Annotated in this window: 29 protein-coding genes and 1 pseudogene (1 of these 30 only partly in view); 25 read left to right on the top strand and 5 right to left on the bottom strand. The window is 75.7% G+C overall.

Annotated elements, in window-relative coordinates; translation table 11 throughout:
* The 8 genes from AB0398_RS28650 to AB0398_RS28615 form a co-directional block, all read left to right on the top strand.
* Window positions 1–10,014 (top strand): SDR family NAD(P)-dependent oxidoreductase (locus AB0398_RS28650; protein ID WP_366378534.1); only part of this gene is annotated, 10,014 nt, incomplete at its 5' end.
* Between the two features lie 29 nt (window positions 10,015–10,043).
* Window positions 10,044–14,798, top strand: a complete 4,755-nt coding sequence (locus AB0398_RS28645) for a type I polyketide synthase (RefSeq protein ID WP_366378533.1) — start codon at window positions 10,044–10,046, stop codon at window positions 14,796–14,798.
* Window positions 14,799–14,911: 113 nt separating this feature from the next.
* The gene (locus AB0398_RS28640; protein WP_366378532.1) at window positions 14,912–20,539 is read left to right on the top strand and encodes a type I polyketide synthase; all 5,628 of its coding nucleotides are present in this window, start codon (window positions 14,912–14,914) and stop codon (window positions 20,537–20,539) included.
* A 13-nt stretch (window positions 20,540–20,552) separates the two neighbouring features.
* Window positions 20,553–21,965 (top strand): cytochrome P450, encoded by a 1,413-nt coding sequence (locus AB0398_RS28635; protein ID WP_366378531.1) that lies wholly within the window; start codon window positions 20,553–20,555, stop codon window positions 21,963–21,965.
* A gap of 57 nt (window positions 21,966–22,022) precedes the next feature.
* Window positions 22,023–23,330, top strand: coding sequence for an activator-dependent family glycosyltransferase (locus tag AB0398_RS28630; protein WP_366378530.1), 1,308 nt, complete (start codon window positions 22,023–22,025; stop codon window positions 23,328–23,330).
* Window positions 23,327–24,070, top strand: coding sequence for a class I SAM-dependent methyltransferase (locus tag AB0398_RS28625; protein ID WP_366378529.1), 744 nt, complete (start codon window positions 23,327–23,329; stop codon window positions 24,068–24,070). Before AB0398_RS28630 ends, AB0398_RS28625 begins: the two co-directional genes overlap by 4 nt.
* Before the next feature lie 7 nt (window positions 24,071–24,077).
* Window positions 24,078–24,794 (top strand): 4'-phosphopantetheinyl transferase superfamily protein, encoded by a 717-nt coding sequence (locus tag AB0398_RS28620; RefSeq protein ID WP_366378528.1) that lies wholly within the window; start codon window positions 24,078–24,080, stop codon window positions 24,792–24,794.
* Window positions 24,795–25,181: 387 nt separating this feature from the next.
* Window positions 25,182–27,143, top strand: coding sequence for a helix-turn-helix domain-containing protein (locus AB0398_RS28615; RefSeq protein WP_366378527.1), 1,962 nt, complete (start codon window positions 25,182–25,184; stop codon window positions 27,141–27,143).
* 592 nt (window positions 27,144–27,735) lie between these two features.
* On the opposite strand, the pseudogene AB0398_RS28610 reads toward AB0398_RS28615, so the two are convergent.
* Window positions 27,736–28,353: pseudogene (locus AB0398_RS28610) on the bottom strand (transposase); the annotation flags it as partial.
* 421 nt (window positions 28,354–28,774) lie between these two features.
* Between AB0398_RS28610 and AB0398_RS28605 the strand changes: the two are divergent.
* The gene (locus tag AB0398_RS28605) at window positions 28,775–31,324 is read left to right on the top strand and encodes a glycoside hydrolase family 3 C-terminal domain-containing protein (RefSeq protein WP_366378526.1); all 2,550 of its coding nucleotides are present in this window, start codon (window positions 28,775–28,777) and stop codon (window positions 31,322–31,324) included.
* 26 nt (window positions 31,325–31,350) lie between these two features.
* Window positions 31,351–32,766: a GTPase HflX gene (gene hflX / locus AB0398_RS28600; protein WP_366378525.1), complete on the top strand. Its 1,416-nt coding sequence runs from the start codon at window positions 31,351–31,353 to the stop codon at window positions 32,764–32,766.
* Window positions 32,767–32,846: 80 nt separating this feature from the next.
* Here the strand turns inward: hflX and rfbH are convergent, their stop codons facing one another.
* Complete coding sequence (rfbH, locus tag AB0398_RS28595) at window positions 32,847–34,148, bottom strand: lipopolysaccharide biosynthesis protein RfbH (protein ID WP_366378524.1); 1,302 nt, start codon at window positions 34,146–34,148, stop codon at window positions 32,847–32,849.
* A 210-nt stretch (window positions 34,149–34,358) separates the two neighbouring features.
* Between rfbH and AB0398_RS28590 the strand changes: the two genes are divergently transcribed.
* The 4 genes from AB0398_RS28590 (at window position 34,359) to AB0398_RS28575 (ending at window position 38,225) form a co-directional block, all read left to right on the top strand.
* Window positions 34,359–34,541, top strand: coding sequence for a DUF5302 domain-containing protein (locus tag AB0398_RS28590; RefSeq protein WP_366378523.1), 183 nt, complete (start codon window positions 34,359–34,361; stop codon window positions 34,539–34,541).
* A gap of 691 nt (window positions 34,542–35,232) precedes the next feature.
* A complete protein-coding gene (locus tag AB0398_RS28585; RefSeq protein ID WP_366378522.1) occupies window positions 35,233–36,807 on the top strand; it encodes a beta-ketoacyl synthase N-terminal-like domain-containing protein in 1,575 nt (524 codons plus the stop codon).
* On the top strand, window positions 36,804–37,610 hold the full coding sequence (locus tag AB0398_RS28580) for a 4'-phosphopantetheinyl transferase superfamily protein (RefSeq protein ID WP_366378521.1): 807 nt from the start codon (window positions 36,804–36,806) through the stop codon (window positions 37,608–37,610). The genes AB0398_RS28585 and AB0398_RS28580 overlap by 4 nt, the downstream gene beginning before the upstream one ends.
* A 156-nt stretch (window positions 37,611–37,766) precedes the next feature.
* The gene (locus AB0398_RS28575; protein WP_366378520.1) at window positions 37,767–38,225 is read left to right on the top strand and encodes a nuclear transport factor 2 family protein; all 459 of its coding nucleotides are present in this window, start codon (window positions 37,767–37,769) and stop codon (window positions 38,223–38,225) included.
* Window positions 38,226–38,235: 10 nt separating this feature from the next.
* On the opposite strand, the gene AB0398_RS28570 is transcribed toward AB0398_RS28575, so the two are convergent.
* The gene (locus AB0398_RS28570) at window positions 38,236–38,541 is read right to left on the bottom strand and encodes a hypothetical protein (RefSeq protein WP_366378519.1); all 306 of its coding nucleotides are present in this window, start codon (window positions 38,539–38,541) and stop codon (window positions 38,236–38,238) included.
* Between the two features lie 77 nt (window positions 38,542–38,618).
* Here AB0398_RS28570 and AB0398_RS28565 point away from each other — a divergent pair, with 77 nt between their 5' ends.
* Window positions 38,619–38,837: an MbtH family protein gene (locus tag AB0398_RS28565; RefSeq protein WP_366378518.1), complete on the top strand. Its 219-nt coding sequence runs from the start codon at window positions 38,619–38,621 to the stop codon at window positions 38,835–38,837.
* An 86-nt stretch (window positions 38,838–38,923) separates the two neighbouring features.
* Here AB0398_RS28565 and AB0398_RS28560 read toward each other — a convergent pair whose 3' ends face one another.
* Window positions 38,924–40,279, bottom strand: coding sequence for a lysine N(6)-hydroxylase/L-ornithine N(5)-oxygenase family protein (locus tag AB0398_RS28560; RefSeq protein ID WP_366378517.1), 1,356 nt, complete (start codon window positions 40,277–40,279; stop codon window positions 38,924–38,926).
* Window positions 40,280–40,588: 309 nt separating this feature from the next.
* On the opposite strand from AB0398_RS28560, the gene AB0398_RS28555 reads away from it, so the two are divergent.
* Window positions 40,589–41,230, top strand: coding sequence for an FMN-binding negative transcriptional regulator (locus tag AB0398_RS28555; RefSeq protein WP_366378516.1), 642 nt, complete (start codon window positions 40,589–40,591; stop codon window positions 41,228–41,230).
* Between the two features lie 31 nt (window positions 41,231–41,261).
* Here AB0398_RS28555 and AB0398_RS28550 read toward each other — a convergent pair whose 3' ends face one another.
* Window positions 41,262–41,948 (bottom strand): LmbU family transcriptional regulator, encoded by a 687-nt coding sequence (locus AB0398_RS28550; protein ID WP_366378515.1) that lies wholly within the window; start codon window positions 41,946–41,948, stop codon window positions 41,262–41,264.
* Window positions 41,949–42,483: 535 nt separating this feature from the next.
* Between AB0398_RS28550 and AB0398_RS28545 the strand changes: the two genes are divergently transcribed.
* The 9 genes from AB0398_RS28545 to AB0398_RS28505 all read left to right on the top strand — a co-directional run.
* Window positions 42,484–43,662, top strand: coding sequence for a serine hydrolase domain-containing protein (locus AB0398_RS28545; protein ID WP_366378514.1), 1,179 nt, complete (start codon window positions 42,484–42,486; stop codon window positions 43,660–43,662).
* A 44-nt stretch (window positions 43,663–43,706) separates the two neighbouring features.
* Window positions 43,707–44,735: an N-acetyl-gamma-glutamyl-phosphate reductase gene (gene argC, locus AB0398_RS28540; RefSeq protein WP_366378513.1), complete on the top strand. Its 1,029-nt coding sequence runs from the start codon at window positions 43,707–43,709 to the stop codon at window positions 44,733–44,735.
* Window positions 44,732–44,896 carry a hypothetical protein gene (locus AB0398_RS28535; RefSeq protein WP_366378512.1) on the top strand — a complete coding sequence of 55 codons (165 nt, stop codon included), beginning with the start codon at window positions 44,732–44,734 and terminating at the stop codon, window positions 44,894–44,896. The genes argC and AB0398_RS28535 overlap by 4 nt, the downstream gene beginning before the upstream one ends.
* Window positions 44,893–45,975, top strand: coding sequence for an acetylglutamate kinase (gene argB / locus AB0398_RS28530; RefSeq protein ID WP_366378511.1), 1,083 nt, complete (start codon window positions 44,893–44,895; stop codon window positions 45,973–45,975). The genes AB0398_RS28535 and argB overlap by 4 nt, the downstream gene beginning before the upstream one ends.
* 184 nt (window positions 45,976–46,159) lie before the next feature.
* Window positions 46,160–46,375: an MbtH family protein gene (locus tag AB0398_RS28525; RefSeq protein WP_366378510.1), complete on the top strand. Its 216-nt coding sequence runs from the start codon at window positions 46,160–46,162 to the stop codon at window positions 46,373–46,375.
* Window positions 46,376–46,470: 95 nt separating this feature from the next.
* Window positions 46,471–48,051, top strand: coding sequence for an amino acid adenylation domain-containing protein (locus tag AB0398_RS28520; protein ID WP_366378509.1), 1,581 nt, complete (start codon window positions 46,471–46,473; stop codon window positions 48,049–48,051).
* 34 nt (window positions 48,052–48,085) lie between these two features.
* The gene (locus tag AB0398_RS28515; protein ID WP_366378508.1) at window positions 48,086–48,316 is read left to right on the top strand and encodes a phosphopantetheine-binding protein; all 231 of its coding nucleotides are present in this window, start codon (window positions 48,086–48,088) and stop codon (window positions 48,314–48,316) included.
* Between the two features lie 82 nt (window positions 48,317–48,398).
* Window positions 48,399–49,586: an NAD(P)/FAD-dependent oxidoreductase gene (locus tag AB0398_RS28510; RefSeq protein ID WP_366378507.1), complete on the top strand. Its 1,188-nt coding sequence runs from the start codon at window positions 48,399–48,401 to the stop codon at window positions 49,584–49,586.
* A 40-nt stretch (window positions 49,587–49,626) separates the two neighbouring features.
* Window positions 49,627–52,184, top strand: partial view of an amino acid adenylation domain-containing protein gene (locus tag AB0398_RS28505; RefSeq protein WP_366378506.1) — the beginning only. The gene runs 5,242 nt beyond the window's last position; the window shows 2,558 of its 7,800 coding nt (coding positions 1–2,558); its start codon is at window positions 49,627–49,629; its stop codon lies beyond the right edge, outside the window.

The raw sequence follows: 52,184 nt of genomic DNA, 5'->3' as shown, positions 1-52,184 counted from the left end.
GGCACGGGCACCAAGCTGGGCGACCCGATCGAGGCGCAGGCGCTGCTGGCGACCTACGGCCGGCGTCCGGCGGAGCAGCCCTTGTGGCTGGGCTCACTGAAGTCCAACATCGGCCACGCGCAGGCCGCCGCCGGCGTCGGCGGCGTCATCAAGATGGTGATGGCCATGCGGGAGGGCGTCCTGCCCAAGACCCTGCACGTCGACGCCCCGTCCTCCCAGGTCGACTGGGAGGCCGGCGCTGTCTCCCTCCTCACCGAGTCGCGTACGTGGCCGGAGACCGGGCGTCCGCGCCGCGCGGGCGTCTCCTCCTTCGGCGTCAGCGGCACCAACGCCCACGTCATCCTGGAGCAGGCTCCCGTACGGGAAGAGGCCGAGGAGCCCGCCACCCGCGAACTCCCGCTCGTCCCCCTGGTGGTGTCCGCGAAGTCGGCGACCGCCCTGGAAGCACAGTCCGCCCGGCTGCGGGCCCGCACGGAGGCCGACCCGGGGCTGCGCCCGCTCGACGTGGCCCTCAGCCTCGCCACCGGCCGCTCGCACCTGGACCACCGCTCCGTCTCCCTCGGCGACCTGAAGATCGAGGGCACGGCCGGGGACCACGGCCGTCGGGTGCTGGTGTTCCCGGGGCAGGGGACGCAGTGGGTGGGGATGAGCGCCGGTCTGCTGGAGACTTCGCCCGTGTTCGCGGCGCGTCTGCGGGAGTGCGCCGACGCCTTGGCGCCGTTCGTGGACTTCGACGTGGTCGAGGTCGTACGGACCGGGGCTTCTCTCGACCGGGTCGACGTGGTGCAGCCGGTGACCTGGGCCGTCATGGTCTCGCTCGCGGAACTGTGGCGTTCGCTCGGAGTCGTACCGGACGCGGTGGTGGGCCACTCGCAGGGCGAGATCGCTGCGGCTGCCGTTTCGGGAGCCCTGTCCTTGCAGGACGCGGCCCGCGTGGTCGCTCTGAGGGCCGGGGTAATCGGCCGTGAACTGGCCGGACTCGGCGGTATGGCCTCCATCCCGCTGCCGCGTGTCCAAGTGGAGGAACGCCTCGCTTCCAGCGAATGGGCCGGTCGTCTGAGCGTGGCCGCCGTCAACGGGCCCTCCAGCACCGTCGTGGCCGGTGACGCCGACGCGATCGTGGAGATCGTGGCCGCATACCAGGCCGAAGACATCCGCGCCCGTCAGGTCCCGGTCGACTACGCCTCCCACTCCGCCCACGTCGAGCGCATAGAGACCGAACTCCTCGACGTCCTGGGCCCGATCCAGCCGCGTCGCTCGGAGATCCCCTTCTACTCCACCGTGACCGGCGAGCTGGCCGACACCACCACCCTCGACGCCTCCTACTGGTACCGCAACCTCCGCCGGACCGTCCGCTTCGAAGACACCGTCCGCCTCCTCCTCGACCGGGGATTCGGCACCTTCGTCGAGTCCAGCGCCCACCCCGTCCTCGGCATCGGCATCCACGAGACCGCCGACGCCGCCGGGCTCGACGTGCTCGTCGGCGGTTCCCTCCGGCGCGACGAGGGCGGACTCGAACGGTTCCTGACCTCCGCCGCCGAGCTGTTCGTCCGCGGCGTCGACCTCGACTGGGCCGCCCTCTTCGAGGGCACCGGCGCCCGGACCGTCGACCTGCCCACGTACGCCTTCCAGCACGAGCGCTACTGGCTGGAGAAGGCGGCCGCTCCCGTGGCCGCCACCGCCGTGGAGGCCTCCGGGCCCGAGGCCTGGCGTTACCGCACCGTCTGGAAGGGCCTGAGCGCCGTGGATCCCGCCGCCCGGCTCTCCGGGCGCTGGCTGCTCGTCCTGCCCGAGGCGCTGACCGGTTCCGAGGCCGCCGAGGCCGCCCGGCGGGCCCTGGCCGACCGGGGCGCCGTCGTCGAGCCGTTCGCCGTGAACCCGGCCGCCGCCGACCGGTCCCTGCTGCGGGCCCGGCTCGCCGAGTCCGCCGACCGGGCCGGGGCCGAGCCGCTCACCGGCGTCCTGTCCCTCCTGGCCCTCGCGGAGGGCGCGCACCCCGACCACCCGGCCGTCCCGCTCGGTCTGGCCAGCACCCTCGCCCTCGCCCAGGCCGCCGCCGACGCCGGGACCGAGGCCCGGCTGTGGGCCGTCACCTTCGGCGCCGCCGCCGTGTCCCCGGCCGAGACCCCGTCCCCCGCGCAGGCCCAGATCTGGGGCCTCGGACGGGTCGCCGCCCTCGAACTCCCCGCCCGCTGGGGCGGACTCGCGGACCTGCCGGCCGACGCCGACGCCCGCTCCTTCCAGCAGCTCGCCGGGGTCCTCGCCGCCCCCGGCACCGACGACCAGGTCGCCGTCCGGGGCTCCGGCACGTACGGCCGCCGCCTGGTCCGGGCGCCCGCCGCGCCCACCGCCGCCGTGGCCCGCCCGCGCGGCACCGTCCTCGTCGTCGGCGACGTCGCCGCCGTGGCCGGGCCCCTCGCCCGCCGCCTGCTCTCCGGTGGCGCCGAGCGGGTCGTCCTCGCCGGGATCACCGGCACCCTCCAGGAGGAGACCTCCGACCGCACCACCGTCGTGCCCTGCGCGCTCGACGACCGGGAGGAGCTGCGCGCGCTCCTCGCCGGGCACGCCCCGACCGCCGTCTACGTCGCCCCGCCGACGGCGCCGCTCACCCTCCTGACCGAGACCACGATGGAGGGCTTCGCCGCCGCCGTCGAGGCCAAGACCGACCTGGCCACCCGTCTGGACGGCCTGCTGGCGGACGCCGAACTCGACGCGTTCGTCGTCTTCTCCTCCGTCGCCGGTGTGTGGGGCGGCGCGGGCCAGGGCGGCTACGCGGCCGGTACGGCGTACCTCGACGCCCTCGCCGAGGGGCGCCGGAGCCGCGGGCTGCCCGCCACCTCCGTCGCCTGGACGCCCTGGCAGGACGTCGCCGCCGGGCCCGCCGCCGAGCAGCTCTTCCGCACCGGCCTGTCCTTCCTCGACCCGGAGCGCGCCCTCGACGTGCTCGACGGGATCGTGGGCCGGGGCGAGACCGGCGTCGCCGTCGCCGACATCGACTGGGAGCGCTTCGAGCCCGCGTACACCGCGGCCCGGCCCTCGGCGCTGCTCGACGAACTCCCCGCCGTCCAGCGGTTCCGGGCCGCCGAGCGGGCCGCCGCCGACGAGCGGGACACCAGCGGCACCGGCCTCGCGGCCGTCCTGCGCGACAAGAGCGAGGAGGAGCGGCGGCGCGAGCTGGTGCGCCTGGTGCGCACGCACGTCGCCGCCGTCCTCGGCCACGCCTCCGGCGACGGCATCGCCGCCGACCGGCCCTTCAAGGAGCTGGGCTTCAACTCGGTCACCGCGGTCGAGCTGCGCAACCGGCTGCGGGAGGCCACCGGTCTGGCCCTGGCCCCCTCGCTCGTCTTCGACCACCCCACCACCGCGGCCGTCGCCCGCCACCTGGGCGACCTGGCCAGCGGGGCGCGGGAGCCCGACACCGCCGCCCCGTTCGCCACCGCGCCCGCCGGCGGCGACGGCGAGCCCATCGCCATCGTCTCCATGGCCTGCCGCTTCCCCGGCGGCGTCAACACGCCCGACGAGCTGTGGCAGCTCGTGACCCACGGCGGCGACGCCATCACCACCTTCCCCACCAACCGGGGCTGGGACCTCGACGGGCTCTACGACCCGGACCCCGAGGCGCAGGGCCGCACCTACGTCCGCGAGGGCGGGTTCCTCCACGAGGCCCCCGACTTCGACCCGGAGTTCTTCGGGATCTCACCGCGCGAGGCCCTCGCCATGGACCCGCAGCAGCGGCTCCTCCTGGAGACCTCGTGGGAGGCCTGCGAGCGCGCCGGGTTCGACCCGAACGTGCTGCGCGGCACCCGCACCGGCGTGTTCGTCGGCACCAACGGCCAGCACTACATGCCACTGCTGCAGAACGGCGAGGAGGACTTCGACGGCTACCTCGGCACCGGCAACTCCGCCAGCGTCATGTCCGGCCGCCTCTCGTACGTCTTCGGCCTCGAAGGCCCGGCCGTCACCGTCGACACCGCCTGCTCGGCCTCGCTGGTCGCCCTGCACCTGGCCGTCCAGTCGCTGCGCCGGGGCGAGTGCGGCATGGCCCTGGTCGGCGGCGCCACCGTCATGTCCACCCCGGAGATGCTGGTCGAGTTCTCCCGCCAGCGCGTCATGTCCCCCTCCGGGCGCTCCCGCGCCTTCGCGGCCGGCGCCGACGGCGTCGCCCTCGGCGAGGGCGCCGGCATGCTCCTCGTCGAACGCCTCTCCGACGCCGAGCGCAACGGGCACCCCGTGCTCGCCGTCATCCGCGGCTCGGCCGTCAACCAGGACGGCGCCAGCAACGGCCTCACCGCCCCCAACGGCCCCTCCCAGCAGCGCGTCATCCGCCAGGCCCTCGCCGACGCCGGACTGCGCCCCGAGGACGTCGACGCCGTCGAGGCGCACGGCACCGGCACCGAACTCGGCGACCCCATCGAGGCCCAGGCCGTCCTGGCCACCTACGGCGGGTCCCGGTCCGCCGACGACCCGCTGTGGCTCGGCTCGGTCAAGTCCAACATCGGCCACACCCAGGCCGCCGCCGGCGTCGCCGGCGTCATCAAGATGGTCCTCGCCCTGCGCGGCGGCACCCTGCCCCGCACCCTCCACGTGGACGAGCCGACGCCCCGGGTCGACTGGACCGCGGGCGCGGTGTCCCTGCTCACCGACGACGTGCCCTGGCCCGAGCGCGCCACCCCGCGCCGCGCCGCCGTGTCCGCCTTCGGCATCAGCGGCACCAACGCCCACGTCATCGTCGAGGAGGCGCCGCGCTCCGAGGCCGCCGCCCCCGCCGACGACACCGGGCAGGACGGCGGCGAGACCGGCAACTGGTGGGACGAGGTCACCGTCCCGCTGCTGTTCTCGGCCCGCTCCGAGTCGGCCCTCCGCGCCCAGGCCGCCCGGCTGCGCGCCGGGCTCGCCGAGCACCCCGGCATGCACCCGGCCGACGCCGGCTACACCCTGATGACGGCCCGCGCCCGCTTCGAGCACCGGGCCGCCGTCATCGGCGAGAGCCGCGAGGAGCTCCTCGACGCCCTCAACTCCCTCGCCCAGGACCGGCCGCACCTGGCCGTCCTGCGCGGCACCGCGGGACCCGGCGACCGCATCGCGTTCGTCTTCCCCGGCCAGGGCTCCCAGTGGCCCGCCATGGCCGAGGGCCTGCTCGACCGCTCGCCGGCCTTCCGCGAGTCCGCGCAGGCCTGCGACGCCGTCCTCCGCACGTACCTCGACTGGTCCGTCATGGACGTGCTGCGGCAGGTGCCCGGCGCCCCGTCGCTCAGCCGCGTCGACGTCGTCCAGCCCGTGCTGTTCACGATGATGGTGTCCCTGGCCGAGGCCTGGCGGGCCATCGGCGTCCACCCCGACGCCGTCGTCGGCCACTCCCAGGGCGAGATCGCCGCCGCGTACGTCTCCGGCGGCCTCTCCCTCGACGACGCCGCCCGGATCGTGGCCCTGCGCAGCCAGGCCTGGCTGACCCTGGCCGGCAAGGGCGGCATGCTCGCCGTGTCCCTGCCCGCCGGTCAGATCCGGGCCCGCCTGGAGCGGTTCGGCGACCGGCTGTCCGTCGCCGCCGTCAACAGCCCCGGCACCGCCGCCGTCGCCGGCGACCCCGAGGCCCTGCGCGACCTCCTGGAGGAGCTGACCGCCGAGGGCATCCACGCCCGCGCCATCCCCGGCGTCGACACAGCCGGGCACTCCGCCCAGGTCGACGCCCTCAGGGACCACCTCATGGAGGTCCTGGACCCGGTCGCCCCGCGCACCGGGCAGATCCCCTTCTACTCCACCGTCACCGGCGGACTCCTCGACACCGCCGCCCTCGACAGCGCGTACTGGTACCGGAACATGCGCGAGCCCGTCGAGTTCGAGCGGGCCACCCGCGCCCTGATCGCCGACGGCTACGAGGTCTTCCTGGAGCCCAGCCCGCACCCGATGCTCGCCACCTCCCTCCAGGAGACCGTCGCCGACGTCGGCGGCCGGGCCGCCGTCCTCGGCACCCTGCGCCGCGAGAAGGGCGGCGCCCGCTGGTTCGGCGCCGCGCTCGGCATGGCCCACATCAGCGGCGTCGAGATCGACGCCGACGCCCTCTTCGGCACCGGCTCCCGCCGCGTCGACCTGCCCACGTACCCCTTCCAGCGCGAGCGGTACTGGTACCACGCGCCCGCCCGGCGCGGCGACGCCGCCGGCATCGGCATCCGCGAGGCCGGCCACCCGCTGCTCGGCGGCGGCGTCGAACTCCCCGAGTCCGGCGCGGTCGCCTACACCGCCCGGCTCGGCTCCGACACCCAGCCGTGGCTGGCCGACCACGCCCTCATGGGCACGGCCCTGCTGCCCGGCGCCGCCCTCGTCGACCTCGCCCTGTGGGCCGGCCGCCAGCACGGCTGCGGCCGCCTCGACGAGTTGATCCTCCAGGCCCCCGTGGTCCTGCCCGACAACGGCGCCGTCGAGCTGAGCCTGCTCGTCACCGCCGCCGCCGAGGACGGCAGGCGCACCCTCACCGTCCACTCCCGCGAGGCCGGCGCCGACCCCGGCACCCCGTGGCGCCGCCACGCCGAGGCCGTCGTCGCCCCCACCGGGGACGCGCCCGCCCCCGCCGGCCCGGCCGTCTGGCCCCCGGCCGCCGCCCGGCCCGCCGCCGACACCGACCCCGAGGCCTTCTACGAGCGGTTCACCGCCCGCGGCTACGACTACGGCCCGCTCTTCCGGGGCTTCGGCACCGGCTGGACCGAGGACGGCACCGTCCACGCCGAGGTCGCCCTCCCGCCGCAGGCCGGCGACGCCACCGCCGGCTTCGGCCTCCACCCGGCGCTCCTCGACGCCGCCCTCCAGGCCATGAGCCTCGGCTCCTTCTTCCCCGAGGACGGCAGGGCCCGCATGCCGTTCGCCGTCCGCGGCGTCCGCCTCTACACCGAGGGCGCCGCCCGGCTGCGCGTCAGCGTCTCCCCGGCCGGCGCCGAGGCGGTCCGCCTGCTGTGCACCGACGACTCCGGCCGGCCCGTCCTCTCCGTCGACGAACTCGTCGTGCGGACCGTCTCCGACGAACAGCTCGCCGCCGGCCCCGAGGGCCGCGCCAAGCGCAACGGCGCCCTGTACGAGGTCGACTGGCAGCAGCTCCCCGCCGCCCGGGCCCTGCCCGTGCGCCGGATCGCCGTCGTCGGCGAGGACCACGCCAAGGTCGCCTCCGCCCTGGAGACCACCGGCACCTCCTGCGACTGGTACCCCGGCCCGGCCGAGCTGTTCGAGGCCGCCGCCGCCGGACAGGCGCCGGACACCGTCGTCGTCTCCTTCCCGCACCTGCCCCGGCCCGACGCGGCGTCCGCGCACGCCACCGCCCACCGGGCCCTGGACCTCGCCCAGACCTGGCTGGAGCACGGCGCCGCCCTCACCGGCACCACCCTCGCCCTGGTCACCCGCGGCGCCGTCGCCGCGGGCGCCGACGACGAACTCGGCGACCCCTCCGCCGCCACCGTCTGGGGCCTGATCCGCTCCGCCCAGTCCGAGGAGCCCGGCCGCTTCGCCCTCCTCGACGTCGACACCGACTCCGTCAACGGCACCGCCCTGGCCGCCGCCCTCGCCTGCGGCGAACCCCAGGCCGCCGTGCGCGGCACCGCCGTCCGCGTCCCCCGGCTCGCCAGGACCGGCGCCGACCGCGGCGACGTCCTCGTGCCGCCCGCCGACACCACCGCCTGGCGGCTCACCACCAGTGGCACCGGCACGATGGAGGGCCTGCGCCTCGCCGAGGCGCCCGACACCCTGGGCGAACTCCGGGACGGCCAGGTGCGGATCTCCGTGCGCGCCGCCGGCCTCAACTTCCGCGACACCCTCATCGCCCTCGGCATGTACCCGGGCGAGGGCGTCATGGGCGCCGAGGGCGCCGGCGTCGTCACCGAGGTCGGGCCCGGCGTCACCGGACTCGCCCCCGGCGACCGCGTCCTCGGCATGTGGACCGGCGGCTTCGGCCCGTACGCGATCGCCGACCACCGCATGGTCGCCCCGATCCCCTCCGGCTGGACCTACGCCGAGGCCGCGTCCGTGCCCGCCGTGTTCCTCACCGCCCAGTACGCCCTGACCCGCCTCGCCAAGGCCGAGCCCGGCCAGAGCGTCCTGATCCACGCGGCCGCCGGCGGCGTCGGCATGGCCGCCCTCCAGCTCGCCCGCCACCACGGACTGACCGTGTACGCCACGGCCAGCACCGGCAAGTGGGACACCCTGCGCCGCCTCGGCCTCGGCGACGGGGCGATCTCCAACTCCCGCACCGTGCAGTTCGCCGACGAGTTCCTCGCCGAGACCGGCGGCAGGGGCGTGGACATCGTCCTCAACTCCCTCGCCGGCGAGTTCGTCGACGCCGGCCTGCGGCTCCTCCCCGGCGGCGGCCACTTCCTGGAACTCGGCAAGGCCGACGTCCGCGACCCGGAGCGGATCGCCGCCGACCACCCCGGCACCCGCTACCGGGCCTTCGACCTGGTGCAGGCCGGACCGGACACCGTCGGCGAGATGCTGCGCGAACTGCTCGTCCTCTTCGAGGCCGGGGTCCTCGAACCCCTGCCGCTGACCACCCACGAGATACGGCACGCCCGCGAGGCGTTCCGCACCCTCAGCCAGGCCCGCCACACCGGCAAGCTCGTCCTCACCCTGCCGCCGTCCTTCGGACCGTACGGCACCGTCCTGGTCACCGGCGGCACCGGCACCCTCGGCAGCGCCGTCGCCCGCCACCTGGTCGCCGAGCACGGCGTCCGCCACCTCGTCCTCGCCGGCCGCCAGGGCCCCGCCGCCGACGGCGCCCCCGAACTCGCCGCCGAACTGACCGCCCTGGGCGCCGAGGTCGCCGTACGGGCCTGCGACGCGGCCGACCGCGAACAGCTCGCCGCCCTCCTCGCCGGCATCCCGGCGGAACAGCCGCTGACCGCCGTCGTCCACACCGCCGGCGTCCTCGCCGACGGCACCCTGCCCACCCTCACCCCCGAGGGCCTCGACACCGTCCTGCGCCCCAAGGTCGACGCCGTGCTCAACCTGCACGAACTGACCCGCGACCTCGACCTGTCCGCCTTCGTCCTCTACTCCTCCTCCTCGGCCCTCTTCGGCAGCCCCGGCCAGGGCGGCTACGCGGCCGCCAACGCCTTCCTCGACGCCTTCGCCGGCCACCGCCGCTCCCTCGGCCTGCCCGCCGTGTCCCTCGCCTGGGGCCTGTGGTCCAGCAGCAGCCGCATGGCCGGACACCTCGACCAAAGCGGCATGCACCGCCGGCTCGCCCGGGGCGGCGTCATGCCCCTCACCGACGCCGAGGGCCTCGCCCTCTTCGACGCCGCCCAGGCCGTCGACAGCCCCCTCCAGATCCCCATCCGGCTCAACCACGCCGCCCTGCGCGCCGCCGGACCCGTCCCCGCCTTCCTCAGCTCCCTCGTCGGCGGCACGGAACACCGGACCGACCGGCCCGCCCAGGACGGCCCCGCCGAGACCCTCGCCGACCGGCTCGCCGGCCTCGCCCCCGAGGACCAAGAGGAACTGGTCCTGGAGACCGTGCGGATCCACGCCGCGGCCGTCCTCGGCCACGGCGGACCGGAGGGCATCGTCGTCGACCGGGCGTTCAAGGAGCTCGGGTTCGACTCCCTCACCGCCGTCGAGATGCGCAACCGGCTGGCCGCGGCCACCGGACTGCGCCTCGCGGCCACCCTGGTCTTCGACCATCCCACCCCGGCGGCCCTCGCCGCGCACCTGCGCCGCGAACTGGCACCGGAGGGGACCGCGCCCGCGGCCGCCCCGGCCCCGGACGCGCGCGGCACCTCCGTCATGGCGGAACTCGACCGCCTGGAGGCCCTGTTCGGCGCCCTCGCCGGACGGACCGCCGACGGCACCGCCGGCCCCGACGAGACGGCGCACAAGGAGATCGCCAACCGGCTCGCGGCCCTCACCGGCCTGTGGGGCGGCATCGGCGGCGGACCCGCCGGCCCGCGCCCCGCGGACACCGGGGCCGAATCGGTGGCCGAGTCCATCGAGGACGCCGACGACGACGAGATCTTCGCATTCATCGACGAGCGGTTCTGAACCGCACAGCACGTGACGGGTGACGAGACATGGCCAACGAAGAGAAGCTCCGCGAGTACCTGAAGCGGGCCACCACCGAACTGCACCGCACCAGCGAGCGCCTCAAGGAACTGGAGGCCCGCGCCCACGAGCCGATCGCGATCGTCGGCATGGCCTGCCGCTTCCCCGGCGGCGCCGCCTCCCCCGAGGCCCTGTGGGAGCTGGTGTCCGGCGGCACCGACGCGGTCTCGCCCTTCCCGGGCGACCGCGGCTGGGACACCGAGGGGCTCTACGACCCCGACCCGGACGCGGCCGGCCGCTCGTACTGCCGCGAAGGCGGCTTCCTCGGCTCCGCCGGGGCCTTCGACCCGGCGTTCTTCGGGATCTCGCCGCGCGAGGCGGTCGCGATGGATCCCCAGCAGCGCCTGCTCCTGGAGACCTCCTGGGAGGCCCTGGAGCGCGCCGGGGTCGACCCCCGCTCCCTGAAGGGGTCCCGCACCGGCGTGTTCGTCGGCGCCTGGGACGGCGGCTACACCGCCGGGGTGCACGAGCCCTCCGCGCAACTGGAGGGCGACCTGCTCACCGGCGGGGTCGTCAGCTTCACCTCCGGCCGCATCTCCTACACGCTCGGCCTCGAAGGCCCGTCCGTCTCCGTGGACACCGCCTGCTCCTCCTCCCTGGTCGCCCTCCACCAGGCGGCCCAGTCGCTGCGCCGGGGCGAGTGCGACCTCGCCCTCGCCGGCGGCGTCACCGTCATGTCGACGCCCGCCGTCTTCGTGCAGTTCTCCCGCCAGCGCGGCGTCGCCGCCGACGGCCGCTGCAAGGCCTTCGCCGAGGCCGCCGACGGGTTCGGCCCCGGCGAGGGCGCCGGCATCCTCCTGGTGGAACGCCTCTCCGACGCCGTGCGCAAGGGACACCGCGTCCTCGCGGTCCTGCGCGGCTCGGCCGTCAACCAGGACGGCGCCAGCAACGGCCTCACGGCCCCCAGCGGCGCCGCCCAGCAGCGCGTCATCCGCCAGGCCCTCGCCGACGCCCAGGTCACCGCCGCCGACGTGGACGCCGTCGAGGCGCACGGCACCGGCACCCGGCTCGGCGACCCCATCGAGGTGCACGCCCTGATCGACACCTACGGCAGCGCGCACACCCCCGAACGGCCCCTGTGGCTCGGCTCCCTGAAGTCGAACATCGGCCACACCCAGGCCGCCGCCGGCGTCGGCGGCGTCATCAAGATGGTGATGGCCCTCCAGGAGGGCCTGCTGCCGCGGACCCTGCACGTCGACGCCCCGTCCTCCCAGATCCTCTGGGACGGCGGCGCCGTCTCCCTCCTCACCGAGTCGCGCGCGTGGCCCGAGACCGGGCGCCCGCGCCGCGCGGGCGTCTCCTCCTTCGGCGTCAGCGGCACCAACGCCCACGTCATCCTGGAGCAGGCCCCCGCGCCGGAGACCACGGAGGAGCCCGCGACCCGGGCACTCCCCGTGATCCCGCAGGTCGTCTCGGCCCGCTCGAAGACCGCCCTCAAGGCCCAGACCGAACGGCTCCGGGCCCGCCTGGAGACGGCGGACGCACCGCGCCCGCTGGACGTCGCCCACTCCCTCGTGACCTCGCGCTCGGTGTTCGAACACCGGCGGGTCACCCTCGACACCACGGTCGTCGAGGACACGGCAGGGCCGACGGGTCGTCGGGCGCTGGTGTTCCCGGGGCAGGGGACGCAGTGGGTCGGTATGGGCGCCGGTCTGCTGGAGACCTCTCCTGTCTTCGCGGCGCGTCTGCGGGAGTGCGCCGACGCCTTGGCGCCGTTCGTGGACTTCGACGTGGTCGAGGTCGTACGGGAAGGCCGCTCGCTGGACCGGGTGGACGTGGTGCAGCCGGTGACCTGGGCCGTCATGGTCTCGCTGGCCGAGCTGTGGCGTTCGCTCGGAGTCGTACCGGACGCGGTGGTGGGTCACTCGCAGGGCGAGATCGCCGCCGCAGCCGTGTCCGGGGCGTTGTCCCTGGAAGACGCGGCCCGTGTCGTGGCCCTGCGGGCTGCGGTGATCGGCCGCGAGCTGGCCGGTCTCGGGGGCATGGCCTCCATCCCGCTGCCGCGCGTTCAGGTCGAGGAACGCCTCAGCCAAGCCGAATGGGTCGGCCGTCTGAGCGTGGCCGCCGTCAACGGGCCCTCCAGCACCGTCGTCGCCGGTGACGCCGACGCGATCACGGAGTTCGTCGCGGTCTGCCAGGCCGAGGACGTCCGGGCCCGTCAGGTCCCGGTCGACTACGCCTCCCACTCCGCACACGTGGAGCGGATCGAGGCCGAACTCCTCGACGTACTCGCTCCGATCCAGCCGCGCCGCTCCGAGATCCCCTTCTACTCCACCGTGACCGGCGAACTGGCCGACACCACCACGCTCGACGCCTCCTACTGGTACCGGAACCTGCGTCAGACCGTCCGCTTCGAAGACACCGTCCGACTCCTCCTCGACCGGGGCTTCGGCACCTTCGTCGAGTCCAGCGCCCACCCGGTGCTCATCATGGGCGTCCAGGCCACCGCCGACGCCGCCGGGCTCGACGTGCTCACCGGGGGTTCGCTGCGCCGCGACAAGGGCGGCCTGGAGCGGTTCCTCACCTCCGCCGCCGAACTGTTCGTCCGGGGCGTCGACGTCGACTGGGCGGTCCTCTTCGAGGGCACGGGCGCCCGGACCGTCGACCTGCCCACGTACGCCTTCCAGCACAAGGACTACTGGCTCGAACCCTCCGTCCGGTCCGCCCCCGCCGCCGACCCCACCGGCACGGACTCCTGGCGCTACCGCACCACCTGGAAGCCCCTGGGGGCGACCGGTGCTCCCGTGCTCGACGGCCGGTGGCTCCTCGTCCTCCCGGAGGGCGCGGACGCGTTCGCCGACGCGGCCGAGGACGCGCTCGTCCGGCACGGCGCCCGCACCGAGCGCCTGACCCTCGACGCGCACACCGCCACCCGCGAGGACCTGACCGCGCGGCTCACCGCGTACGAGACCGGCGAGGGGAGCGGCGGACCCTTCGCGGGCGTCCTCTCCCTGCTCGGGACCGACGGGCGCGAGCACCCCGGCCACCCCGGACCGGCCCTCGCCGTGCTCGGGACCACCCTCCTCGCGCAGGCGGCGGCCGACGCCGGCCTCACCGCCCGGCTGTGGGCCGCGACCCGCGGCGCCGTCGCCGTCTCGCCCGCCGAGCGGCCCGGTTCCGAGGGCGCCCAGGTCTGGGGGCTCGGCCGCGGCATCGCCCTGGAGCACCCCACCCTCTGGGGCGGTCTGGTCGACCTGCCCGAGGACCCCGACGAGCGCGCCTGGCAGCGGCTGGCCGCCGTCCTCGCGGGCACCGCCGACGAGGACCAGGTCGCCGTCCGCGCCTCCGGCTCCTACGGCCGCCGGCTCGTCCCGGCCGGCGGCGCTCCCGCCCGCCGCGCCTACGCCCCGCGCGGCACCGTCCTGGTGACCGGCGGCACCGGCGCCCTCGGCGCCCACGTCGCCCGCTGGCTCGCCGGGGCCGGGGCCGGGCACCTGGTGCTCACCGGCCGCCGGGGCCCGGACGCGCCGGGCGCCGCCGAATTGGCCGGGGAACTGCGCGCCCTGGGCGCCGAGGTGACCGTCGCCGCCTGCGACGTCTCCGACCGCGACGCCCTGGCCGCCCTCCTGGAGGCCCACCCGCCCACCGCCGTCTTCCACACCGCCGGGGTCCCGCACTCGGCCGCCTTCCTCGACACCGACGCCGGCTCCCTCGCCGAGGTGTACGCGGGCAAGGTGACCGGCGCCCTGCACCTGCACGAGCTGACGCGCGCCCGTGAACTCGACGCGTTCGTCCTGTACTCCTCCGGCGCGGGCGTCTGGGGCAGCGGCGGCCAGAGCGCCTACGGCGCCGCGAACGCCGCGCTCGACGCGCTCGCCGAGCGGCGCCGGGCCGACGGCCTGCCCGCCACCTCCGTGGCCTGGGGCCTGTGGGGCGGCGGCGGCATGGGCGAGGGCGCGGGCGAGGAGTTCCTCAGCAGCCGGGGCCTGCGCGCCATGGACCCCGTGCGGGCCGTGGCGGCCCTGGCGCGGGCCCTGGACCGCGAGGACGGCTGCGTCGCGCTCGCCGACATGGACTGGCCGCTCTTCGCCAAGGGGTTCACGACCTTCCGGCCCAGCCCGCTGATCGGCGAACTGCCCGGCGTGGGCGGGTCCGGCGACGGAGCCGCCGGGGCGTCCGGCGGGGAGGCCGACGGGGCGGACCCGGACGGGCTGCCCGCCCGGCTCGCCACCGCCGATCCCGCCGAGCGGTACGGGATCGTGCTCGACGAGGTGCGCGGCGGCGTCGCGGCCGTGCTCGGCCACGCCGGGCCCGAGGACGTCGACCCCGAGGAGGCCTTCAAGGACCTCGGGTTCAGCTCCCTCACGGCGGGCGAGCTGGCGGGCCGGCTCAGCCGCGCCTGCGGCCGCAAGCTGCCCCCCACCCTGGTCTTCGACCACCCCACGGCCGCCGCCATGGCCGCCCACCTGGCCGAACTCCTCCGTCCGGCCGACGGGGCGGACACCGGTACCCCCGAGGAGCGGCGGATCAGGGCCGCCCTCGCCACCCTCCCGCTGGACGTGCTGCGCGAGGCGGGACTGCTGGACACCCTGCTCGCCCTGGCCTCCGCCGAGCCCGCCACGGCGGCGCCCGAGCGGTTCTCAGGCGCGGGCGTGTTCGATGGGACGGACCGGCTCGACGCCGCCGGCGCGATCGGCGACCTCGACGAGATCGCCGCCCTCGACGAGCTCGACGAACTCGACGGGGACGCGCTGATCGAGCTGGCGCTGCGCGACGCGGCCTGACCCGTGACCCGGGCGGCGGCCGCGGGGCCGCCGCCCGGGCCGACCGCCCGCAGACCCGGCCCGACCGTCCGCCGCTCCGCCCGACCGTCCAGAGAGGGACCCCACCGATGGCCATGTCCTCCGAAAAGCTCATGGAGGCGCTACGGACCTCGCTGAAGGAGACCGAGCGGCTGCGCCGGCGCAACCGGGAGCTGCTCTCGGCCGCCCACGAGCCCGTCGCCGTCGTCGGCATGGCCTGCCGGTACCCGGGCGGGGTCGACTCGCCCGAGGCCCTGTGGGAGCTGGTCGCCTCCGGGACGGACGCCGTCGCGCCCTTCCCGCAGGACCGGGGCTGGGACCTCGACGGGCTCTACGACCCGGACCCCGAGGCGCAGGGCACCACGTACTGCGACCGGGGCGGGTTCCTCGACGGCGCGGCCGACTTCGACGCCGCGTTCTTCGGGATCTCGCCGCGCGAGGCCGTCGTCATGGACCCCCAGCAGCGGCTGCTCCTGGAGGTCTCCTGGGAGGCCCTGGAGCGCACCGGCCTCGACCCGCGCACCCTGCGCGGGACCGGCACCGGCGTCTACATCGGCGCCGCCCACGCCGAGTACGCCACCGACCTGGACCGGGTCCCGGCCGGCTCCGAGGGCTACCTCCTGACCGGCAGCGCCGACGCGGTGCTCTCCGGCCGGATCAGCTACGCCCTCGGTCTGGAGGGCCCGGCCATGACGGTGGAGACGGCCTGCTCCTCCTCGCTGGTCGCCCTGCACCTGGCCGTCGCCGCGCTGCGGCGCGGCGAGTGCGGCCTGGCGCTCGCGGGCGGCGCGGCCGTCATGCCCGACGCCGCCGCGTTCGTCGAGTTCTCCCGGCAGAAGGGCCTCGCGGCGGACGGCCGCTGCAAGGCCTTCTCCGCCGACGCGGACGGCACCGGCTGGGCCGAGGGCGCGGGCGTGCTCGTCCTGGAGAGGCTCTCCGACGCGCGCCGGGCGGGCCGTACCGTCCTCGCCGTCATCCGGGGCTCGGCCGTCAACCAGGACGGCGCCAGCAACGGCCTCACCGCCCCCAACGGCCCCTCCCAGCAGCGGGTCATCCGTGCGGCCCTCGCCGACGCGCGGCTCGAACCGCAGGCCGTCGACGCCGTCGAGGCGCACGGCACCGGCACCCGCCTCGGCGACCCCATCGAGGCGCAGGCCCTGCTCGACGTCTACGGCCGGGGCCGCGAGGAGGACCGGCCCCTGTGGCTCGGCTCCCTCAAGTCGAACATCGGCCACGCGCAGGCCGCCGCCGGGGTCGGCGGCGTCATCAAGACCGTCCAGGCCCTGCGCCACGGGCTGCTGCCCAGGACCCTGCACGCCGACACCCCCACCCCGCACGTCGACTGGTCCTCGGGCCGGGTGCGGCTGCTGACCGAGCCCGTCCCCTGGCCGGCGGGCCCGCGCCCGCGCCGCGCCGGGGTCTCCGCCTTCGGCGTGGGCGGTACGAACGCGCATGTGATCGTGGAGGAGGCGGGGGAGGAGACCGCCGGTGCCGTGACGGCTTCCGGCGCGGCCCCCGTCACGGCCTCTGCTACGGCCTCCGGCGCGGCTCCCGTCACGACTTCCGGCGCGGCCCTCGGCGCGGCCCCCGTCACGGCTCCTGACGTGGTCACCGAGAACAGCCCGGCCCCGGAATCGGCGGGCGCCGAAGACCGCCCGGCCCCGGAGCTCCCGACCGCCTGGTTCCTCTCCGGCCGCTCCGCCGAGGCCCTCCGCGCCCAGGCCGGACGGCTGCGCGACCACCTCGCAGGACCGGCCGGCGCCGGTGCCACGGCCGAGGCCGTCGGCCACGCCCTGGCCACCACACGCACCGCCTTCGAACACCGGGCCGTCGTCCTCGGCGGCTCGTACGAGGAGCTCACCCGCGCCCTCGGCGCCCTCGCCGACGGCGCCCCCTCGCCCGCCGTCGTCACCGGAGTGCGCCGCCGCGAAGCCAGGACCGCCTTCCTCTTCACGGGGCAGGGCAGCCAGCGCCCCGGCATGGCCCGCGAACTGTACGCCGCTCACCCGGTGTTCGCCCGCGCCCTGGACGCCGTCGCCGAACGCCTCGATCCGCGCCTCGGCCGCCCGCTCGCCGCCGTCCTCGACGCCGCCCCCGGCAGCCCGGACGAAGCCCTGCTGCACCGCACCCAGTACGCCCAGGCCGCCCTCTTCGCCGTCGAGACCGCCCTCTTCCGGCTCCTCGAACACTGGGGCGTGCGCCCCGACGTCCTCCTCGGGCACTCCGTGGGCGAGATCGCCGCCGCCCACGCGGCCGGCGTCCTCGATCTCGACGACGCCTGCGCGCTCGTCGCCGCCCGGGGCCGGCTGATGCAGGCCCTGCCGGCCGGCGGCGCGATGCTGTCCGTACGGGCCTCGGAGGACGAGGTGCGCGAGATCCTGGCCGGCCGCGAGGACGTCCTCGCCGTCGCCGCCGTCAACGGCCCCCGGTCCGTGGTCCTCTCCGGGACGGAGGAGGCCGTCGGACGGGCGGCGGAGCTGCTCGCCGAACGGGGCCGCAAGACCAAGCGCCTGACGGTCAGCCACGCCTTCCACTCCCCGCTCATGGACCCCATGCTGGAGGAGTTCCGGACCGTGGCCGACGGGCTCACGTACCGGGCGCCCCGGATCCCCGTCGTCTCCGACGTCACCGGCCGCCGGGCCACCGGCGACGACCTGCGCACCGGCGCCTACTGGGCCCGGCACGTCCGCGCGGCGGTCCGCTTCGCCGACGGCGTGCGCACCGCCCGCGACCTGGGCGCGGCCACCTTCGTCGAACTCGGCCCCGACGGCGTCCTCTGCGGCATGGCCCAGGAGGTGCTGTCCGCGGACGGCCCCGGGACGGAACCGGCCGCCCTGGTCCCCGTGCTGCGCCGGGGCCGCCCCGAGGCCGCCACCCTGCTGCGGGCGGTGGCCGCCGCCGCGAGCCGGGGCACCTCCCTCGACCGGGGGCGGCTCTTCCCCGCCGCCCCCGCCCGCCCGTTCCCGCTGCCCGTGTACGCCTGGCAGCACCGCCGGTACTGGATCGCCCCCACCCCGCGCGGCGGGCGCGGCGGCCCGGCCGGCGGACCCCGCCGCCACCACGTCGACTGGACCCCGCTGCCCGCCCCCGACGGCGCCCCCCTGACCGGCACCTGGCTCCTTGTCGAGCCCGCCGGGACCGCCGCCGACCCCGCCACCGCCGACCGCGCCGAACGGGCCCTGCGCGCCCGGGGCGCCCGGGTCCTGCGCCTCCCGGTCGACCCGGAACGGACCGACAGGGCCGCCCTCGCCGCGCTGCTCGACGGGGCCCGGGGCGACGCGGTCGCACCCGTGGAGGGGGTCCTCTCCCTGCTGGGCGCGGAGGACCGGGAGCGGCCCGGCACCGGTCTCGTACCGGCCGCCGTCCTGGCCACCCTGGCCCTCGCCCAGGCGATGGAGGAGACGTCCACGACCGCCCGCCTCTGGTGCGCGACCCGGGGAGCCGTGACCACGGCCCCCGGCGAGCGGCCCGGGTCGGCGGGCGCCCAGCTCTGGGGCCTCGGACGCGTCGCCGCGCTCGAACTCCCCGCGCTGTGGGGCGGCCTGGTCGACCTGCCCGGAAAGGGGAACGGAACCGGAGGCGAAACCGGTACCGGCCCGGCCGACGAAGCCGGTGAGGACGACGCCTGGCGGCTGCTCGTCGGAACCCTCGGCGGTCCCGAGGACCAGGTGGCCGTCCGCGGCCCCCGCACCCTCGGCCGCCGGCTCGTCGCCGCCCCCGCGCCGCGCGTCCCCGCCCCGTACCGCCCCCGCGGCACCGTCCTGATCACCGGCGGCACCGGCGCCCTCGGCGGACACCTGGCCCGCCGGCTCGCCCGCGAGGGGGCCGAGCACCTGCTGCTCGTCACCCGGCGCGGATCCGGCGCCCCCGGCGCGGCCGAACTGGAGGCCGACCTCCTCGCCCTCGGCGCCAAGGCCACCTTCGCCGCCTGCGACGTCGCCGACCGGGACGCGCTCGCCGGCCTCCTCGGCCGGATCCCCTCCGACGCCCCGCTCACCGCCGTCTTCCACGCCGCGGGCGTGCCCCAGGTCGGCCCGCTCACCGGGACCGGCCCCGAACGCGTCGCCGAGGTGTACGCCGGGAAGGTCGCCGGCGCCCTGCACCTCGACGAGCTCACCCGGGACCTCGGCCTCGACGCGTTCGTCCTGTACTCCTCCGGCGCGGGCGTCTGGGGCAGCGCCGGGCAGTGCGCCTACGCCGCCGCGAACGCCGCGCTCGACGCGCTCGCCGAGCGGCGCCGGGCCGACGGCCTGCCCGCCACCTCCGTGGCCTGGGGCCTGTGGGGCGGCGGCGGCATGGGCGACGGCGAGGGCGCCGCGTACCTGCTCCGCAGGGGCGTGCGCCCCATGGACCCGCAGGCCGCCCTCACCGAGCTGTTCCGCGCCGTCGCCGCGGGCGAGGCCCAGGTCACCGTCACCGACACCGACTGGGAGCGGTTCGCCCTCGGGTTCACCTCCCGCCGCCCCAGCCCGCTCGTCTCCGCCCTCGCACCCCCGGCCCCGGACCGTGCCCCGGCCGCCGACGGCACCGCCCCGGCGGGCGTCCGGCCGCGCGACCCGCGCGCCGGACTCGCCGCCCTCGGCCCGGCCGAGCGCGCCGCCGCCGTCCGGGCCCTGGTCCGCGCCGAGGCCGCCGCCGTGCTCGGGTACGAGAGCCCCGACGAGGTCGCCGCCGACGAGCCCTTCACCCTGGCCGGGTTCGACTCCCTGGCCGTCGCGGAGCTCCGGCGCCGGCTCACCGCCGCGACCGCCACCGACCTGCCGCCCGAGGCCCTCTACGACCACAACACCCCGGACGCGCTCGCCGCCCACCTCCTGGACCTCCTCCGGGACCCGGCCGACGCGGCGGGCCCCCCGGCCGGGGGCTCCGGGTCCGGCTCCGGGTCCGGCGACACCACGCTGGTCGCGGTCTACCGCTCCGCGGTCGCCGACGGCCGGGTTCCCGAGGCCGTCGACGCCCTCGGCGCCGTCTCCGCCCTGCGCCCGGCCTTCACCGACCCCGGGCGGCAGCCCGTCGTCCCCGTCCGGCTGGCCGACGGCCCCGCCGGGGACGAGGGCCCGCTGCTCTTCGCGGTCACCGGCACCGCGGCCGTCTCCGGCCCCGTCGAGTTCGCCGCCCTCGCCGCCGCCCTCGCGGGCCGTCGCACCGTCGTCGCGCTGCCGCAGCCCGGCTTCCGGCCCGGCGAACTGCTGCCCGGCACCCTCGAAGCGCTGTGCGCGGCCCACGCCGAGGCCGTCGAACGGTACGCCGCCGGACGGCCGTACGCCCTGGTCGGCCACTCCGCCGGGGCCAACGTCGCCCACGCGCTCACCCGCCACCTGGAGGCGCGCGGAGCCGGGCCCGCCGCCCTGGTCCTCGCCGACGTCTACACCCCCAGTGCCCCCGGGGCCATGGGCGTCTGGCGGGACGTCATGCTCCGCTGGGCGACGGACCGCGCGGTCGTCCCGCTCGACGACACCCGGCTCACCGCCATGGGCGCCTTCCACCGGCTGCTCCTGGACTGGGCCCCCCGGCCCACCCGCGCGCCCGTCCTGCACCTGCGGGCCGCCGAGCCCATGGCCCCGTGGACCGACCCGCTGACGGACTGGCGGTCCGTCTGGGACGGCGCCCGCGCCGTCGCCGACGTACCCGGCAACCACTTCACGATGATGACCGAGCACGCCCCGACCACGGCCCGCACCGTCGACGCCTGGCTCGACGCGCTGCCCGGCGGTGACCGATGACGAGGAGTCGCACATGACAGCGGAGCCGCTGACCGACGCCCCGGGCCGCGCGACCGCCCCGGCGGGCGCCCCCGCCCCCGAACCCCTCCCCGACCGCGCGACCGCCCCGACCGGCACCCCGGACCGGGCGATCACCCCGGACCACGGGACCGCCCCGAGCCACGGCGCCGCCCCCACCGACGCCCCGGACCTGGCGACCGCCCCGTACCCCGAGGCCGTCCCCACCGACGCCCCGGACCTGGCGACCGCCCCGTACCCCGAGGCCGTCCCGACCGACCCCCGGCGCGCCCGGGGCAACCAGCTCACCCGTGCCGCCCAGTGGTTCGCGGGGACCCGGAACGACCCCTACGGCCTGATCCTGCGCTCCGGCACCGAGGACCCCCGCCCCCACGAGGAGCGCGTCCGCGCCGGAGGGCCGCTGTTCCACAGCGCGCCGCTCGACACCTGGGTGACGGCCGACCGCGCCGTCGCCGAGGCGGTCGTCGCGGACCCCGCCTTCGACGGCCCCCGCCCCGGGCCGGAGGCCGCCGCCGGGGACGGGCTCCCGTACCGCAGCGCCGTCCTCGCCGTGGACCGGGAGACCGCCGCCCGCCTCGCCCCGCTCACCGCCCTCGGCGGCCCCATGCTGTGGGCCCCCGAGGAGGAGTGCGTGGAGAAGCGGACCGTGACGCTCGCCCGCGCGCTCCTCGCCGGGCTCGGCGACCGCTTCGACCTCGCCGAGGACTTCGCGCGCCCGCTCGTCGGCCGGGTGATCGGCGAACAGCTCGGCCTGCCCGAAGCCGCCCACGAGCGGTTCGTCCGCATCCTGCCCGACTGCCGGCACGCCCTCGACGGGCTGCTCTGCCCCCAGCCGCACGCCGTCGTCCGTGCCGCCGAACGGGCCGAGGCCGCCCTCTCCGCGGTGCTCGCCGAAGGCCTCTACGAGGCCGGGGCCGACAGCGTCCGGGCCGCCCGGATCCTCGCCGTCGGCGCCGCCGAGACCACCGTCGTGCTCGTCGCCAACGCCGTGCGCCGGCTCCTCGCCGAGCCCGGCGCCTGGCAGCGGCTGGCCGCCGACCCGGCCCTGGCCGCCGGAGCCGTCGCGGACACCCTGCGCCTGGCCCCGCCCGTCCGGCTGGAGACCCGTACCGCTCGCGCCGACACCGTCCTCGCGGGCACCGCACTGCCCGCCGGCAGCCGCGTCACCCTTCTCGTCGCCGCCGTCAACCGCGACCCGGCGGCCCCCGCGGACGCCGCGCCCTTCGGCCTCCCCGGCGACCTGCACTTCGCGCTCTCCGGCCGACTGGTCCGGGTGATCGCCCGAGCGGCGCTCGGCGCGCTCGCCGGGGCCCTGCCCGCCCTGCGCACCGACGGCGAGGAGGTCACGCGACCGCGCTCACCGGTCCTGGCCGCCCCCGCCCGCCTCCCCGTCGCCAGGACCGCCTGACGGCGGCCGACGACCACGACCCCGACCGCAACGAGCCAGACGAGGGCGGACGACGCCATGCGCGTACTGATCACGTGCTTCGCGCACAACACCCACTACTACAACCTGGTGCCGCTGGCCTGGGCGCTGCGGGCCGCCGGGCACGAGGTCCGGGTGGCCAGCCAGCCGGCGCTCACCGAGGTGATCAACGGCTCCGGGCTGACCGCCGTGCCCGTCGGAGACCTCGACTCGATCGTCGAGCTGATGACGCAGATCGGCGGCGACCCCACCCCGTACCAGACGGGCTTCGACTTCGCCGACACGGTCACCGAGCCGATCGGCTGGGAGCACGCCCTCGGCCAGCAGACCATGATGACGGCCATGTCGTTCGCGCCGCTCAACGGCGACACGACCATCGACGACCTCGTGGCGTTCGCCCGCTCCTGGCGGCCCGACCTGGTCCTCTGGGAGCCCTTCACCTACGCCGGTCCCCTCGCCGCGCACGTCACCGGCGCCGCCCACGCCCGCCTCCTGTGGGGCCCCGACGTGGTCCTCAACGCGCGCCGCCAGTTCCTCGAACTGCTCGCCGCGCAGCCCCGGGAGCGCCGCGAGGACCCGATGGGCGAATGGGTGACCTGGACCCTCGAACGCTTCGGAATCGTCCCCGGCGCCGACGCCGTCGAGGAGATCGTCCGGGGGCAGGCCACCGTCGACCCGGCCCCCGCGAGCCTGCGGATCCCCGTGCCCGGCGACCTCCTGCCGATGCGGTACGTCCCCTACAACGGCCCCGCCGTCGTCCCGGACTGGCTGCACGCCCCGCCCGCCCGGCCGCGGGTCTGCGTCACCCTCGGCGTCTCCGCCCGCGAGACCTTCGGCCGCGACGCGGTCCCCTTCGAGGACCTGCTGCACGCCCTCGGCGACGTCGACGCCGAGATCGTCGCCACCTTCGACGCCACCCAGCTCCGGGACCGCGACGCCCTCCCCGCCAACATCCGCGTCGTCGACTTCGTCCCGATGGACGCCCTGCTGCCGACCTGCGCCGCGATCGTCCACCACGGCGGCGCCGGCACCGGCTACACCGCCACCCTGCACGGCGTGCCGCAGATCATCGTGGCCTCCCTGTGGGACGCCCCGCTCAAGGCCCGCCTGCACGAACGGCAGGGCGCCGGCATCGACCTGCCGCCCGAGAAGCTCGACGCCGCGTCCCTGCGCGAGGCGGTCGTCCGGGCCCTCACCGACCCCTCGATCACGGCGGCCGCGCACCGGCTGCGCGACGAGGCCCTCGCCGACCCCTCACCGGCGGAGCTCGTCCCCGCCCTCGAACGCCTCGCGGCCCGCCGGGCCCGCCCGCGCACCGCCCACCCCAGCCAAGGAGAGACGACGTGACCACCACCGGAGCCCCCGCGGACAACGGCTACGCGGACGGCATCGCCCGCCTCTACGACCTGGTCCACCAGGGCAAGGGCAAGGACTACGCGCGCGAGGCGGCCGACCTGGCCGCCCTGGTCGCCTCCCGCGCGCCCGGCGCCCGCAGCCTCCTCGACGTGGCCTGCGGCACCGGCCTCCACCTGGAGCACCTCACCCGGGCGTTCGACACCGTCGAGGGCGTGGAGATCTCCGCCGACATGCGGGACATCGCCGTACGCCGCAACCCGGGCGTGCCCGTCCACCTCGGCGACATGCGCGACTTCGCGCTCGGCACCACCTTCTCCGCCGTCACCTGCATGTTCAGCTCCATCGGCCACATGCGCGACCAGGCCGAACTCGACGCGGCCCTGGACCGCTTCGCGGCCCACCTCGCACCGGGCGGCGTCGTCGTGGTCGAACCCTGGTGGTTCCCCGCCACGTTCACGCCCGGCTTCGTCGGCGCCTCCATCACCGAGGCCGAGGGCAAGACCGTCTCCCGCGTCTCGCACTCGCGCCTGGAGGGCGACGCCACCCGCATCGACGTGCACTACCTGATCGCCGAGCCCGGCCGGGACATCGCGCACCTCTCCGAGACCCACCTCATCACCCTCTTCCCGCGCGAGGCCTACGAGCGGGCCTTCGTCCGCGCCGGTCTCGCCGTCGAGTTCCAGGAGGGCGGCCCGTCCGGCCGGGGCCTCTTCGTCGGCGTCCGGGCGTGACGGCCGCGTGATCGAGGAGATCCTCCCGCCCGGGACGGTCGCGGCCGACACGGCCGGGGAGCACCCGCCGGAGCTGCTCTTCGCGGGGGAGCGGGCCCTGATCCGCGACGCCGTCGAGGAGCGGCGCCGCGAGTTCGCCACGGTCCGGGTGTGCGCCCACCGGGCGCTCGCCGCCCTCGGGCGGGCCGCCGAACCGGTGCTCACCGGCCGCCGGGGCGAGCCCCTGTGGCCCGCCGGCACGGTCGGCTCCCTCACCCACTGCGAGGGCTACCGGGGCGCCGCCCTGGCGTCCGCCGACCGCTGGCGGTCCCTCGGCATCGACGCGGAGCCGCACCTGCCGCTGCCGCCGGGCGTGACCCGGGGGATCGCGTCGGCCGCCGAGCGGGAGCGGCTGCGCGAGCTGGCCCGCCGCCACCCCGGCACCCGCTGGGACCGGCTGCTGTTCAGCGCCAAGGAGTCCCTGTTCAAGGCCTGGTCCCCGCTGACCCGCCGGGCCCTGGACTTCGACTCGGCGGAGCTCGCGCTCGACCCGGCGGCCCGGACGTTCACCGCCCGGCTGCGGATCCCCGGGCCGGTGCTCGACGGCCGGACCCTGACCGAGCTGACCGGCCGGTGGACGGTGACGGACGGACTCCTCCTGACCGCCGTCGCCGTCCCGGGCCCCCGCCCGGCGTCTGCGGGAGGCCGCCCGACGCCCCTGGGAGACCGTCCGGCACCCCCGTGAGACCGTCCGACGCCCCCGGGACCTCCCGAGAACCGTCCGGCCCCCTCGGAAGCCGTTCGCGCCCCGGGACAGAACGGCTCGTGAACCGGCGGAGGAACACCCCGCCGCCCTCCCCGGGCCGTCCGGCCCGCCGGCGTACGCCCGCCCCTCCCGCGACCCCGCCCGCTTCCCGCCCCGGGGTGAACGGGCCAGCGTAGGTACGGGCCGTGCCGCCGTCCAAGGTGCGCGGAGCACACCGCGGCGCCCCGGAACGGCCCGTCTGCGGTGGTCCGGTCACCGGGCCCGTCGGCGTCCGGCCGCCCGGCGGCCGGTTGACGCTCCTTCAGCGGGCCGGTTACGTTCCCCGGGTCGTCGGGACAGGGTCGATTCGTCCGCTGGGGGGCTGGGATGACAGGGGAGGAACCGCAGTCCGGGACCGAGGTCCTGCGCGTCCTCGAACTCCTCGCGGAGGAGGCGCCGGCCCACGCGTACGAGCAGCTCGTCGCCCAGGCCCGCCGCTCCGGCGCCGGGCCCGACCGGATCGACCGGCTGACCCGCGCCAAGGGCCTCGCCCTGGAGGTCAACGCCCTCTTCGACCGGCGCCGCCAGCGCGAGGCCGAACTCGCCGCGCTCGTCGACACCGCCCTCGAACTGACCGCGTCCGCCCGGCTCGACGCCACCCTCCGCCTGATCACCCGCCGCGCCCGGCTGCTCCTCAATACGGACCTCGCCTGCACGGCCCTGGCCGACGAGGCCACCGGGGACCTGGTCGTCGGCACCGCCGACGGCGCCGTCAGCGCCCGCACGACCGGCCACCGGGTGCCCGCCGCCGCGCTTCCCGGCGGCGCCCCCGGCGAACTGCCCGGCCCCTTCCGGACCGCCGACCACCTCGCCGACGACCGGGCCGGCCACACCGCCGCCCTCGGAGACCTCCTGGAGGCCGAGTCGCTGCACGCCGTCCTCGGCGTGCCGCTGCGCGCCGGCGACCGCTGCCTCGGCTTCCTCTACGTCGCCGACCGCAGGACCCGGCACTTCACCCCCGACGACGTGTCGCTCATGTCCTCCCTGGCCGACCTCTCCGCCGCGGCCGTGGAGACCGCCCGGCTCCTGGAGGACGTACGGGCCGCCAACACCGTCCTGGAGGACGCCGGGACCCGGGCCCGCGCCGGACTCAGCGACGCCCTGCGGGCCAAGGACCTCCAGGACGACCTGGTCCGGCTCGTCCTGGAGGGCATCGGCCTGGACGAACTCCTGGCCCGCGCCGCCGCCGAGCTGGGCGGCGGCCTCTCCGTCCGGGGCCAGGGCGGCGAACGCCTCGCCGGGCACGGCCGCACGTCCGTCCCCGACACCGCCGAACTGGAGCGCGTGCGGCTCAACGCCGCCGCCACCGGCATCGCCTGCCCGCTGAGCGACGGCACCCTGGTCGTGCCGCTCTCCGTCCGCTCCGAGGACGTCGGCACGCTCCTCCTCCACCCCGCCGAACCGGGCGCGGGCAGCGACGGCGCCACCGCCGACCGGCCCGGCGAGCAGGTCCTGCTCTCCTACGCGCGCACCGTGTCCCTGCTGCTCGTCCTCCAGCGCTCCACGGACGCCGGGGGACGGGCCGACGACGACCTCCTGGAGGACCTCGTCACCTGGGACGGGCCCGCCGAGGGCCTGGAGCGGCGCGCCCGCCGCCTCGCGGCCCGCCTCGAACGCCCCCACGTCATGGTCGTCGCCCGCCCCCGGAGCGAGGCCGCCGACCTGGTCGAGAGCTGGGGGGCGGGACACGCCCGCCGCCACCGCGGAATGAAGACCGTCCAGGGCGACCGGCTCGCCCTGCTCCTGCCCGGCGACGACCCGGCCGCCTGTGCCGACCGCGTCCGCGCCGAACTCGCCGGGGCCACCGGCGCCCCCGTCACGGTCGGCGCGGCCCGGCTCGGCCGGGGCCCGGACGCGGTCCGCCGCGCCCACCGGGAGGCCGTGCGCTGTCTGGACGCGCTCACCGCGCTCGGCGGCACCGGGCGCTCCGCCGCCGCCCGCGACCTCGGGTTCATCGGCATGCTGCTCGCCGAGGAGCACGACGCCCCCGGCTTCGTGGAGCGCACCCTCGGCCCGCTCCTCGACCACGACGCCGAACGGTTCGGCAACCTTGTCGAGACCCTCGACGGCTGGTTCCGCGCCGCCGGCAGCCCCACCCGGGCCGCCGAACTCCTCTACGTGCACCCCAACACGGTCTCCCGCCGCCTGGAGCGCATCACCCAGCTGCTCGGCCCGGACTGGCAGCACCCGGAACGCTCGCTGGAGCTTCAGCTCGCCCTGCGCCTCCAGCGGGCGCGCATCTTCCACGGCCTCGCGCCCGACGGCCCCCGGTCATGGGAACCGGAGTGACCGTGCCGAGGCCCCGGCGCGTCCCCGGGCCCAGCAGCCGCACCGCGTGAGCCAGCGACACCAGCGTCACGTGCCGGTGCCAGCCGTGGTACGAGCGCCCCTCGAAGTCCAGCGCGCCCACCGGCAGGCTCGTGTCCGTGAAGTCGGCGTCGGCCCGCCCGATCAGCCGGCCGAGGCCGAGGAGCGTGCTCCGGCTCGCGCCGGTCAGGTTCGTCAGCCACAGCTCGGACGCCTCGCGGCTGTTCGGCGACCACACCCCCACCAGCGTCAGCGGGGCGCCCGCCGACGGCGTCCCGCCGAACGCCCGGCGTGGCCCCTGCACCGCCGGCCCCGGCAGCCGTACGGGCAGCAGGGACACCAGCGAGGTCCTCGGCAGTCCCGTGCCCGCCGGTTCGAACCACTCCACCGGCCGGCCCTGGGAGCGCGCCAGCTCCGCGAGGCGTCCCGCCGAGGCCGCCACGGACCGGCTCCCCCCGCCGGAGAGCGCCGGGGCCAGCAGGCCCGTACCGCCGCCGATCCGCAGCAGGAAGGGCAGTCCGGCCCGGGAGAAGGCCCCCACCATCGACGGCACGGCCTCCTCGCGGGCGTCCGTCACCACGGGCAGCCGGGTGATTCCCCAGCCCGCCGTCTCCAGCGCCATGTCCAGGGCCAGGCCCTCCGCCGACCCGGCGTCCGCCGAGTCCGGTATCGCGGCCCGCCGGCGCATCTCGGCGTCCTCCAGCCAGTCGCCCGACAGCGACAGCCGCCAGTTCACCGGGGCCGCCGCCGCCCCGGAGGCCAGCCACAGGCCGTACCCGTGCTGGCTGTTGACCACCTGCCCGAGCTGCGGGACGAACCGGCGGCCCACACCCACCGAGTGACGGCCCGTCTTCGGGATGACCAGCGGGCGCACCACCCACGCCTTCGGCGCGAGCAGCCGGTCCACCCGGGCCGCGAGCTCCGCCCGCAGCGGGGACCAGTCCCACGTCGAGCAGCTGATGAAGTGGTGCAGGCTCTGCTCCGCCGACCGCTCGTCCGTGCTCGCGGCCAGGTTCCGCATGGTCTTGCGGCCCGGGGCGTGCAGGAGCCCGTGCACGTAGAGCTCGCCCTTGTGCCGCTGGTCGCGGCGGCGCAGCGAGGACAGCACCGACGCGACCAGCGCCCGCGCCGCGCCCGCCGCCGGGTCGTGCGGCAGGCTCGGGGCTTCCACCGCCTGGAGAGTGGCCCTCATGACGCTCCTCGGGGTCTCGGCGCCCCGGGACCCGCCGGGCCGGGGCTGCGCTCGCTGGACCCCTCCACCGTCCCCGGCGGCCCGGCCACGGCCCAGGTCGGCCGGGGACACACTTCCCGGACCGCACCGCCCCCGCCCCCCGTACGCCCCGGCGCGCGCCCCGCGCCCACGGGGGGGTGGTGGCCCGGCCACCACCCCCCGGCACCACGCGCCCCCCTCCGCCGCCCCGCCGCCCCGGCGGTGCCCCGAGCCCGCCGTTCTCAAGCGATCCTCAAGCGCCAACTCCCGTACGACACGGAGCAAAACCCCCGAACTCCGTAGAGTGTGACGGGCCGACCTCGTCTCCCGCGGCCCGTTCCGTGAGCGTGGAGGCACGCGCACCGCGCGCGCGCACCGACGCACCGAAACAACAGGAGACCGCATGCTGTCCCGCAGGCCGGCGGAGCGAACGTCCCGCCCACCCACCAGACTCCGGACCGACGGGCGCGGGCGCCCGGGCCGCGCACCGCGGCTGCTCGCCCTCACCGTGGCCCTGCTCTGTACGAGCGGCCTGCTCACCCCCGCCAACGGCACCACGGCCGACGGCGCCGCCCCGAGGGCCGCGGCCGAGGAGGGCAGCCAGCGCGTCCGCGCGCTCGTCGCCCGGATGACCCTCGACGAGAAGCTGTCCTTCGTCCACTGGACGGCCGGGGCCGAGGGCGGCCCGCTGGCGCGCGGCGTCGGCTACCTGCCCGGCGTGCCCCGCCTGGGCATACCCCCGCTACAGGCCGCCGACGGCCCGGTGGGCGTGCGCATCAACGGCAGCCGCGCCACCGCGCTGCCCACGCCCACCGCGCTCGCCGCCACCTTCGACGACGGCCTCGCCACCGCGTACGGCAAGGTCATCGGCCACGAGGGCCGGGCCCTGGGCCAGGACGTGGTCCTCGCCCCGATGGTCAACAACATCCGCGTGCCGCACGGCGGCCGCAACTTCGAGACCTTCAGCGAGGACCCGCTCGTCACCTCCCGCACCGCCGCCGCCGAGATCCGGGGCATCCAGGGCCAGGGCCTGATGGCCACGGTCAAGCACTTCGCGGGCAACAACCAGGAGACCGACCGCTTCACCGTCGACGCGGCCATCGACGAGCAGACCCTCCACGAGACGGAACTGCCCGGCTTCCGCAGCGCCGTCGAGGCCGGCGCCGCCTCCGTGATGTGCGCCTACAACGGCGTCAACGGCACCCCCGCGTGCAGCAGCGACCAGCTCCTCCAGAAGGTCCTGCGCGAGCAGTGGGGCTTCAGGGGCTGGGTGATGTCCGACTGGCTCGCCACCAAGGCGACCACCGACATCACCAAGGGCCTCGACCAGGAACTCGGCCTGGAGATGGGCAAGCCCACCGACCCGGTCCCCGACTCCCAGCACTTCGGCGCCGCCCTGAAGGCCGCCGTCACCGCCGGGACGGTCCCCGAGGCCGCGCTCGACCGCTCCGTGGTCCGCATCGTCGGCCAGATGGAGCGCTTCGGCCTCCTCGACCCCGCCGGCGGCCCCGCGCGGCCCGCGCGCGACGCCCAGGCGGGCCGGGCCACCGCCCGCGAGATAGCCGAGAACGGCGCCGTCCTGCTGCGCAACACCACCGCCGCCGGCCGCCCCGCCCTCCCGCTCACCGGGACCGCCGCCACCTCCCTCGCCGTCATCGGCGACAGCGCCCTGCACCCCAAGGTCTCCGGCCTGGGCAGCGCGCACGTGGTGCCCGACGCGGCCGAGGCCCCGCTCGACGCCCTGCGCGAGCGCGCCGGCGCGAACGCCTCGGTCACGTACGAGCCCGGCATCGAGCGGCTCGGCGCCCCGCTGACCGCGACCGAACTCAGCCCCGCCTTCCAGAACGGCAGGCAGCTCGACCCGGGCGGCGACCGCGCGTTCTACGACGGCACCCTGACCGTCCCGGCGGACGGCGACTACCGCATCGGCGTCCGCGTCGACGGCGGCCTCGCCATCCTCCAGATCGAGGGCCAGGCCCCCGTCTACGCCGCCGACTCGTTCAGCGAGACCACCAGCGTCGTCCTCCGGCTCACCAAGGGCACCCACAAGCTCGCCATGAGCGGCTGGGCCTGGCCCGACCGCCCGCTCTCCGTCGACCTCACCTGGGTCACCCCCGAGCGGGCGAGCCGGAACATCGAGCGGGCCGTCGCCGCCGCGGCCGCCGCGGACACCGCCGTCGTCTTCGCCCAGGACGAGGGCTCCGAGGGCTGGGACCGCCCCTCGCTCTCCCTCCCGGACGGCCAGGACGCCCTGATCGCCGCGGTCGCCGCCGCCAACCCCAACACGGTCGTCGTCCTCAACACCGGCTCCTCCGTGCTGATGCCGTGGCTGGGCTCCACCCGCGCCGTCCTCCAGATGTGGTACCCGGGCCAGGAGGGCGCCCGCGCCACCGCCGCGCTCCTGTACGGGGACGTCAACCCCGGCGGAAAGCTCACCCAGACCTTCCCCGCCGCCGAGGACGCCCACCCGATGGCCGGCCGCCCCGAGCGCTTCCCCGGCGTCGCCGGCAGGCAGGAGTACAGCGAGGGGATCCACGTCGGCTACCGCTGGTACGAGCGGGAGGGCGTGGCCCCGCTGTTCCCCTTCGGCCACGGCCTGTCGTACACCTCCTTCTCCTACCGCGACCTCGCCGTCGAACGGACCGCCACCGGCGCCACCGTGCGCGTGACCGTCCGCAACACCGGCCGCTCCACCGGCAAGGAGGTCGTGCAGGCCTACCTCGGCCCCAGCGACCGGATCACCGCCCCGCAGGCGGTCAAGAAGCTCGCCGGCTACACCAAGGTCACCCTGGCCCCCGGCCAGGAGAAGCGGGTCGCCGTCACCGTCGACGCCCGCCAGCTCCAGTACTGGGACACCGCCCGGCACTCCTGGCGGGACGCCCCCGGCGCCCGGACCGTCAAGGTCGGCTCCTCCTCGGCGGACATCCGCCTCACCGGCCGCCTCGCCCCCTGAACCCCCCACCCAGTGAGAGGACACGCATGACCGCGACAGAACACGGTTCCACCCCCGCCCCCACCGGCGGCCGCATCGCCGCCGCCGACGCCATCGACACCACCCAGGACACCGGCCTGCGCCACGTCGCGGCCCTGTCCACCGAACTCCGGGACGTCGTCGAGGTCGAGCAGCGCCAGGTCCGCCTGGAGCGCGTGGTGCTCGTCGGCGTGTGGACCTCCGGCACGGTCGCGGAGGCCGAGAGCTCCCTCGCCGAGCTCGCCGCCCTCGCCGAGACCGCGGGCGCCCTCGTCCTCGACGGCGTCATCCAGCGCCGCGACAAGCCGGACCCGGCCACGTACATCGGCTCCGGCAAGGCCGGGGAGCTGCGCACCCTCGTCGAGACCACCGGCGCCGACACCGTCGTCTGCGACGGCGAGCTGAGCCCCGCCCAGCTCGTCCGCCTGGAGGAGTTCGTCAAGGTCAAGGTCGTCGACCGGACCGCCCTGATCCTCGACATCTTCGCCCAGCGCGCCACCTCCCGCGAGGGCAAGGCGCAGGTCGCGCTCGCGCAGATGCAGTACATGCTGCCGCGGCTGCGCGGCTGGGGCGCCTCGCTGTCCCGGCAGATGGGCGGCGGCGGTGGCGCGGGCGGCGGCATGGCCACCCGCGGCCCCGGCGAGACGAAGATCGAGACGGACCGGCGCCGGCTGCGCGACAAGATGTCCAAGATGCGCCGGGACATCGAGGAGATGAAGACCGCCCGCGACCTCAAGCGGCAGGAGCGCCGCCGCAACAAGGTCCCGTCGGTCGCCCTCGCGGGCTACACCAACGCGGGCAAGTCCTCGCTCCTCAACCGCCTCACCGGCGCCGAGGTCCACGTCCAGAACGCGCTGTTCGCCACCCTCGACCCGACCGTGCGCCGCAGCGAGACGGCCGGCGGACGGGCCTACACCCTGGCCGACACCGTCGGCTTCGTGCGGCACCTGCCGCACCAGCTCGTCGACGCGTTCCGCTCCACCCTGGAGGAGGTCGCCGAGGCGGACCTCATCCTGCACGTGGTCGACGGCTCGCACCCCGACCCGGAGTCCCAGATCGAGGCCGTGCGCAGCGTCATCGGCGAGATCGGCGGGGAGGGCGTGCCGGAGCTCGTCGTCATCAACAAGGCGGACGCCGCGCCGGCCGACGTGCTGGAGCGGCTCAGGAACGCCGAGCCGACGGCGATCACGGTGTCGGCCCGCACCGGCGAGGGCATCGACCACCTCCTGGCCCGGATCGCGGAGGAACTCCCGCACCCCGACATCGAGGTGGAGGTGCTCGTCCCCTACACCGAGGGGCAGCTCGTGGCCCGCGTCCACGAGTCGGGCGAGGTCCTGGAGGAGACGCACGAGGAGAACGGCACCCGCCTGAAGGCGAACGTCGACGCCTCCCTCGCCGCCGACCTGGCCGCCTACACGGCCTGACGCACCCGGCGCGCACGACGGGCCGGCCCCCTCCCGGGTACGCGGGGAGGGGGCCGGCCCGTCGGCGTGACCGGGTGGGGTCAGTGGGCGCGGGTGGTGAACTCGCGGATCGAGGAGACGACGTAGTCGACCATCTCCTCGGTGATGCCCGGGTAGACGCCGATCCAGAAGGTCTGGTCGGTGATCAGGTCGCTGTTGACCAGCGGCTCGGCGATCCGGTGCGGCTTCTCGGCGTACGCGGGGTGGCGGGTGAGGTTGCCCGCGAAGAAGCGGCGCGTGTGGATCCGCCGCGACTCCAGGAAGTCCACGAGGGCGGCCCGGGTGTAGGCCGCGTCCGGGTCCACCGTGATCAGGAAGCCGAACCAGCTCGGGTCGCTGTCCGGGGTCGGCTCCGGCAGCAGCAGGCCCGGCAGCCCGTCGAGCCCGGCGCGCAGCAGCGCCCAGTTGCGGCGGCGGGCCGCGCTGAACTCCTCGACGCGCCCCAGCTGGCTCAGGCCCAGGGACGCCTGGAGGTCGGTCGCCTTCAGGTTGTACCCCACGTGGGAGAAGATGTACTTGTGGTCGTAGCCGTGCGGCAGCTTCCCCATCTGCTGGTCGAAGCGCTTCATGCAGCGGTTGTCCTCGCCCGGCTCGCACCAGCAGTCCCGGCCCCAGTCGCGGAAGGACTCCACGATCCGCGCCAGCACCAGATTGCTCGTCAGGACGCAGCCGCCCTCGCCCATCGCGATGTGGTGCGCCGGGTAGAAGCTGGTGGTCGCCAGGTCGCCGAAGGAGCCGGTGCGCTTCCCCCGGTACGTGGAGTCGACCGCGTCGCAGTTGTCCTCGACGAAGAACAGGCCGCGCTCCTCGGCGAGCTGGGCCACCTCCTCCACCCGGAACGGGTTGCCCAGGGAGTGCGCGATCATGATCGCGCGGGTCTTCGGCCCGATGGCCGCGGCGATCCGCTCGGGCGTCGTGTTGTACGTGCCCAGCTCGACGTCCACGAAGACCGGCACCAGGCCGTTGTGCAGGATCGGGCTGACGGTGGTCGGGAAGCCCGCCGCGACGGTGACGACCTCGTCGCCCGGCTTCAGGCGCTGCTCCTCCAGCTGCGGGGAGGTCAGGGAGCTGAGGGCCAGCAGGTTCGCGGAGGAGCCGGAGTTCGTCAGATGGGCCTTGCGGGTGCCGATGAAGCGGGCGAAGTCCCGCTCGAAGCGCCGGGAGCTGACGCCGGCGGCGATCCGCATGTCGAGCGCCGCGGAGACCAGCGCGAGCCGGTCCTCCTCGCTGAGCACGGCGCCGGAGACCTGGACCGGGGAGACCCCGGGTTCGAAGGGACCGGGAGCCTGCTCCCGGTGGTATTCACGGACGAGCTCCGCGATCCGGTCCTTGGTCTCGCCCATGGTCGTTCCCTCCTGAAGGCACCGCTGACGGAACCGTGAGCCTAGGCCCGGAGACACCTCGAATCGGCAGAGCGCCGGTCGACTTCATCAGGTCCGCGAGAAATTCCGGCGCGTGGCGAAAAGTATTCCCCCGGGCCGGGAAGAGGCTCGCCGGGAGGTCACTCGGATGCCACAATAAAACCGCTCTAGAACATGCCCAGGAGGTAACGCATGACTGCTACGCCGGAAAACAACGCCGCCGAGACCGACGCCAAGCGCAAGTTCCAGGAGGCTCTGGAGCGCAAGTCCCGCAACGCCCGATCCCAGCAGGCGCACCACGAGGCGCGTCTGAAGATCAACGGGGCCAGTGGCCTCAACCGGCAGAGCCGGAATTTCCGACGCAAGTCCGGCTGAGCCCGCACGGGCCTTTCGGAGGGCCGTCGCGATCCCACCCCCGGGGATCGCGGCGGCCCTTTTTCCTGTGCTCGGGGCGCCCCTCGGGGGAGACCCGCTGGAGTCTCCCTCGATTTCCGGTGGAGAAACGCTCGACAATTCCTGGGAATGAGCTCTGTATTCAGCCGAACCCTGTTCCCCCGATGGGGGTGATTGTTTTCTACTGCGAGCGCGCCGTGGTGCGCCGTGCGCGCGACCGTGTCGCCGCCGGCGCTTTCGTCCGAGGGAGGGACGCGTCCGGATGGACGACAAGGAGATACTGACCCGCTTCAAGGACGGGACCCTGGACCGCGCCCGGGCCGCCGCCCTGCTCGCGGCGGGGGCGGGGGGACGTACGGGAGGCCGGACCGAGGGCTGGTCGGGAGGCCGGACCGAAGTCCGGTCGACGGGCCGGTCGGAGGGCCGGGCCCGGGACCGGTCCCGGGCGGGGAGTGCGCCCGTCCTGGCGCCTGTGCCGCCTCCGGCCTCGGGCCTTGCCCCGGTCCCGTCCCTCGCGCCGGTCCCGGGTCCCGGCACGACCGGGGGGACGGGGGAGACGGGGGACGTCCGGGACGTCCAGGGTCTCCAGGACGTCCAAGGCGCCGGGGAGGCCCAGAGCCCCGGAGACACCCGAGGCACCCGGGAGGCCCAAGTCGCTCCGTACACCGGCCGCGTGGCCGTCGTCGGCGTCTCCGGCCGGTTCCCCGGGGCCCCGGACCCGGACGCCCTCTGGCGGCGGCTCCGCGCCGGACGCGCCGCCGGTCCCGGCCCGCTCCCGAAGGACCGCCCCGGCGGCGGCGGTGCGGGGACGGGCCACTACCTGGACCGCGTGCAGGACTTCGACCCGGTGTTCTTCGGGATCGAGCCCGCCGAGGCGGCCCTGATGGACCCCCAGGAGCGGATCTTCCTGGAGACCGCCTGGGAGGCGTTCGAGGACGCGGGCTGCACCGGCGGCCGCCTCGACGCGCTGACCGCGCCGGACGGGACCCCGCGCAGCGTCGGCGTCTTCGTCGGGGCGAGCGCGGGCGACTACGCGCTGCTGGCCGCCGGGGCCTGGGCCCGGGGCGCCCGCGCCATGCCCCGCCGGGGCCACTGGAGCCTGCCCAACCGGCTCTCCGCCCTGCTCGGCCTGACCGGCCCCAGCCAGAGCGTCGACACGGCGGAGTCCTCCGTGCTCGTCGCCCTCGACCTGGCCCTCGCCGCCCTGCGCCGCCGTGAGTGCGAGGCCGCGCTCGTGGGCGGGGCCCACCTGCTGCTGCACCCCGCGAGCCGCCGCCCCGGAGCGGGGGAGTGCGCGGGCGCGCTGCTCCTGAAGCCGCTGGACCGGGCCCTGGCCGACGGCGACACCGTCCACGCCGTGGTCCTCGGCGGCGCGGTCGCCCACACGGAAGGTACGGACGCCCCGCGGCGCCTGGCCCGGGCCGCGCTGCGCCGGACCGGGCCCGGGACGCAGGAGCCCGGACTCCGGGAGGACGCGGGGACGGCCGCCGCTTCGGTGGGCGACGCCGGCGCGGCCACCGGCGTCGCCGTCCTGACCCGCGCCGTGCTCCAGCTGCGCCACCGCGTCCTGCTGCCCGGCCCGGACCGCCCCGAGGCCGAGCTCTGGACCCGGTCGGGACCGGAGCCGCGACGCGCCTCGGCGACCGTACGGGGGGCGGGCGGGGTCGAGGCCCACGTGATCCTGGAGGAGTTCCGCCCGGAGCCGCCCGAACTCCCCGGGCTCCCCCAACTCCCGAACGGCGGAAGCCGCACGCCCGCCCCCACCCCCGAAGGCGAACTGTTCCTGCTGTCCGCCCCCACCCCCGCCCACCTCGCGGCCACCGCCGCCCGGCTCGCCGGGCGGATCGCCGGGCGCGACGCGCCCCCGCTCCCCGTCCTCGCCCGCTCCCTGCGGACCGGGCGGGCCCCGATGGACTGCCGCTTCGCCGTCCTCGTCCACGACCTCGCCGAACTCTCCGCCGCCCTCGAACGGCTGGCCGCGGGCGCCATGCGGGGCGTCGCCGACCTGCGGGGCGGCGCGGCCGACCCGCTGGGCCTGGGCGCGGTGCCCGAGACCCGCGCCTACCTCGCCGGGCTCTGGGAGGCCCGCCAGCTGCCCCAGCTGCGCGACCTCTGGCTGTCCGGGGTGGACGCCGACTGGGCCGCCCTGGAGCCGGCGGCCGGCCCCGGCGCCGTGACGGTGCCGCTGCCGCCCTCCGCGTTCCTGCGCACGCCGCTCTGGCTCCCCGGCGCGGGAGAGGGCGGATGAGCGCGGCGACCGCGCCGGCGGAGGAGCGGACGCCCCCGGTCAATCTCTGGTTCTGCCCCAACGACGACCTGGCGCCCGCCGTCGCCGCCACCCTCTGCACCCACTGGCTGGACGAGAACGAGCAGGAGATCGCGGGCCGCTTCCTCTTCGAGCGCGACCGCCGCCAGTACCTGGTCGCGCACGCCCTGGTGCGCCGCGTCCTCGCCCTGGAGACCGGCATCCCCGAGGCGGAGGCCGTCATCTGGCGCTCCTCGCGCGGCCGTCCCCACCTCCAGACCCCGGCCGGTGGCCTGCCGCGCGGCGGCGACGCCCTCGACTTCAACCTCTCGCACTCGCAGACGTACAACCTGCTCGGAGTCGCCCGCGGGCACCGGATCGGGGTCGACGTCGAGCGGCTCGACCGCTCCGACGTGGGCCTGTCCACCATCGTGAGCACCTTCACCCCCGCCGAGCGCGACTGGATCGCGCGCCTGGCCCCCGGCCGCCCCCGCGACCAGCGGACGCTGCGCCTGTGGACGCTCAAGGAGGCGTACTCCAAGGCCCGCGGGCTCGGCCTCGGTCTGCCCTTCGACTCCTTCGCCTTCACCCTCGCCGAGGACCGGGGCGTGCTCCGCTTCCGGCCGCCGGAGGACGACTCGGCGTCCCGCTGGCGGTTCCTGGAGTTCGAACCGGTCCCCGACGTGCTGGCCGCCGTCGCGCTGGAGGTCGACGGGGTGCGCCCGCCCCCGGTCCACCTCCACCACGGCTTCCCGTGGGGCCGCGCCGCCCCGCGCCGGCTCGTGCTCCCGGCGGCGAGCACCTGACCCCCGCGCCCCCGCCGGGCGAGGGGACCGCTACGGGAGCGCTTGAGGAGTCTTTGAAGGATCCTCGATCCGGCCGCCGGAGACTGTCCGCACCGAATCCGGGTCCCCTCGGCCGGCCCCGCACCCCGGGCCACGGCCGGAAGCGGAGGCAGACTCATGACCGTCGAACTGGTCCGCACCGAGGGGGACCCGCTCGGGAACGGGGGGTTTCCCGCCCTGTACGCGGACGTGCAGCGGTTCTACGCGCGCCAGATGGAGCTCCTGGACACCCACGACACCGCACGCTGGGCCGAGACCTTCACCGAGGACGCCGTCGTCGAACTCCCCTCCCCGGCCCCGCCCCTGCCCGCCCGCTCCGGACTCGGCCGCTACGTGCGCGCCGGCGCGGCCCGGCGGCGGGCGCACGGCCGCCTCGACCACTGGGTCGGCATGCTCGACGTGCGGCCCCGGGAGGACGGCACGCTGCGGATCCGCTGCTCGGCCCTCGTCCACGCCGCGCCGCACGGCGGCGGACCCCCGGTCCTGTACGTGTACGCCATGGAGGACGTCCTGGTCCGCGCCCCCGGCACGTGGCGCGTCGCGCACCGCCGGGTGACCCGCGACGACCTGGCGTGAGCGCCCGGCATCAGGACGGAGGGCCGAACGAGGCGAGCACGTCGTCCAGTTCGTGCGAGTGGACGGTGAAGGCCTCCGGGACGAGCGCGGCGGCGTCGAGGACCCCGAGCACGGCCCGCACCGTCTCCACCGCCGCCTCGCCGCGGATCGTCAGGGCGAGCGCCCCGGGATCGCTCCACGCGTCGCCGAGGACGGGGGCCGGTCCGGCCCGGAAGGCGGCCTCGGCGCGCCCGAGGTCCGCCGCGTCGGAGAACCGCAGGCGGACGAGACCGCTGGGCGCCGGGCGGAACCCGCCGGCCGGACGGTTGGCGCGCATGGCACGACTCCTTCGGTGAGGACCCCGGCCGCTGACCCGGCCGGTGACGTGTGACGAAGAGAAAGGGGAGTGGAACGATGAGCAGCAACCCGCCCGGGGACGCCGGAACCCGGTTCTACGTGCTGGCGGGCGAGGAGCGGCAGAGCCTGTGGCCCTCGTTCACCGACGTGCCCGCCGGCTGGCGGATCGTGTTCGGCGAGGAGAGCCGCGACAACTGCCTCGCGTACATGGAGGAGTGCCTCACCCGCCCGCGGGCGGCCGGGGGCCGCGCGGCGGAGGCCGCCGGCGCCGCCTGATCCGACCGGCGGGCCGTCCGGCCCGACCGGCAGACCGCCCCCCGGCCGGTCCGGGACCACCCTCCGGTGGTTCCGGACCGGCCGGTTCAGGCCGCCGAGGCCGCCTTCTCCACGGAGCCGGCGCGGCCCAGCTCCCGCTCGGTGCGCCGCAGCACGATCGAGTCGGCGATCTCGCCGCTGCGCACCGCGATGTTCGACAGCAGGGCCGAGGTCAGGCCGTGGGTGTGCTCCGTGCCGCCCTGGAGGTAGACCCCGCAGGTCATCCCGGAGGCGCTGACGAGCCGGTAGTCGCGCTCCACCCGGTGCTTGCCCGCCGCGTCGCGCTCGAAGTGCCGGTCGAACCCGCCGAGCAGCCGGGCCGGATCCAGGCCGTCGTACCCGGTGGCGAACACCAGGGCGTCCACGGCCGTCTCCTCGACCGTGTCGTCGAGCAGCGAGCGCAGGACCACGCGCGTCTCGTCCCCGGCGCCCTTCACCCCGTCGACCCGGGTCAGGTTCCGGAAGTGCAGCCGCCGGGTCCCGCGCACCTGCTCCTCGTACGAGCGCTGGTACAGGGCCCGGATGACGTCGGCGTCGACCACCGAGTAGTTGGTGTTGCGGTGGTAGCGCCAGAAGGAGTCCCGGGCCCGGTCGGTGCCGAAGTAGTACTCGTCCACCGCGGAGGGGTCGAACACCTGGTTGGCGAAGGGGGTGTCGTCGGCGATGGAGTAGCCGTACGACGGGATGACCGCGCTGACCTCCGCGTGCGGCAGCGCGTCGTGCAGGAACCGGGTGATCTCGGCCGCGCTCTGGCCCGCGCCGACCACCATCACCCGCCGGAGCCCCTCCGGGTCCCGGGCGTTGAAGCTGCTCAGGAACCGGGAGCTGTGCCAGACCCCTTCGTGGCCGTCCATGCCGTCCGGCAGGCGCGGCACCAGGCCGGTGGAGACGGCCACGTTGCGCGCGGCGACCACGCGGACGGTGCCGTCGCCGTCGCGCACCTCGACCTCCAGGAGGTCCGGCGGGCCGTCCCCGCCGTCCTCGGTCACGGGCCGGATCGCGGTGACCTCGGTGCCGTACGACACCCGGTCGGCGAGGCCGGCCGCCGCCCACTCCAGGTACTGGTGGAACTCCTGGCGGGTCGGGAAGAAGTCCTGGTTGTTCACGAACTGCACGAGCCGGTTCGAGGCGTGCAGGAACGAGACGAAGCTGTACCGGGACAGCGGGTTGCGGAAGGTGACCAGGTCCTTGAGGAACGAGATCTGCATGGTCGCCGACGGCAGCAGCATGTCGCGGTGCCAGCCGAACGCCGGCTGCTTCTCGAAGAAGTGGGACGTGACCGGACGCCCGGGAGTGCTCTCGCCGTGCTCCTCCAAGGCGATCGCGAGCGACAGGTTGGACGGGCCGAACCCGATGCCGACCACGTCGTGAATCTCTTGGCTGCGCCTGCCCTTTATGCCCATGGAAATTCTCCCGATGACGTCTGGAAAACTCGGCCGATGGCCCGAGAGACCGCTCTGCAGTCTGCTGGTGAAAGTCGCTCGAAGGCAACTCAAAGGCGACTCGAAGACGACATGAAGGCAATACGGAGACCGCTGGAGCCGCTCGGGGCCCGCAAGCGTTGTCCCGTCGACAGGACGTCGTTAGGGTCGGCCCGGATTCTCGAGAACTCCACAAGTCCGGCTTGAGTGGACCTCGCGCCGGGGCTTTTCGCCCCGGCGCGTCCCGAGCCGGATTCTCGACCCGAGGGAAATACCGAAAGGTGAATCCGCATGTTCGTACCCAGCTTCTACCGCGAGCCCGACAGCTCGTGGATGGTCGACGTGATCCGCGACAACCCGCTGGCGCTCGCGGTGTCCAACGGCGGCTCCGACGACGGCCCCTTCGCCACCCACCTGCCGGTCATCTTCGACCCCGAGGCCCCCACCGAACCGTCCGGGGACCTGCGGGGGACCACGCTGCTCGGGCACATGAACAAGGCGAACCCGCACTGGAAGGCCCTGGAGACCGGCAGCGTCCTGCTGCTGACCTTCACCGGGCCGCACTCCTACGTCTCGCCCACGGTGTACCGGAAGTCCCCGGCCGCCCCGACCTGGAACTTCACCGCCGTGCACGTCCGGGGCGTGGTCAGGATGCTCGGCTCGGCCGAGGAGACGCTGAGCGTGGTGGAGTCCACCGTCCGCGCCTTCGAGAAGGACTTCGGCGACGGCTGGGACATGACCGAGTCGCTCGGCTACTTCCGCAAGATCGTGCCCGCCGCCGGGGCCTTCAGCGTCACCGTCACCGGTGTCGAGGGGATGTTCAAGCTCAGCCAGGAGCAGCCGGGCGAGGTGCGCGAGCGGGTGCGGGAGTCGTTCGGGCAGAGCGCGTGCACGTACAAGCGGGAGACCGCCGGGCTGATGGGCCGCCTGTAGGGCGCGCCGGCACGGCCCGTCCGGCCGCGGGTCAGCCGGCGACGGCCGCCGCCACCAGGGCCTGACCGGAGGTCTCGGCGGTCCCGGGAACGGCCTCGGGAACGGGCGCGGGAACAGCCCCGGGAGCGATCCCGGAAGCGGCACCGGCCGGCTCGTCCAGCGGCTCCGCCGGCTCCTCCAGCGCGTCCGCGGCCGCGCTGTCCAGGACGCTCGTCACCCACTGCTCGAACCCGATCCCCGCCTGCTCCGCGGCCCTGTGCCACCGCTCCAGGCGCCCGCCGGGCAGCTCCAGGCGCCCGCTCGGCCCGGCGGTGGCGGCGGGCGCCTGCCGCTCGGTGCCGCGCCCGGCGCGCAGGGCGCCGCGCAGCTGCTTGGTGGTCCACCGCAGCCGCTCGGCCCGGTCGAGCCAGGCGTCCTGCTCCTCGGGCGGCAGGGAGGCCAGCTCGGCGTGGTGCTGGAAGCTCAGCGCGGACCGCCGCCGGTCCAGGCCGAAGCGGCGCGAGACCCAGGCGTAGTTGCGCAGGGTCTGGTACGAGAGGCCCACGGCGCGGATCCCGCGCTGGTACCGGTCGGCGTAGTGGTCCTTGCCGTAGACGAGCCAGTCGCCCAGCCACCAGCAGGAGGAGTCGACGACCCCGGCGAGCCGGAGCCCGGTCCGCTCCCACTCGTCGTAGGCCATGGAGACCGGCATCTGCAGGCCGACCCTGGTCGTCAGCACCTGCCGGTCGTGGCGCGGCCGCCGCGCCGGAACCGGTGCCGGCGGCTGCGCCGGGGACGGGGCCGGGGACTGCGTCGCGGTCTGCGGAAGGGGGTCCTCCGGACCGTCGTACGACCCCGCGGTCCGACCGGCCTGACGCGCCATCATGCCTCCATGAGAAGGGTCCACATGTCCGGCGAGAAGTTTCGTCGGCCCGGCTGGAACGGCGCCGGAGCAGCGTTCGAGCCCGTACGGGGATACGGAACCGGCCAACGAGATGTACCGTCGACAGGACGCCGCGAGGCCGGCGCAGCCGCCGTGGACCGAGCGCCCTTTCCCCTTCGCCGATTTCCGGCCGGAAAGAAGTCCTCGGCCCGGTCGGATTCGGCCGCCGCGGCCCGGCGCCGCCTTTTCGCGGCCCCTGTCGATCACTGCGTGCGCGGCACGGGCGAATCGCCCCGCCGCCGGTGTTCCCGAAAGCGCGGAACCGGCCCGACGGGCCTCCCTCAGACGATTCTCAGAAGATTCTCAGAACGGGGAAAACACGATGCGGACGATGCGGAAGAGACCGGGAACGGCGACGGCCGGATTCCTCGCCCTCGCCCTGACGGCCACCCTTTTCACGGGGTCCGCCCAGGCGTCGCGGGGCATCGGGCCCGCCGCGGGCGGCCACGAGGCGACGCGGCGGGCGATCGACGCCGCCGTCGCCGCCGGCATCCCCGGCATCACGGCGGAGGCGCGCGACTCCCGGGGCGTCTGGAAGACCGCCGCGGGCGTCGGCGACCTGACCACGCGCGCACCGCGCGGCGAGAACGACCGGTTCCGCGTCGGGCACCTCACCAGCACCTTCGTGGCCACGGTCCTCCTCCAGATGGAGGCGGAGCGCAAGCTCGACCTCGACGACAGCGTGGAGCGCCACCTCCCCGGCCTGGTCACGGGCAACGGCAACGACGGCCGCGCCATCACCGTCCGGCAGGTCCTCAACCACACGAGCGGCCTGCCCGACTACTTCTCCGACGCCGCGTACGTCGACACGTACGTCCTCGGCGACGGGTTCTTCGCGCACCGCTACGAGACCATGCCGCACGACAAGCGCGTCCGGGTGGCCCTCGCCCACCCGCCGCTCTTCCCGCCCGGCACCCGGCACGGGTTCTCCAACACCAACGACGTCATCGCCGCGATGGTGGTCGAGAAGGCCGGCGGCAGGACGTACGAGGAGGAGGTGCGCCGCCGCATCGTCAAACCCCTGGGCCTCACGGCGACGACCACCCCGGGCAACGGCGTCCAGCTGCCCCGGCCGAGCGGCCGCGGCTACTCCAAGCCCTACTTCCTCACCCAGCCCGACCGGATCGAGGACGTCACCGAGCTGAACGGCTCGCACAACTGGGGCAACCTCGACATCATCTCCAGCGCGGCGGACCTGAACCGGTTCTACGGCGCCCTGATGCGCGGGGCCCTGCTGCCGCCCGAGCAGCTCCGGGCGATGAAGACGACCGTCGTCAACCCCGACGTCCCGATCGCGGCCTACGGCCTCGGCATCGAGCGGCTGACGCTCGGCTGCGGCACCACCGTCTGGTACCGCGACGGCGGCACGGTCGGCTGGCTCTCGATGGTCGCGCTCACCGAGGACGGCCGCCACCAGTTCACGTTCAACTACAACAGCGACTGGCGTGCGGACGACCTCCTCCCCATCCTCAGCGCCGAGTTCTGCGACTCGGCCCCGCGCACCCGCTGATGCGGGGCGCGGAACCACCGCACGCCCGTCGACCAGGAGGGTCCATGTCCGTCAGAGCGGCCGTGCTGGGAGCGACCGGATACGCGGGGGGCGAGCTCCTGCGCCTCCTCCTGGCCCATCCCGGAGTGGAGATCGGCGCGGTGACCGGGCACTCCGGCGCGGGGCAGCGGCTCGGAGACCTCCAGCCGCACCTGGCCCCGCTCGCCGACCGTGAGGTGCTGCCCACCACCGCCGAGGCGGCCCGGGGCCACGATGTCGTCTTCCTCGCCCTGCCGCACGGCCGGTCCGCCGCGCTCGCGGAGCGACTGGGCGAGGAGACGCTCGTCGTCGACTGCGGCGCCGACTTCCGCCTCGCGCGGGCGGCCGACTGGGAACGCTTCTACGGCTCGCCCCACGCCGGCACCTGGCCCTACGGCCTGCCCGAACTGCCCGGCGCCCGGGCCGCCCTCGCGGGCGCCCGGCGGATCGCCGTCCCCGGCTGCTACCCGACCGCGGTCCTGCTGGCGCTCCTGCCCGCGTACGCGGCCGGGCTCGCCGAGCCGGAGGCGGTGGTCGTCGCCGCGTCCGGCACCTCCGGCGCCGGCCGGGCACCCCGCGCCGACCTGCTCGGCAGCGAGGTCATGGGCTCCATGCGGCCGTACGGCGTCGGCGGCGGCCACCGGCACACGCCCGAGATGGCGCAGCACCTCGCCGCCGCCGCCGGCCGGCCCGTCACCGTCTCCTTCACCCCGACCCTGGCCCCCATGCCGCGCGGCATCCTCGCCACCTGCTCCGCCGCCGCCCGGCCCGGCACCACGGCCGAGGACGTCCGCGCCGCGTACGAGAAGGCGTACGCCGACGAGCCGTTCGTCCGGCTGCTGCCCGAGGGCCGGTGGCCGGCCACGGGGTCCGTCGTCGGCTCCAACGGCGCGCAGGTGCAGGCGGTCCTCGACCCGGCGGCTGGGCGGATCGTCGTGGTCAGCGCCATCGACAACCTGACCAAGGGCACCGCGGGCGGGGCCGTCCAGAGCATGAACGTCGCCCTCGGCCTCCCCGAGGCGCTGGGCCTCCCCACGACCGGAACCGCACCGTGACCGCCGCGCGCCCCACCGCCGCCCGCGGCCACGAGAACGCCGGCCCCGCCCACAAGGCCGCCGCGCACGTCCACGACAACGCCGCCCGCGTCCACAAGACCGCCGCGCACGTCCACGACCACGCCGATCCCGCCCACGAGAACAGCGAGTACGCCTCATGAGCGCTCCTCCGTCTCCCCTCCTCCCGGCCCCGGCACCACCCCCGCTCCCGGCCCCGGCGGCCCCCTGCTCCTGCTCCTCCACCCCCACCGGGCCCGCCGAACCCGCCGAGCCCGCCGCCCTGTCCAAGGCCCGCGTCCTCGCCGGGGCGCTGCCCTGGCTGGCGCGCCACCGGGGCCGGACCGTCGTCATCAAGTTCGGCGGCAACGCCATGGTCGACGCGCGGCTCAAGGCGGCCTTCGCGCAGGACGTCCTCTTCCTGCTCCACGCCGGCCTCAAGCCGGTGGTGGTGCACGGCGGCGGCCCGCAGATCGGCGCCCAGCTCGACCGGCTGGGCCTGGAGTCCCGCTTCGAGGCCGGTCTGCGCGTCACCACCGACGAGACCATGGACGTCGTCCGGATGGTCCTCGCCGGGCAGGTGCAGCGCGAGCTGGTCGGGCTGCTCAACGGCCACGGCCCGCACGCCGTGGGCCTGACCGGCGAGGACGCCCGTCTGATGACCGCCGTCAGGCACTACGCCGAGGCCGGCGGCCGGGCCGTGGACATCGGCCGCGTGGGCGAGGTCGCCCGCGTCGACACCGGGATCGTACGGACCCTCCTGGCGGACGGGCGGATCCCCGTGATCTCCTCCGTCGCCCGGTCCGAGGACGCCAAGGACGCCGCCGGGGGAGGGGTGTTCAACCTCAACGCCGACACGGCGGCGGCGGCCCTCGCCGCCGCCCTCGGGGCCGAGACGCTCCTGGTCCTGACGGACGTCGAGGGCGTGTACGCGGACTGGCCGCACGGCGAGGTCGTCCCCCGGATGACCGCCGCCGAACTGACGGCGCTCGCCCCGCGCCTCTCCGCCGGGATGATCCCCAAGATGGAGGGCTGCCTGTACGCCGTGAACAACGGCGTGCGCACGGCCCGCGTCATCGACGGCCGGGTCGAGCACGCGGTCCTGGCGCAGGTCTTCGCCGACGGGGGCACCGGCACGGAGATCGTGCCGGACCACGACCCGGCCCCCGTACCCGGCGACGGCCCGGCCCACCCGCCGGGGGCGGGGCACGAGCCCCCTCCCGGCCGGGCCCCGCGTCGTTGAGCGGGACTCGACCGGGCCCCCACGGGCCCGTGGATACAGTGCGACGAGTCTCCCGCCCGGCCCCACGGGCGGGCGGGCCCGTACGCGCACGGCGCCGGCCCGGACGGCACGGGTCCCCGCCGCGGCACCACTCCACACCACTCGAAACGCCGGACCACCCCATGACTGCTAAGGACGGTGCCAGGTGAGCACGAACCCCTTCGACGACGAGAACGGCCGCTTCAACGTCGTGGTCAACGACGAGGACCAGCACTCGCTGTGGCCGGCCTTCGCCGAGGTGCCCGCCGGCTGGCGGGTCGCCTTCGGCGAGGCCTCCAGGGCCGAGTGCCTGGAGTACGTCGAGCGCAACTGGACCGACCTGCGTCCCCGGAGCCTGCGGGAGTCCATGGCCGCGGGCTGAGCGCCCGGCAGGCCCGCGCGACGCGCTCAGCGGAGCGGCGCACGGCGTGCCCGGCGGCCCGCAGCACCGGACACCACTCACATCGGAGCCAGTTGATGATCCTTCAGGGAAAGCGGGTCGCCCTGCCCGCGGTGCCCGTCGTGCACAAGCGGTTCGAGGAGCACGTCGCGGCCGCCCCCGACGCCGTCGCCGTCGTCTGGAACGACCGGCGGCTGACGTACGCGGAGCTCGACGCGCGGGCCAACCGCTTCGCGCACCACCTCGTCGCGCGCGGCATCGGCCGGGGCGCGAAGGTCGGCGTCTGCCTCGACTACTCGATCGACCTGCTCGTGGCCGTCCTCGGCACGCTCAAGGCCGGGGCGGCCTACGTGCCCTTCGACCCGGCGTACCCGGCGGCGCGGCTGGGCCTGCTGCTCGGCCAGGTCCCCGACCTCGCCCTGATCACCGCCTCCCCGGCCACCGCGGCCATGGTCGCCTCGGCGGACGCCGAGGTCGTCGACCTGGAGCTGCTGGCCGACGAGCTGGCGGAGCTGCCCGCCACCGCCCCCGGCGTCGAGGTCACGGGGGACGACCTCTGCTACGCGGTCTTCACCTCCGGCTCCACCGGAACGCCGAAGCTGACCGCCGTGCGCCACGAGGGCTGGTTCAACCTGATGAACTGGCTGACCCTGGAGTACGGCCTGCACAGCGGGTCGCACCACCTGGTCGTCAGCGCCTTCGGGTTCGACCTGTCCCAGCGCAGCCTGATGACCCCGCTGTTCTGCGGGGCCACCCAGCACCTGATGGCGAGCCGCAACTTCGACGCGATGCTCGCCTACCGCATCCTCGACCGGCACGACATCCGCGTCGTGCACTGCGCCTCCAGCACGCTGTACCTGCTGGTGGACTGGGAGACCGCCCGGGGCGGCGACGCCCTGACCCGGCTCGACCACATCCTCTTCGGCGGCGAGGCCCTCAAGGCCGAGCGGCTCGCCGCGTGGGCGGCGCGCGAGGGCAACGACTGCGTCCTGCTGCACCAGTACGGCGTCGCCGAGTGCACCGACGTCGCCACCTCCTACGACCTGGCCGGCCACCGGCCCGGCGTCCACACCGTCCCGCCGGTCGGCACCCCCGCCCACAACACCGACATCCACCTCCTCGACGGGGACCTGCGCCCGGTCGGACCGGGGGAGGAGGGCGAGATCTGCATCTCCGGCCTCGGCGTCGGCGCCGGATACCTGGGCAACGGCCCCGAGAACGCCCGGTTCACGCACATCGAGGTCGACGGGGAGCGGCGCCGGATCTACCGCACCGGCGACCGCGGCCGGGTGGACGCGGCAGGCGACCTCGTCGTGCTCGGCCGGATCGACTCCCAGGTGAAGGTGCGCGGCATGCGCATCGACCCCACCGACGTCGAGCGCGCGCTCGCCCGGCTCGACGGGGTCCGCGAGGCCGCCGTGGGCGTCTCGTACGACACGGGGGACGCCGAGCTGATCGCGTTCCTCGTCCCGGCGGGCGCGGAGCCCGCGGAGGAGGAGCTGCGCTCCGGCCTCCTGCGGGACCTGCCGCGGAACATGGTCCCGGCCCGTTTCGTGCACGTCCCGCGCCTCCCGCTCAGCCCGCACGGAAAAGTCGACCGCCCGGCCCTCCTGGCCGAGTTCCGCGGCCGGTTCGCCGGAAGCGGGGCGGCGACGTGACGGCGACCCCCGAAGAGACACCGAGAGGAATGTGATGATCGCCGACGACGTGCGCGCCATCTGGTGCCGGGAACTCCGGATCGACGACATAGCCGTGGACGACGACTTCTTCGCCCTGGGCGGCCAGTCGCTGGTCATGGTCAGGATCCAGGGGGCCCTCCTGGAGGAGCTGGGGGCCGAGGTCCCGATGGACCAGCTGTTCCTCAACCCGACCGTGGCCTCGCTCTCCGCGTACCTCGAGTCCCAGGGCGCGACCGCCCGCTGACGTGCGGCGGCCGGAGGCGCCCGGTGCGCTCCGGTTCCGCCGGATCCATTGAAAACCACCTGGTAGAAGAGGCGGAGGCGCCGTGTACGACGTGATTGTCATAGGGGCCCGTTGCGCGGGCTCTCCGACGGCCATGCTTTTCGCGCGGCAGGGATACCGCGTACTGCTCCTGGAGAAGGCGAAGTTCCCCCAGGACACCCTGTCCTCGCACTATCTGCACATGCAGGGCGTGGCGCTGCTCGAACGCTGGGGCCTCCTGGACAAGCTCCGGGCGGCGGGCTGCCGGCCCATCACCAAGCAGGTCTACGAGGGCCCCGGCGTCCGCATCGAGGGCTTCTCCCTCCCGATGGACGGCCTGCGCGCCACGTACGCGCCGCGCCGCTACGTCCTCGACCCGCTCCTCGCCGAGGGCGCCGTCGAGGCGGGCGTGGAGTTCCGCGAGGGCTGCGCCGTCAACGACCTGGTCCACGAGGGGGACCGGGTCGTCGGCGTGCGCTACACCACCCCCGGCGGCGCCGAGGCGACCGACCGGGCCCGCCTGGTCGTCGGCGCCGACGGCATGCGCTCGCTGGTGGCCCGCAAGACCGGTGCGGAGAACGTCATCGAGCACCCGCGGATGACCTGCACCTACTACAGCTACTGGTCCGGCGTCCCCTCCGACTTCGAGCTGTACGAGCGCCCGGGGCGCTGGATCGGCGTCCTGCCCACCAACGACGACCTGACGCTCCTCATGGCCTACTTCCCGCAGGCGGACTTCGGCGCCGTCCGCAAGGACGTGGAGCCCGCCTACCTGGACGCCTTCCGCACCACCGCCCCCGAACTGTGGGAGCGGATGCAGCAGGGCGAGCGGGTCGAGCAGCTCTACGGCACCGGCCACCAGGACAACTTCTTCCGCCGGGCGTACGGCCCCGGCTGGGTCCTGGTCGGCGACGCGGTCAACCACAAGGACTCCATCACCGCCCGCGGCATCACCGAGGCCTTCGTCCAGGCCCAGAGCCTCACCGACCACATCGGGGACGGCCTGCACGACGACGCCCGGCTCAAATCGGCGCTGCGGCGCTACGAGAACGACCTCGGCGACGAGGCGCTGAACCACTACCAGGGCGCGCTCAACGTGGCCGAGCTCAAGCCCGAGGGCCGGACCGAGATGCTGCGGAAGCTGGTCGGACACCAGGAGCACATCGACCGCTACTTCTCGACGCTGTCGGGGGCGTGCTCCATCGACGACTTCTACAACGACGAACTGCTGACCCTGCTCGACCAGGGCTGAGCGCCGATCCGCTCCCTGGTTCCGCCGATTTGGAGAAACAATGATCCCGTTGTCGTTCGCGCAGCGCCGGCTGTGGTTCGTGGACCGGTTCGAAGGCCCTTCGCCGACCTACAACGGCGCTTTCGCCCTGCGGCTGACCGGTGAGCTGGACGTGGCGGCGCTGCGGTCGGCGCTCCACGACGTCGTGGAGCGGCACGAGGTGCTCCGCACGGTGATCGTCGAGAACGACGACGGCGTCCCCCACCAGCGGATCCTGGCGGCCGACCGGGCGCCGTCCGTCCTGTCGGTCGTCGAGGCCGCGCCGGACCGGCGGGCCGCCGAGGTCGACGCGGCGGCCAGGGAGACCTTCGACCTGGCCGCCGACGTGCCGATCCGCGCCCGCCTCGTGCGGACCGGACCGGCCGACCACACCCTGGTCCTCGTCGTGCACCACATCGCCCTGGACGGCGAGTCCCTCGGGCCGCTGCTGCGCGACCTGGCCGCGGCCTACGCCGAGCGCCGGGAGGGCCGCGCCCCCGTCTGGGAGCCGCTGCCGGTCCAGTACGCGGACTACACCCTGTGGCAGCAGGACGTGCTCGGCGACGAGACCGACCCGGAGAGCCTGGCCCACCGCCAGCTGGAGTACTGGCGCGGGGCGCTGGCCGACATGGCGCAGCCGCTGGCGCTGCCGACGGACCGCCCCCGCCCGAAGCGGACGGGCTCCGACGGCGGCCTGGTGACGTTCGGGATCGGCCCCGACCTGCTCGCGTCCGTGGAGAAGCTGGCCGCCGAGCGGGACACCACCGTCTCCATGGTCATGCACGCGGCCCTCGCCGTGCTCCTGCGCCACCTCGGCTGCGGCGACGACATCCCGATCGGCGCGCCCATCGCGGGCCGCACCGACGAGGAGCTGCGCGACCTCGTCGGCTTCTTCGTGAACACCTGGGTGCTGCGCGTCGACCTCTCCGGCGACCCGACCTTCCACGAGCTGCTCGGCCGGGTGCGGGACCGTTCCCTCGGCGCGTACGACAACCAGGACATGCCCTTCGAGCGGCTGGTCGAGCTGCTCAACCCGGACCGCTCCACGGCCTACCACCCCTTCTTCCAGGTCATGCTGGCCTGGCAGGAGCCGCTGGGGCGGCTGGAGTTCGCCGGCCTGGACGTCGCGTCCGAGACGCTGGAGACCGGGACGGCCAAGTTCGACCTGTTCTTCAACATGATCCCGGACGCGTCCGGCGGGGCCGGGGTGCGCCTGGAGTACGCCACCGACCTCTTCGACCGGAGCACGGCCGAGACCCTCGGGGAGCGGTTCGTGCGCGTCCTCGACCGGCTCGTGACCGACGCGGGCCGCCGCGTCGACGGCGTCGACGTGCTCGACGCGGCCGAGCGCGAACTGCTGCTCACCGGCCTCAACACCGTCCCCGGCGCCACCGCGCCGTCCGAGCTGACCGTCCCCGACCTCTTCGAGCGCCAAGCCGCCGCGACCCCGGACGCCCCGGCGCTCGTCTGCGGCGACCGCACCCTGACCTACCGGGAGCTCGACGGGCGCGCGGACGCCGTCGCCCGGGAGCTGACCCGGCACGGCGCGGGACCGGAGGACCTGGTGGTCCTCGCCCTGCCGCGCACCGAGGACCTGGTCGCCGGCCTGCTCGGCGTCCTCAAGTCCGGCGCCGGATACGTGCCGCTGGACCCGCAGTACCTCGCCGGCCGGGCCCCGACCGTGTTCGCCGAGGCCCGCCCGCGCTTCGTGGTCACCGACACCGCGACCGCCCGGGAGCTGCCGGAGCACGGCCTGCCGGTGGTCGACCTCGACCGGCGCGCCGAGTGGCCCGCCGGGGCCCCCGGCGACTCCGCCCGCGCCGCGCGGCCGCACCCGGACAACCTGGCGTACGTCATGTACACCTCGGGCTCCACCGGCAAGCCGAAGGGCGCGGCGATCACCCACCGCAACCTCGTCAACGGCGTGCGGGAGCTGGTGCGCGTCCTCGACGCCCCGACCGGCTGGAAGATGCTCGCCGGCACCTCCGTCAACTTCGACGTCTCCGTCTTCGAGCTGCTGACCACCCTGACCACCGGCGGCACCGCCGAGATCGTGGAGAACGCCCTGGCGCTCGCCGAGCGCGACTCCTGGGACGGCCACGTCCTCAGCGGCGTCCCCTCGGTCCTCGGCGAACTCCTCGGCCACCTGGAGAAGGCGCCCGACGTCCGCTCGGTCGTCTTCGCCGGCGACGTCCTCCCGGCCCGCCTGGTGCGGCAGGTCCGCGAGGCCCTGCCCGGCGCGCAGATCGTCAACTCGTACGGGCAGAGCGAGAGCTTCTACGCCACCGCCTTCGCCCTCGGCGCCGGCGAGGAGTGGCCCGAGGGCGACGTCTCGCCCATCGGCACCCCGCTCGGCGGCATGCGCGCCTACGTCCTGGGCCCCGGCCTGGCCCCGGTGCCCCGGGGCGTCGTCGGCGAGCTGTACGTGGTGGGCGCCTGCCTCGGCCGCGGCTACCACGGCCGCCCGGCCCTCACCTCCGAGCGCTACGTCGCCGATCCCTTCGGCCCCGCCGGCGGGCGCATGTACCGCACCGGCGACCTCGCCCGCTGGAACGCCGACGGGCGCCTGGAGTGCGTCGG

The organism is Streptomyces sp. NPDC086147, from assembly GCF_040702165.1.
GTDB lineage: Bacteria > Actinomycetota > Actinomycetes > Streptomycetales > Streptomycetaceae > Streptomyces.
This window is presented reverse-complemented; position numbering and strand designations above follow the sequence as displayed.

Bases quoted from the DNA above. Each gene is read 5' to 3' on its own strand.
- hflX (WP_366378525.1), top strand. From the start codon at position 31,351: ATGACCGCGACAGAACACGGTTCCACCCCCGCCCCCACCGGCGGCCGC.
- argC (WP_366378513.1), top strand. From the start codon at position 43,707: ATGTCCGTCAGAGCGGCCGTGCTGGGAGCGACCGGATACGCGGGGGGC.
- AB0398_RS28635 (WP_366378531.1), top strand. From the start codon at position 20,553: ATGACAGCGGAGCCGCTGACCGACGCCCCGGGCCGCGCGACCGCCCCG.
- AB0398_RS28545 (WP_366378514.1), top strand. From the start codon at position 42,484: ATGCGGAAGAGACCGGGAACGGCGACGGCCGGATTCCTCGCCCTCGCC.
- argB (WP_366378511.1), top strand. From the start codon at position 44,893: ATGAGCGCTCCTCCGTCTCCCCTCCTCCCGGCCCCGGCACCACCCCCG.
- AB0398_RS28565 (WP_366378518.1), top strand. From the start codon at position 38,619: ATGAGCAGCAACCCGCCCGGGGACGCCGGAACCCGGTTCTACGTGCTG.
- AB0398_RS28560 (WP_366378517.1), bottom strand. From the start codon at position 40,279: ATGGGCATAAAGGGCAGGCGCAGCCAAGAGATTCACGACGTGGTCGGC.
- AB0398_RS28615 (WP_366378527.1), top strand. From the start codon at position 25,182: ATGACAGGGGAGGAACCGCAGTCCGGGACCGAGGTCCTGCGCGTCCTC.
- AB0398_RS28575 (WP_366378520.1), top strand. From the start codon at position 37,767: ATGACCGTCGAACTGGTCCGCACCGAGGGGGACCCGCTCGGGAACGGG.
- AB0398_RS28640 (WP_366378532.1), top strand. From the start codon at position 14,912: ATGTCCTCCGAAAAGCTCATGGAGGCGCTACGGACCTCGCTGAAGGAG.
- AB0398_RS28605 (WP_366378526.1), top strand. From the start codon at position 28,775: ATGCTGTCCCGCAGGCCGGCGGAGCGAACGTCCCGCCCACCCACCAGA.
- AB0398_RS28520 (WP_366378509.1), top strand. From the start codon at position 46,471: ATGATCCTTCAGGGAAAGCGGGTCGCCCTGCCCGCGGTGCCCGTCGTG.
- rfbH (WP_366378524.1), bottom strand. From the start codon at position 34,148: ATGGGCGAGACCAAGGACCGGATCGCGGAGCTCGTCCGTGAATACCAC.
- AB0398_RS28580 (WP_366378521.1), top strand. From the start codon at position 36,804: ATGAGCGCGGCGACCGCGCCGGCGGAGGAGCGGACGCCCCCGGTCAAT.
- AB0398_RS28555 (WP_366378516.1), top strand. From the start codon at position 40,589: ATGTTCGTACCCAGCTTCTACCGCGAGCCCGACAGCTCGTGGATGGTC.
- AB0398_RS28590 (WP_366378523.1), top strand. From the start codon at position 34,359: ATGACTGCTACGCCGGAAAACAACGCCGCCGAGACCGACGCCAAGCGC.
- AB0398_RS28645 (WP_366378533.1), top strand. From the start codon at position 10,044: ATGGCCAACGAAGAGAAGCTCCGCGAGTACCTGAAGCGGGCCACCACC.
- AB0398_RS28515 (WP_366378508.1), top strand. From the start codon at position 48,086: ATGATCGCCGACGACGTGCGCGCCATCTGGTGCCGGGAACTCCGGATC.
- AB0398_RS28630 (WP_366378530.1), top strand. From the start codon at position 22,023: ATGCGCGTACTGATCACGTGCTTCGCGCACAACACCCACTACTACAAC.
- AB0398_RS28570 (WP_366378519.1), bottom strand. From the start codon at position 38,541: ATGCGCGCCAACCGTCCGGCCGGCGGGTTCCGCCCGGCGCCCAGCGGT.